This is a genomic window from Rhizobium grahamii CCGE 502 (genome assembly GCF_000298315.2).
Lineage (GTDB): Bacteria > Pseudomonadota > Alphaproteobacteria > Rhizobiales > Rhizobiaceae > Rhizobium > Rhizobium grahamii.
The window spans coordinates 165,937-220,137 of record NZ_AEYE02000011.1; the positions used below are offsets into that span (position 1 = coordinate 165,937).

Consider the following 54,201-nt stretch of genomic DNA (forward strand, 5'->3'; position numbering starts at 1 on the left):
CAAGCGTTTCGATCAGGAAGCGCTCGATCTGATGAAGGCCTACGCCTGGCCGGGCAACGTGCGCGAGCTGGAGAACCTCATCCGGCGGCTGATGGCACTTTATCCACAGGATGTGATCACCCGGGAAATCATCGAAGCCGAGCTTCGGTCCGATGTGCCGGACAGTCCTATCGACAAGGGGCCGATCCGCAATGGCAACATGACGATCGCCCAAGCTGTCGAAGAAAACATGCGGACATACTTCGCCGGTTTCGGCGACGGCCTGCCGCCGCCGGGACTTTACGACCGTGTGCTGACGGAAATGGAGTACCCGCTGATTCTTGCTGCCCTTACCGCGACGCGCGGGAACCAGATCAAAGCTGCCGATCTCTTGGGGCTGAACCGCAATACGCTGCGCAAGAAGATCAGAGAGCTGGGCGTATCGGTGTATAGAAGCTCCCGCACTGCTTGACAATGTGACTGGCGACGTTGCATTTTCGCCACAATGCGTTGCTTAGAAGTCACGCATGGGGCTCGGGTTTTCGCAGCTGTCTAAGAGCGCATGACAGGGGTTGTTGCGTCGTACAGGCAAGCTGGCGGTTCCGCGCCTGTCCGCGGGAGCGGCGGAAGCGAGTGTCTGCCGCCAGGAGAATTAAGCGAATGGAACAGGATGCAATGCCGCCGGCGGCGGAAGGCGAAGCTGTCACGGCAGTGACCGATCGCCGTGCCCTGTTTGCGCTGCCGGGCCTGATCCTTGCCGGTGGTGCGCTTCTCTGCGCCACGCTGACGCTGTTCGTGCTGCTGGGGCTGACACCGATCGCGCCGACCTATCACGTCGTCGTCACCTCGGTCGTCGTGAACTCGTTCTTCGTGCTCGGCCTGATGGCGTTGATTGCGCGCGAGGTCTCTCGTCTGCTCAAGGCACGCAAACGCGGGCGAGCGGCGGCGCGGCTTCACATCCGCATCGTTGTACTTTTCTCGATCGTCGCGATCACCCCGGCGATCCTCGTCGCCATCTTCGCCAGTATCACGCTGAACGCCGGCCTCGACCGGTGGTTTGCGCTTCGGACGCAATCGATCATCAGTTCCTCCCGCAATATCGGGCAGGCCTACATGATGGAGAATGCGAGCTACTTGCAGGGCCAGACGGTGTCGATGGCCAATGACCTCGAGCGCAATCGGGCCCTGTTCAATCTCGATCGGACGGGCTTTTCCGACCTTATGACTCGGCAGGCCCGCGGACGCGGGCTTCTCGGCGCGTTCCTGGTCCAGTCTGACGGTTCGGTGATCATCCAGGCCGATATCAAGACCGAGAAGCCGTTGCCCGCGATTCCTCAGGACGCACTGGACAAGGCGGCCGCCGGTCAGCCGACCCTGATCCCGCCAGGCATCACCAACCTCGTTGGCGCCATCATCAAGCTTGAGGCGATTGATGGCGCGTTTCTCTACACAGTTCGTGCTGTGGACCCGAAGGTCATGGGTGCCATGCGGATGATGGAGGAGAACGCCACCGAGTACAAATCGATGGAGGCGGGGCGCTTCTCGCTGCAGATCGCCTTCGCGGTTCTGTACATCGGCTTTGCCCTGATAGTCCTGCTGGCCGCCATCTGGACGGCAATCGCCGTCGCCGACCGCATCGTGCGTCCGATCCGCTTGCTGATTACAGCCGCCGACAGTGTCGCCTCTGGCAATATGGATATCATCGTTCCCGTTCATGCTGTGGACGGCGATGTCGCCAACTTGTCACGCACCTTCAACAAGATGATCTCCGAAATTCGCACGCAACGTGATGAAATTTTGGAAGCCAAGGATGAGGTGGACGACCGTCGACGGTTCATTGAAGCGGTCCTTTCGGGCGTCACGGCCTCGGTGATCGGCGTCGAGCACGACCGCAGGATCACCATCGTTAACAGTTCCGCTGAAGCGCTGATGGCCCTCTCGGCCTCAGAGATGCTCGGCAAGCAACTCTCCGAGATCGCACCTGAAGTCGACCAGGTGCTGACGGAAGCCGAATCCCGCTATCGCGGCGACTTCCGCAAGCAGATTGCCCTTGTCCGAGCCGGGACCGTCCGGACGCTCAGCGTGCAGGTCACGCGCGAGGAAGTGCGCGACCTGAGCGAATCCTATGTCATTACGCTCGATGACATTACCGACCTTGTCATCGCGCAGCGCTCGACCGCATGGGGCGACGTTGCTCGCCGTATTGCTCACGAGATTAAGAACCCGCTGACTCCGATCCAGCTGTCAGCAGAACGCATTCAGCGCCGCTATGGCAAACAGATCAACCAGGATGACCGCAGCGTCTTCGATCAGTGCACGGAAACGATCATCCGGCAGGTCGGCGACATCGGCCGCATGGTAGACGAGTTCTCTTCCTTCGCCCGCATGCCGAAGCCGACCAAGGAGCCGAGCGATCTGCGCAAGATCCTGCACGATGCGGTGTTCCTGCGCGAGATGGGCAACAGCCATGTCAGCTTCCTGCAGGAAATGGGCGACCAGCCGCTGGAAGGACAGTTCGACAGCCGCATGCTCGGTCAGGCATTCGGTAATTTGATCAAGAATGCGGTGGAGGCGATTGAGGCCGTGCCGACCGGCGAACGCGACGAACGCAAGATCCTAGTTCGTGCTTCGCTCGATCCCGTGCGCGACCGGTTTACCGTCGACGTGATCGATAACGGCCGCGGCTTGCCGGTGGAGAACCGCCATAGCATCCTCGAACCGTATACGACGATGCGTGAGAAGGGCACCGGGCTTGGTCTGGCGATCGTCAAGAAAATTATTGAGGAACATGGCGGGCAGCTCGAGCTTCATGACGCGCCCGCTGATTTCGACCGGGGAAGAGGGGCGATGATCCGCGTGCAACTGCCACGTCTGGAAACCGTGCCGTCCGCCCCGGCCGCAAGTGACAAGGAAAGCGTTTATGGCCTCTGATATTCTGGTCGTCGATGACGAGCACGACATCCGCGAGATCGTCTCTGGTATCCTGTCTGATGAAGGACATGAGACCCGCACGGCGCATGATAGCGACAGTGCGCTGGCCGCGATCTCCGATCGGGCCCCGCGCCTGATCTTTCTGGATATCTGGATGCAGGGCAGCAAGCTTGACGGTCTGTCATTGCTGGACGAGATTAAGACACGGCACCCGGACATTCCTGTGGTCATGATCTCCGGCCACGGAAACATCGAGACCGCCGTATCGGCGATCAAACGAGGGGCCTTCGATTTCATCGAAAAGCCGTTCAAGGCCGACCGGCTGATTCTCATAGCCGAACGCGCGCTTGAGAATTCGAAGCTGAAGCGCGAAGTCTCCGAACTGAAGCGCAAGGCTGGCGATCCGGTCGAGCTCATCGGTACCTCGGTTGCCGTCTCGCAGCTTCGCCAGACGATCGAAAAGGTGTCGCCTACCAACAGCCGCATCATGATCTTCGGCTCGTCGGGTTCCGGCAAGGAGCTCGTCGCCCGTATGATCCACAAGAAGTCGACGCGTGCCAACGGCCCGTTCGTGGCGCTGAACGCCGCCAACATCACGCCGGACCGGATGGAGATCGCTCTGTTCGGAACTGAAGGCGGACCTGGCCAGGCGCGCAAGATCGGCGCGTTGGAAGAGGCGCATCGCGGCATTCTCTACCTGGACGAAGTCGGCGAAATGCCGCGCGAGACGCAGAACAAGATCCTGCGGGTTCTCGTCGACCAGCAGTTCGAGCGCGTCGGCGGCTCCAAGCGCGTGAAGGTCGATGTACGCATCGTTTCGTCGACGGCCTACAATCTTGAGACACGCATAGCCGAAGGCTGGTTCCGCGAGGATCTCTATCATCGCCTTGCCGTCGTACCGGTGCGCGTACCGGCGCTGGCAGAACGGCGCGAAGACATTCCGTTCCTGGTCGATCAACTGATGCGGCAGATCTCCGAGCAGGCAGGCATCCGTCCTCGCCGGATCGGCGATGACGCTATGGCCGTGCTGCAGGCGCATGATTGGCCGGGCAACATCCGCCAGCTGCGCAACAACATTGAGCGGCTGATGATCCTCGCCCGTTCCGATGGCCCGGATGCGCCGATCACGGCGGACATGCTGCCGACCGATCTCGGCGACATGCTGCCGAAGGTGTCTGCCAAGAACGACTATCACATCATGACGCTGCCGCTTCGCGAAGCGCGCGAAATGTTCGAGAAGGACTACCTGATTGCGCAGATCAATCGCTTCGGCGGCAATATCTCGCGCACGGCGGAGTTTGTCGGCATGGAGCGCTCGGCCTTGCACCGCAAACTGAAGTCGCTCGGCGTTTGATTGAAGAGACGGCGCTGCGGCGCCTCACCCATTTTCCCGCACATATCCACGCACAGGTTTCCATGCCCAGAATAGCCTACGTGAACGGCCGCTATGTCCCACACGCGAACGCGATGGTCCATATCGAAGACCGCGGCTACCAGTTCGCTGACGGCGTCTACGAAGTCTGCGAGATAAGACACGGCTATATTGTTGATCTTACGCGCCACCTGAACAGGCTGGAACGGTCACTGGGGGAGTTGCGCATTGCCTGGCCGATGAGCCGCAATGCGTTGACCCGAGTTATTCGCGAAACGGTGCGACGCAATCGGGTTCGTAACGGCCTCTTCTATCTGCAGGTCACCCGCGGTGTTGCGCGACGTGACCATGTGTTTCCAGTCGAGGGAACGCCTTCCTCCCTGGTGATCACCGCCAAGAGCACGGATCCCTCTGTGATCGCGAAAAAGAATGCGACGGGCATCAAGGCGGTCACGGTTGCGGACAATCGCTGGGACCGAGTCGACATCAAGTCCGTCGGCCTCCTGCCGAACGCCTTGGCGCGGCAGCAGGCGAAGGAAGCCGGTGCCCAGGAAGCGATCTATGTCGACGCGGACGGCATGGTGAAGGAGGGAGCCGCCACCAACGTCTGGATCGTCGATCGTGACGGCACACTCGTTACGCGCCCGGCCGAACACGGTATCCTCCGCGGCATTACCCGCACGACGCTGATCGACGTGGCAGCCAAGCTGGGAGTGAAAATCGAGGAGCGAAAATTCTCGGTCGCCGAGATGCTCGCCGCACGCGAAGTCTTCATCACAGCTGCTACGAGCATCTGCTTTCCGGTTGTGTCAATCGATGCGCAAACGATCGCAAATGGCCATCCCGGCAGCGTCTCCCAGAAAATCCGGGAAGCCTTTTTCGACGTTGCGGAAAAGATTGCGATTTGATACCAAGACTTTCTGGGCAGAGGGGATGAGGCTTGTCAGCTGCCTGCAGGCGAGGTTGATTAGTATTCCACCGGCAAAACAAAGCCGGCAATAAAGAAAGAAGCGGCGCGATGGCGGAACGTTCTCAGAATTTGCAGGACCTATTTCTCAATACTGTTCGCAAGCAAAAGATTTCACTGACAATTTTTCTAATCAACGGCGTTAAGCTGACGGGCGTCGTTACGTCCTTCGACAACTTCTGTGTTTTGCTTCGCCGTGACGGCCATTCGCAACTCGTGTATAAGCACGCAATCTCGACCATCATGCCCGGCCAACCGATGCAGATGTTCGAAAGCGAAGAAGCCGCCTCCTAACGGGACCTGCAATTATCTCGACACGCGATACCAAGAACGATTCGATCATCCCGGAAGCCGTAAAGCACCGGGATGACATGCGCGCGACTATCGTCGTGCCCGTGCTCAAACAGCCGCGTGCTGGGCGGGGGGGCAGTGATTCTACGCCCCTGGTTACCCGCACACCCGAAAGTCGCCTGGAAGAGGCGACTGGCCTTGCCCAAGCTATCGACCTTGATGTCGTGTACGGCACCATCGTGTCCGTCAACGATCCGAGGCCCGCGACGCTGATGGGCACCGGCAAGATCGCAGAGATCAAGGCAACGTTGGATGCCAACGATTCCGGCCTCGTGATCGTCGATCACCCGTTGACACCAGTGCAGCAGCGTAATCTCGAGAAGGAATGGAACGCCAAGGTTATTGACCGCACCGGTCTTATCCTTGAGATCTTCGGCCGACGCGCGTCGACCAAGGAAGGCACGCTGCAGGTCGATCTGGCGCACCTGAACTACCAGAAGGGCCGTCTGGTCCGCAGTTGGACCCACCTTGAACGCCAGCGCGGTGGCGGTGGCTTCATGGGTGGTCCCGGTGAAACCCAGATCGAAGCCGACCGCCGTTTGCTGCAAGACCGTATCATCAAGCTCGAGCGCGAGCTGGAGCAGGTGGTGCGCACGCGCCAACTCCATCGCGCGAAGCGCAAGAAGGTGCCGCATCCGATCGTTGCGCTCGTTGGCTATACCAACGCCGGCAAGTCGACGCTTTTTAACCGCATCACCGGTGCAGGCGTGCTTGCCGAAGATATGCTCTTCGCAACGCTCGACCCGACGCTGCGCCGGATGAAACTGCCGCATGGGCGCACCGTGATCCTTTCCGACACGGTCGGGTTCATCTCGGACCTTCCGACGCATCTCGTCGCAGCCTTCCGCGCAACACTGGAAGAGGTCTTGGAAGCGGACTTGATCCTTCATGTCCGCGATATGTCCGACGTCGACAATCAGGCGCAGAGTGCCGACGTGCTCCGCATCTTGAAGGACCTCGGCATCGACGAGGAAGAGGGCGACAAGCGGATCATCGAAGTCTGGAACAAGATCGATCGCCTTGAGCCGGAAGCGCACGATGCGATCGTGCAGAAGGCCAGTAGTGCCGAGAACGTCGTCGCCCTGTCCGCGATCAGCGGCGAGGGCGTCGATACGCTAATGGGAGAGATCAGCCGCAGGCTGTCGGGCGTGCTGACGGAGGCGACGGTACGCCTGCCTGTCGACAAGCTCGCGCTGCTGCCGTGGCTCTACGATCATGCGATTGTCGATAGCCGCGAAGACAATGAAGACGGCTCCATCACACTTGATGTGCGCCTGTCTGAAGCGGAAGCGGTCGAACTGGAACGTCGCCTTGGAAACGGGCCGAAAGCCGCCAAGGAGGCTTGGGAACGCTAGCGCAAGCTCGCCGGTACGACCGGCTTTGCGCTCCCGCACACGACTGTCTTCGCGCTAGGTGTCCTTGGGTCAGCCCAACTGGCGTTCGATTGCCTTCGCCGCCTGCCAGATTTCCTCCATCCGCTCCAGACTTGCAGCCTCCAGTGTCCCGCCTTCCGCATCAAGAATCGTCTCTATGTGATTGAAACGTCGGCGAAACTTCGTATTCGTACCCCGTAATGAGTCTTCCGGATCAGCCTTCACGTGCCGGCCAATGTTGACGACCGCGAAGATAAGATCGCCGAGCTCATCGCGGACCTTTGCTTGATCCCCCTCAGCCAGCGCAACGCGCAGTTCGCCGATTTCTTCCTCGATCTTGTCGAGGATCGGTTCGGGAGCGGACCAGTCAAAGCCGACCTTTGCGGCGCGCTCCTGCAGCTTCAGGGCTTCCGTCAGGGCAGGGAAGCTTCGCTGCACCGACCCCAGGAAGCCGGCCCGGAAATCCTCGGTAATGCCGCGCTTGGCTCGCCGTTCGGCGCGCTCGCGCTTCTCTGCCTGCTTGATGTCGTCCCATTGCTTCTTCACGGCGTCAGGCGTGTCTGCCTCGGAGCGGGCGAAGACATGCGGATGGCGGCGGATCATCTTGCGGGTAATGGCCTCGACGACGTCGCCGAAGGAGAATTCACCGGCTTCCTCGGCCATCCGCGCGTGGAAGACAACCTGCAGGAGCAGGTCTCCGAGTTCCTCGCAGAGGTCGTCCATGTCGTTGCGCTCGATCGCGTCGGAGACCTCGTAAGCCTCCTCGATCGTGTAGGGCTTAATCGTCTCGAACGTCTGGACAATGTCCCAGGGGCAGCCGGTTTCGGGGTTGCGTAGCTCGGCCATGATCTTGATCAGGCGCGAAATGTCTTTGGAAGCTTCCATGGTCGCTCAGTTCAGTGGAATGTCGTTGTCGCCCTTGGACGCCTGGTAGCTTTCCGAGAGCATGTCGTAACGCGTCTTGATGCGCGCGGTCTGTGCCTTCAACTCGGCCTTCAAATGCTCGTCTTCGGTCTCGACGAGATCGGCAATGGCAAAGCTGTTCCAGAATGCGTTGCGGCGTCTATAGCCGCCCGGTTCCAGGCCGAAAACCTCCTTCAGGATCTTCAGGTCGTGAGGAATGGCGAAGGCGTCGCGCGAATCCTCGTGGCTGAAGAAATAGTAGAAATTGTCGAACCCGGCCCAGGTGATCGCCGACATGCACATGGTGCAGGGTTCGTGCGTCGACAGAAAGATGAGATCCGTGGTGGCTGGCTTCTCGCCCAGTTCGTAGAAGCGCTTCAGCGTGTGCACCTCGCCATGCCACAGCGGATTTTCAAGCTCGTTGTTGGTCTCGGCGATGACGAGCGAGAGGTCGGACTTGCGCAAGATTGCAGCGCCGAACACCTTGTTGCCGGCAGCGACGCCGCGTTCGGTCATCGGCAGAATGTCCTGTTCCATGACGTTGAGCAGGCGGGCGGCGATAGTCTTGTCGGGCATGGCGTTCTCCTTGGTGGCTGCACTCTAACGGCAGCGGCAGGCGAGGCAAACGCCGATTTCGACAGCGACCGGGATTTGTCACAGCCTTCTGCTGCTCTGCGGCAGACACAGGTGTGTCCGCTGCGCCGCACCGGTGACTTTTACTCAAATCATTGAGGGACCGAGTAAAAGAATACGCGCCCGCGCGGGCATTGGAATTTCTGTTTCTTCATTTGCCTGGCCGGAGCGTGCATATTCCGGCAACTTCGAAATGGATTGATGATGCCTCCCAAGACTGAACAACTGTCGGTATTTCCTGCCTTCTTCCGCGTTGAAGGCAGGATTGCGGCTGTCTTCGGCAATGGCGACGAGGCCTTCGCTAAGGTCCGCCTGCTCCTCAATACGCAGGCGCGGATTGTCGCCTATGCCGATCGCCCCGAGGCCGATTACCACGCCTTTCTGATCGCCAACCGGATCGAGACGGTGCGCGCCGGCTTTGCCGCCGAACAGATCGTCGGCGCAACGCTCGTCTTCGCGGCGACCGGAGATGCTGCGCAGGATCGCGCCATCATCGAGGCTGCGCGCGCCGAGAAGGTGCCGGCCAACGCCGTCGATCAGCCTGAGTACTGTGATTTCTTCACGCCAGCCCTCGTCAATCGCGCGCCGGTGGCTGTCGCCATCGGTACGGAAGGTGCTGGCCCGGTTCTGGCGCAGATGATCCGTGCCCAGGTCGACCAGTTGCTTGCGCCGTCCCTCGGTCGTCTTGCCGATCTCGCGACCGGTTACCGTAAGGCCGTTGAGCAGATTGTTCCCAAGGGCGCTGCTCGCCGCCTTTTCTGGCGCCGCTTCTTCTCGGGCGCCGTTGCCGATGCTGTCGCCAATGAGAACCTGCCGCATGCGCGTCGTGCGGCCAATGGCCTGTTGCAGTCCGCCGAAAAGGTCGAGGGCCACGTGTGGCTGGTTGGTGCCGGTCCCGGTGCCGCTGATCTGCTGACGCTGCGCGCCCAACGCGTGATGATGGAAGCCGATGTCATCGTCTACGATGCCCTGGTGCCGCAGGAAATCGTCGATATGGGCCGCCGTGACGCCGAGCGTTTGTCGGTCGGCAAGCGCAAGGGATGCCATTCGAAGTCCCAGGAAGAGATCAACGATCTGCTCGTGCATCTCGGTCGCGAAGGCAAGCGCGTGGTTCGTCTGAAGTCCGGCGATCCGCTCGTGTACGGCCGGGCAGGCGAGGAGATGGCTGCGCTGCGGGCTGCAGGCATTTCTTATGAAGTTGTACCAGGCATCACGTCGGCTTTCGCCGCTGCCGCCGATTTCGAACTGCCGCTGACGCTGCGGGGCGTGGCGTCGTCGCTGGTCTTCACCACTGGCCACGATCTGACCGGTGACGTCTTGCCGGATTGGGCGAGCCTTGCGGTCTCGGGCGCGACGATCGCCGTCTACATGGGCCGCACCGTCGCGGCATCCGTAGCCGAGCGCCTGATGCAGGCAGGCCTGCCCGCGGAAACGACCGTCGCCGTCATTGAGAATGCAAGCCGTTCCGATCGCCGCCTGCTGCATGGTATTCTGCGGGACCTTCCGGATCTGCAGCACCGTAACGAGTTGACCGGTCCGGTCATGGTCATCATCGGCGATGCGGTCGCAGGCGCCAATTTCGAACTGTCGGAACCGCTTGTGCGCGAACGCGCCCGGTCCGAGGAATTTGCAAGGAGCTGAAGATGGTAGACAAGGTTCTCACCGCCAACCGATTGACGGATGGCATCGCCGTCTGGCTGAACGCCAACGGCGAATGGGTTACCTCGCTGCAGGAAGCCCTTGTGGCTCGTCACGCCGAGGCCGTCGCGGCTCTGGAAGCGATCGGCAAGAAGTCCTATGCCGACAACCAGGTGGTGGACGTTGCTGTCGTCGAGGTTCAGGAGACCGATGGCGTGCTCTGGCCGCTGCGTCTTCGCGAGCGCATCCGCGCCCAGGGTCCGACCATGGAATACGCGCCGGGCTACCAGCCCGCCGACCCCGCATTCATTGCAGTCTGAGGAAGCAGATGTATCGTTACGACGAATTTGACCACGCTTTTGTCGCCGAGCGCGTCGAGCAGTTCCGCGACCAGGTCCAGCGCCGCCTTTCCGGCGAGCTGGCCGAGGATGCGTTCAAGCCGCTGCGCCTGATGAACGGCGTCTATCTGCAGCTTCACGCCTACATGCTGCGCATCGCCATTCCCTATGGCACGTTGAGCTCGCGCCAAGTGCGCATGCTCGCCCATATCGCGCGCAAGTATGACCGTGGCTACGGCCATTTCACGACCCGCCAGAACTTGCAGTTCAACTGGCCGAAGCTGTCCGAGATCCCGGATGCGCTTTCCGAGCTCGCCTCCGTCGAAATGCATGCGCTGCAGACATCGGGCAACTGCATTCGCAACGTGACCGCCGACCATTTCGCTGGCGCCGCGGCCGACGAGGTTGCCGATCCGCGTCCCTACGCCGAAATTCTGCGCCAGTGGTCTTCGGTCCATCCGGAATTCTCGTTCCTGCCGCGCAAGTTCAAGATCGCCGTCACCGGCGCCGAGCGCGACCGCGCCGCGATCCAGGTCCACGACATCGGCCTGCATCTGAAGAAGAACGAGAAGGGCGAAATCGGCTTTGCCGTTTACGTCGGTGGTGGCCAGGGCCGCACGCCGATGATCGCCAAGCTGATCCGTGACTTCCTGCCGGAAGAGGACCTGTTGTCCTACACGACCGCGATCGTCCGCGTCTATAATCTCAACGGCCGCCGCGACAACAAGTACAAGGCTCGCATCAAGATCCTCGTGCACGAAACCGGCACGGAAGAGCTGACGCGCCAGATCGAGGCCGAGTTCGCGGAACTCAAGGACTCCGAACTGAAGCTGCCCGAGGCCGATGTCGAAGCGATCGCTACATATTTCGCGCCGCCGGCTCTGCCTGACCGCGCCGAAGGCTGGGAAAACCTGGCGCGCTGGAAGAAGGCCGACCCGGCCTTCGCTCGTTGGGTGCAGCAGAACGTGCAGCCGCACAAGCATCCTGATTACGGCATGGTGACAATCTCCCTGAAGCCGATCGGCGGCATTCCGGGTGATGCTTCGGATAGCCAGATGGATGCGGTGGCCGACATTGCCGAGGAATACGCTTTCGACGAAGTTCGCGTCAGCCATGAGCAGAACCTGATCCTGCCGCATGTGGCGCTTGCCGATCTCGAGGCTGTCTATCGCGGCCTGGTTGCCATCGGTCTTGCCGAAGCCAATGCCGGTCTCATCACCGATATCATTGCCTGTCCCGGGCTGGACTACTGTGCGCTCGCCAATGCACGTTCCATTCCCGTTGCGCAGGAAATCTCCCGGCGCTTCGGCGATCCGGATCGCCAGGCTGAAATCGGTGAGCTGAAGATCAAGATCTCCGGCTGCATCAATGCCTGCGGCCATCACCATGTCGGCCATATCGGCCTGCTTGGCGTCGAAAAGAAGGGCGCTGAGCTCTATCAGATCACGCTCGGCGGTTCGGGCGACGAGCATACGTCGATCGGCGAGATCATCGGTCGCGGTTTCGAGCCCGACAAGGTGACCGACGCGATCGAAACGATCGTCAACACCTACCTGACAATCCGCAAGGAGCCGTCGGAAATCTTCCTCGAAACCTATCGCCGCGTTGGTCCGCAGCCGTTCAAGGACGCGTTGTATGGTTCAGCGGCAGAAGCGGCGTAAGGAGGGAGCGATGACCAAGATCTGGAGAGAAACCGGTTTCGTCGAGAACGATCCCTGGGTGATCGAGACGGAAGAAGTCAAGGCAGGCGAGGGGCAGAAGCCTCTCCTTACCCTGGACGAGCTGATCGCCAAGGCCGATGAGAGCAACGAGGTCGGATTCGGTGTGCTGATCAAGCCGGCGGACGATGTTCGCAAGCTCGAGCCCTACCTCTATCGCCTGGAGATTGTCGCTGTCGCCTTCCCGGCGTTCAATGACGGTCGCGCCTTCAGCCACGCGTCCCTGTTGCGCGATCGCCTGGGTTACACCAACGAACTGCGTGCGGTCGGTGATGTGCTGATCGACCAGATTCCGCTGATGCAGCGTGTCGGCATCGACAGCTTCGCCGTCACCAACGAGACTGCGATAAAGCGTCTCACGGAACATCGTCTGCCGGGGATTCCGCATCATTATCAACCGGCTGTGCGTGACGCGGACGCCGGCAAGGGCTATAGTTGGCGTCGTCAGGCGAAGCCGGCTGCGTAAGCACCGGTTCGCCGTCAAGGAATTTGACGGAACGGTGCAATGAAGACTTTTGAAATCGCGGTGATCGGTGGCGGCCTTGCCGGCATGATCGCCGCTATCGCTTTGGCTCGCGGCGGACGCAACGTTGCTCTTGTTGCTCCGCCGTCATCAAGCCAGGACCGGCGCACGACCGCGCTCATGGATCAGTCGATCCGTTTCCTCGACAGGTTGACCCTTTGGGAGAAGCTGCGCCCGGCGGCCGCTCCGCTTTCGACGATGCGGATCGTCGACGGCACGAATCGCCTGCTGCGGGCGCCGATCACCACCTTCCGGTCGGTCGAACTCGATCTCGAGGCCTTCGGCTACAATTTCCCGAACAGGGCGCTGATGGAAGTGTTGGAGGCCGCGATTGCCGCTGAAAGCAACATCACGCGCTTCAGCTCGTTTGCCGACGTCATCGATATCAGCGCCGATTCGGTGACTATCACGCTCGCCGATGGCGAAATCCTGTCCGCGTCGTTTGCCGTTGGCGCCGATGGGCGCAAGTCGAAACTGCGCGAGACCGCCGGCATCGACGTCAAGACCTGGTCCTATCCGCAATCAGCCATGGTGTTGAACTTCGAGCATTCGCTGCCGCACGAGAGTATCTCGACGGAGTTCCACACCGAAAGCGGCCCCTTCACTCAGGTGCCGCTGCCGGGCAATCGCTCCAGCCTCGTCTGGGTCCAGAACCCGTCGGATGCCGTGGCCCGCAACGAACTCTCGCTGATTGAACTGAGCAACGTCGTCGAGGAGCGGATGCAGTCGTTGCTCGGCAAGGTGACTGTCGAGGAAGGCGTGCAGCTCTGGCCTCTGTCAGGCATGATGGCCCATCGCTCCGGCAAGGGGCGAATTGCCCTGATCGGCGAAGCCTCGCATGTCTTCCCACCGATCGGCGCACAGGGGCTCAATCTCAGCTTGCGCGATGTAATGGCCCTCTCGGATATTCTGTGTACACGGCCCGAGTTGCCAATCGCTGCCGATGCCGGGGACCACTTCGATCGCAAACGCCGCGCCGATATCATGACCCGCACGGCAAGCGTCGATCTTCTCAACCGCTCGCTCCTCTCCGATTTCCTGCCTGTTCAGATGATGCGTGCGGCCGGCCTGCATATCCTGTCGGCGCTGCCGCCACTGCGCAGCATCGTCATGCGCGAGGGCATCGAACCTGGACGCGGTTTTCGCGACATTCCAGGCGCCATCAAGGAAAGACTAAGCCGGAAGAAGGCCTGATTTGATCGCGATCAGGACCGCCGAGACGGTCACGACCGACAGTGTCGTCGTGATCAGGATCGTCGCCGAGGCACGTTCCTGCCAGACGCCGTATTGCTGCCCGATGACGAAGACGTTGGTCGCCGTCGGCAATGCGCCGAGCAGCACTGCCGCATAGACCCAGATAGGATCGAAGCCACCGACAGTGGTCAGGGCAAGATAGACGACGATCGGGTGAATGATCAGTTTCGCCGGAACGATGTAGCCGATCTCGACAGGCACGCGCTTCAATGGCCGAAGTGCCAGTGTCACTCCCATTGCAAAGAGGGCGCACGGCGCGGCAGCCTGCGCGAGGTAGTCGACGAAGCGCTGGAATGCAAGCGGCTGATTGACGTGCAGGCCGGCGGCAACAAAGCCGAGGGCTGTCGATAGAATAAAGGGATGAAAAGCCACTTTCCGAGCGATATCGATCGCCAGGCGACCAACGGAGCGCCGGTCGTCGCCAGCCACCGCCATGAGCGCCGGAGCGACGATGAAATGCAGCGCGTTCTCCAGGCAGACGATCAGCGCCACCGGCACGGCCGCGCCTTCTCCGAGTGCCAGCAATGCGAGACCCGGCCCCATATAGCCGATATTGCCGTAGGCACCTGCAAAGGACTGGATTGTGCAGTCTGCCAGCGAATTGCCCCGGACCCATCGGCCGATCGCAAACAGCACAACGAAGATTGAATAGGTTGCCGCGAGGTCGGTAGCAATGAAATCGATGCGCGTCAGATCCTCGAAGGGGGTGCGTGAGACTAGCTTGAAGAAGAGCGCGGGTAGGGCCGCATAGATGATGAAGGTGTTCATCCAGCCGAGCGCTCCGGCCGGCTGCTTCGTCACTTTGCCCGCGATATAGCCAATGAAGATCAAGCCGAAGAACGGCAGAAGCAGACTGACGATATCGGACAACCATTATTCCAATGCAAATTTCCGTAGGGCGGTTTTCGGCTTAGCCGATTTTCATCAGGATTGGAAAGGTCTGCTGGAACCAGATTGCGATATCACTGACGAAACCGAACATGAAAGCGAGACCAGTTAGGACGAGAAATACGCCCATCACTTTCTCTACCGTCCCGAGGTGCCGGCGGAAGCGTGTCAGGAAGCCCATGAAGGCACCGGAAAAGCCTGCGGCAACCCAGAAAGGGATGGCAAGACCGAGGGAATAGACGGCCAGCAGACCAGCACCCGAGCCGACGGTCTCTCGTGAAGCCGCAACGCCAAGGATCGCACCGAGCACGGGGCCGATGCAAGGCGTCCAGCCGAAGGCGAAGGCCAGGCCCATCACATATGCGCCGGTCAATGTCGCCGGTTTGCCGCTGCCTTGAAAACGCGCCTCACGGGCCAGGATTCCGATCCGAAAGATCCCCAGGAAATTCAGGCCCATAACGATGATGATCAGGCCGCCGATCTTTGCCAGCAGATCGAGATGTTGGCGAAGCGCCATACCAATGCTGGATGCCCCGGCCCCGAGGGCGACGAAAACGGTGGCGAATCCGAGCGTGAAGAAAAGGGCTGAAAACAAAACGTCGCGTCGGCCGTTCGGCACAACGGCGACCGCGTTGCCACCGCGGAACTGCTCGACGGAAATGCCAGCCATATAGCAAAGATAGGGCGGAACGAGAGGCAGTACGCAAGGAGACAGGAACGACAGCGCGCCGGCAAAAAGGGCGCTCAATAACGAAATATCGGCAATCGACACTTAGGCACTCCGGCGGCAGGCAATCATCGGCGGAGTCCTACCCCAGGCTAGGCTTCGGGGCCAATCACCTTTTTGCGTTTTCGGATAATCGAGCATCTGCCAAGCGCGCAAAGCGTCCGAAAGCAGAAATGGCGCGCCAACGGGCGCGCCATCAGGAATTCAGGCGTTAGCAGACGCCACCATCACCGATCCCGGCAGACGGTCCGGTACTTGGTGATATAGTGATGGTGGCTCTTCTTCTGGTAGGGCTCTTCCCAGCATCTTTGCCGTGATGCGTAACGGGGACGATCGTAATCATAGTTTTCATCATCATAGGCATAGCGCGGGCCGTGCCTGTAATAACGCGGAGGTGGCTGATCGTCATAGTAACGCGGGCCGCCACCGCCGAATTCGAAGTAGACGCCGTCTGCAAAGGCGGGCGCGCTCACAAGCAGCGTCGCGAGACCGGCGGCCGCAATAACAAGCTTTCTCATAGTCAGTCTCCATGTGTCTCTGACGTAGCGCCCTCGAAGCGCTCTTGGTTGAACAGATTAGGGCCGACGAATGAATGTGCACTGAAGCCGGCGTTCATCTTACAGTCATGCTTGGCAGGTTCCCGAACAGCGATGATGATTCCCTAAATGGGATGCGGGGCGCTGCAGCAGGCCGGGCGCGTCAAGTGCACGCTTAATTATCAACGCAGGATCGGTGTTGCCGGTCAGTGATCAGCGTCGGAAATATGCGGAACGTGCAGTATCTGGCCATCGAGCAGAAGCAGGAAATGTTCTTCATCTAGCCGATTCACGATCTCGCCTTCCTCCGTCATATAGTCAGTCTTGGGCGAAGCCGCGTTCTGGCCGGAAATCCTCATCTGCTGGATGACGACATAAGTCTTCCCTCTGTCGTCCTGACACCGAAACCGCCTTTCCTCTCTATAGTTCGACATGGCCGAGCCTCCATCGCATTGAACGGAATCTTTGCTCGCAGCAGTGCAATTTCAAGGCCTACCAATTCCCTCGAGCAGATTTTGCTGTCTGCGCGGAAAACAGCATCTGGAGTGGCAGCCGAGGGAGGCTCGGCTGGGTTCGATCATCAACCGTCTTGCCCGGCTAAGTCACGGGCCGTGAGGCGACAGCGAGATCAACGGGCAGCATTCGCGACGCGATTGCCGGCGTTCTGAGTAGCGTTGACGGTATTGGCGGCATCACGCCCGACACCCTTGATGGTGTTTGCGCATGAGGTGAGGGCGATGAGCAGGCACAAGGCGGCAGCGACTTTGGCGGTGATCGTCATTGAGGCGTTTCCCTGTTGAAGATGTTAGGTAATGCACGAGACCGCAAGTTGTTCAAAACGAACCAAAATCGCGGCTGAGCGAGTGTAGGAGACGAAGAGAAGGACGGCCACAAAGAAAGCCCGGCGGGATATAATCCACCGGGCCTTTTAAACGGACCTACATAGGCGATGCTGGTCCGGCAGCGCAGATTTCAAACGCTGCAATCAACTAACGACCGACGCGGCCAAAAGTTCCTCAAATGCTCGCCGATACCGAGTTGAAGCGGCCCCGCACGAGCCCGAACCGGCCGGAAGCGGTCTACCGACTACATTCAATCTTGCGGCCGGCTTAGGCGAACGGCGGAAGCCAAGGTGTGTGTCATGGGGCGTATGAGAGCATCGAATTTCACGCTCTCCCCGCACAAGGAAACTTCATTTCTTTTGTTCACTAATTTTATAGACAATATTCGATCCAATAACGAAGGAGAAATATATGTCGCTGCGATTGGTGGGCATTGCCGGTAGTTTCAACCGTCCATCCAAGACCTTTGCCCTCGTCGGGCACATTGCTGGGCTTGCTGCAGAAACCTACGGGTTCTCCAAGACGGTTTACGATCTCAAGGACCTGGGGCCTTCTCTCGGAACTGCCTTGTGGCGAAGCGAGTTGGATGAGCAGGCGAGCCAGGTGATCGATGACATCGTCAAAGCCGACATTCTTGTTATCGGCTCGCCGACTTACAAGGGGTCTTACCCGGGCCTGTTTAAGCATCTGATCGATCTGATCGATCCAGCCGAACTTCGGGCCAAACCGATCATCATTTCCGCAACCGGCGGCGGGGACCGCCATGCGCTGATTGTCGAGCATCAACTGCGACCGCTTTTCGGCTTCTTCATGGCCCACACGCTGCCGACGGCCGTCTACGCCTCGGACCGCGATTTCGTCGACTACAAGGTTACATCCGAAGCGCTGTCTACCCGCATCGGCTCTGTCGTCGATGAGCTTGGCAGCTTCTCCTTCGTGCCGTCCGCAAGGGCTTCGTTGCAGGCGGCCGAGTGAACGGGCGAGGGAGGATGACATGGTCAGTCCGGAGAAAGCAACAATGGGAGGCGAGCTTTGGAGCGTCTTCGACTTCGCGCGCCGCTACCGGCTGACGATACGCGAGCAGAATCGCCTCCTGATGTTGTTTGGTCCTGTCGCCAGTGCCGCGGACCTGCTTGCGAATGCCAGGCGCACCCAACTGATTTGAGCGAGAGGAATGAAAATTGAGGATGCAGTCTCTTTTTCAATGGTTTCGGTCGGTGATCCACCACGGTTTTTCGCAACCGGCCGTGTCATGGAGCGAACTGACCAGGGAAGGCGAGCCGACCGCCCGCGATTACGAAATCTACTATTGGAACCCATCTCCCGGGCCCTGGTACTGAAGAGGGATCGACATGGCCGTTTTCGATAATCGCCGGTTCCGGTTTGCGGGTGCCGCAGCAGACCTTGCCGCCCAAGCGGCCACGATCCTGGCTTTCGGGTTCCTTTTCTCAGCCACCCTTGGGGTCTTCTAGGATCGATAGCTCGTTCATACGCCGCGACAAGGATTGATGATGACGCCAGTACTTATTCTTCCCGGGCTTTTTGGATCAGAGAATACGCACTGGCAGACCGCCTGGTTACAGGATCATCCCGAAAGTCGGCTCGTCGAACAGGACAACTGGGACAACCCGCACCTCATGACATGGCGGGCAAAACTTGAGGCGACACTTGAAGATGCAGGAGAAGCCTACATCGTTGCTCATAGTCTGGGATGTCTGCTGGCGGCAAGCCTCGCTGGTCGGTCCTCCGTGGCGCGGGTGAGGGGAGCGCTGCTGGTTGCGCCCTGCGACCTGCCGGCGACCGACAGATTGCATCCAGGACGGATTGCTTTCGGCACGATGCCGACGGCCGAGTTGCCGTTTCCGAGCATGGTGATTGGAAGCCTGAACGATCATTACATGTCGCTCGACCGCCTGACGTTCTTCGCTCGCCTCTGGGGCAGCGAGCTGCACAATGCCGGCCTGGCAGGGCACATCAACGTCGCCAGCGGCTATGGCCGCTGGCCGGGTGGCTATCGTATTTTCGAGAAGCTGAAGGCCAGGACGCGTCACCTCGATAAGATACCGACGAAAAGGCCGTTACTCGGCAGAGCGTCGTCTTCCGCGTGGTAGGGATTACTCTGCCGGCGCACCGATCAACCGTGGTGTTGAGCGTCAAACCGGCGACAGAATTACCTGGGATACTGTGAGGGCCAATCAGGCGGCCCGGCGCTATCCACTGCCGTGACCATTTTGGTCACAAGTGCTTGAATGGCGACAGAAAACAGCTACACAATCACACATCATTGAAAGCCGATATCATCTACCAACAAGGTCACCGCTCATGAGCCTCCGTATCAACGATATTGCACCTGATTTCACTGCTGACACCACGCAGGGTCCCATCCAGTTCCATGACTGGATCGGCGATGGCTGGGCGGTTCTCTTCTCGCATCCGAAGAACTTCACGCCGGTTTGCACCACCGAGCTTGGCGCGATGGCGGGATTGGAGCCCGAATTCCGGCAGCGCGGCGCCAAGATTGTCGGTATTTCCGTGGATCCGGTAGAAAGCCACAGCAAGTGGAAGAGTGACATCAGGACGGCGACAGGCTTTGATGTCGATTACCCGTTGATCGGCGACAATGAGCTGAAGGTTGCCAAGCTCTACGACATGCTGCCGGCCGGAGCCGGTGAAACCTCGGAGGGCCGGACGCCCGCCGACAATGCCACCGTCCGCTCGGTCTTCATCATCGGCCCGGACAAGAAGATCAAGTTGATCCTCACCTATCCGATGACGACGGGAAGGAACTTCAACGAGATCTTGCGCGCCATCGATTCGATCCAGCTGACGGCGAAGCATCAGGTTGCAACGCCGGCGAACTGGCAACAGGGCGAGGATGTGATCATCACGGCGGCCGTCTCGAACGAAGACGCCATAACCCGGTTCGGTTCGTTCGACACGATTCTTCCCTACCTGCGCAAAACCAAGCAGCCGCAGGCGTAATCTTTCGGGTGGGAGCCGAGTACGCCCGGGCGCCCATTATATGCAGACTGGCTTGAAGCACTTCACGGCTCTGTCCAAAAATTGAGAGGCGGCGAAATTCGGCGCCTCTTCTATTGTTCGCCCTGTTGTCGTCTTCGGCACGCATAGCGGCACAAACTTCCACCTGTTCTCGCGTTTGCCGGACCAATGCGGGTGGGTAGGGCCGCACACAGCAAGCAGGTCATTGGCGCCGTTTGCTCATTTATTTCCACTTTTACGCGTGATGCCCCTCGCATCTGCTGGGAGGCACGGATACATTGCGTCGTGAGCATAACCGCCGGGCAGGAGAAACGAGTATGAGCAGATTTCGCGCTTTGATGGCAGCCGGAGCGATGTTTGGCCTTTCCGCGCGCTCGCGTCAGCGTGCGCGACCCCCCCGAACTCGATGGGTTCTGCCTCTGGCTACGTGCCTGGGGATTCAATGAATCGAGCCTGCGAGGATGGCTTCAGACCAAGCGACGGACGCTCGTGCAGCTATTGACGGAGCGCTGTGATTCGATAGCAGCGGATCGCTAATCTCGGCCGTCCGCCTTCTTGATCTCTTGCCAATGCGGATAGTGCTCAGCACACCACCATCGCGTTTCGCCGCTCTTCGACGATGTGTGCCCGAAGCCTCCCCATTTCCCGCATCCTGTGACACAGCAATAGTGGTTTATATGGATGTTGGCGCCAGGTGCATCCGAGTGGTTTTCGATGCTCATCGCAGAGTATTCCCACTGTCCCGTCAGCTTCAGGTGTGCGGCACTTCAACCTACACTACTTAAATATCAAGTAAAACCAGAAGTATGCATGATGAAATAGCTACCCGCCGAGCTGGCGTCCGTAAGAGCGCGTCATTGTTCCACCTCGCCGTGGAAATGCTTCAACTTCTCTTCCCAAGGTCCCCGCTGTTCGCCAAAGATTGCCATTGCCGCAATCCAACCTCCGTAAGAGAAAAATGGCATTCCGGCGCGTGCGCGGTATTGACGTCGTCGGCGTGTTAGTATGGACAAGAACACTACGTCTGGTTCGCAGTACCATTCTTTCAAAACTGAAATTAGTCGCGGAATGATCACAGAAAGAAAGCAAGAAACCAAATTGGTCCAATCAAGCAGCCACGAAGCGCCAAGCTTCCGCGCGCGTGTCGCCGTTGTCATCCCTTGCTATAATGAAGAGGTCACGATTGGAGCCGTCGTCCGCGATTTTCGCGTGGCACTTCCCGACGCAACGATCTACGTCTTTGATAACAATTCTTCTGACCGTACGATCGCCTGCGCGCGGGAGGCAGGCGCAATTGTCAACACTGTCCGTGAGCAAGGCAAAGGCAATGTCATCAGGCGCATGTTTGCCGATGTGGAAGCGGACGTCTATCTGCTCATTGACGGGGACGGGACATACGATGCGAGCGCCGCACCAATTTTGATTGAGGAAATGTTGGCGCATGGCTTGGACATGGTGGTGGCTAGCCGAACTTCCACAGAGCGGGAGGCATATCGGCCCGGACACAGGTTTGGAAACTGGCTCTTGACCGCTTGCGTAATGATGATTTTTGGACGGTCTTTGACTGATATGCTTTCGGGTTATCGGGTGTTCTCGCGGCGCTTTGTTAAGTCCTTCCCTGCCCACGCCTCGGGCTTTGAGACCGAAACGGAATTGACAGTACACGCTTATGAACTCCGGATGCCAGTATCAGAGATAAAGACCGTCTACCGGTCGCGCCCCCCGGGCTCGTCAAGCAAACTTAATACATATCGTGATGGACTGCGTATTCTTCTGACAATATTCCGTCTTTTCAAGGCCGAGAAGCCGCTCGTATTCTTTGCAATAGGATTTCTATTCTGCGCTGCTGCCTCGGTGATACTCGCACTTCCTCTTCTGGCAACTTATTTGGAAACCGGCCTTGTTCCTCGCATCCCGACTGCAGTGCTGGCGGCATCCCTCATGCTGTTCGGTGCGCTGCTCTTAACATGTGGCATCGTATTGAACACCGTTACGAGAGGCCGCATGGAAATAAAGCGCCTTGCCTATCTCGCTGTGCCAGGGCTTTGGCGCTCAGGTACTCATGGCTGAACTGCCTAGACAGATACTGAGCTTCGCTGTCGCGGGCATCGTCGGTTTTGCGGTTGATCTGGGCGTGTTGTTGCTCGCCTTGCACTGCGGCCTAGGGTTCTTTTTGGGCCGATCTATCTCGTTCCTCGCCGCGGTACTCGTAACTTGGCAAATCAACCGACACTTTACTTTTGAGCGCCGGCGCGATCAGGAAGTTCAAAAGGAGTGGTGGCGGTATTTCGCCACCATGTTACTGGGCGGGTGCTTCAACTACGTGGTTTACAGCTTAGTCGTCTTGTCATTTCCGAAGCTCTGGTTATTGCCCGCAATTGCTGTAGCCGGCGGCTCTCTCGCTGGCATGAGCTTTAATTTCGTAGGTGCGAAATTGTGGGCATTCAAACCAGATCTGATACGGTCGCCGAAATGAAGGTGTCAAAAGCTGAGAGGCGAACGGCACTGCTCAATAAACCTCAGGCGCCGTTAGTGGCCGCTATCGTCGTTCCGCTGTTATTCGGCTTCTATTCCGTGATCCTGGGTGCGGATGCAAACTGGGACCTCTACAACTATCACGTCTATGCGCCGTTCGCGTTGATGAATGGCAAGGTGTCAATCGACCTGGCACCTGCTGGATTTCAGGGATATTTCAATCCGACGCTAGATCTCTTCCCATATCTTCTCAACCGAACGCTGCCTCCCGCAATGTCAGGCTTCTTGCAAGGGATGCTGCACGGCATGACTTTCGTCTTCGTCATGGGTATTGCGTCCGTAGTCCTTCCGGAAAGGCCCATTGAGGATCGATACCGTCTGCCGATCCTGCTTGCGCTTTCGGGGTGCCTCACCGCGGTCTTTTTGTCTGAAGTTGGCAATTCCATGGGAGACAACACGACCGCACTCTTCATTCTCGGCTCGGTCTTTATCATCGTTTCAAATTGGTCGACCCTCCGAAATTGCGACATGGCGGCGGCGATGCTCCTCGTGACCGCTGGCTTGTTGGCTGGCCTCAGCATGGGGCTGAAGCTGACAAACGTCGTCCCTGCGTTTTCGATCTGTGTCGCCTTATTGTTCAGCGGCCGTGGTACGTTGACCCTGCGATTGTGGTTGTCGATTGGTTTCGGCGTCGCTGCAATAATTGGCTTCGCCATAACGGGTGCCCACTGGATGATACGGTTGGCACAAGAATTCGGTAATCCGCTCTTTCCACAATTCAGCAACGTCTTTCCGCACCCGCTTGTTGCGCCAGTCGGCGTCGCCGACATGCGTTGGCGCCCGCAAGGCCTCCTCGAGACGTTTTTTTGGCCGTTCATTTTCTCCGTAAACCCTCGCAGAGTTGGCGAGCTGCCACTTAGGCAAATTATCTGGCCCATCGTCTATATGACGTTCTGGATCTGGACGCTGCGAAAGCTCTGGGCTCGGTACCTTGGTGCGACGCCCACTCTTAGACCCGAGGCATCGTTCCTGCTACTCTTCATCGCGACAGCTTATCTGCTGTGGATGCAACTCTTTAGCATCTCCAGATACATGGTGTCGTTTGAAGTCCTTTTGCCGCTTGCGTTGTTCATCCTTCTGACACAGCTGCGTCCCTATACATATGCGCGTCGCACAGCCAAATGGTTGTTGGTTGCCGCAGCTGCGGTTGTTCTGACGGCCGGAGCTCGTACCTGGGGCCATGAGGGATGGGGAGACCCGCTATACCACGCAGAAGCCCCGGCGCTGCCTGATCCCACTCGCGCGACCGTTCTCCTGGCAAGCGCCCAAAAACCGCTGGGTTGGCTGGTCAGTCTTTTTCACCCTGAGATCGCCTTTGTCGGCCTGGCGACCGCTTTTCCCGCTGCTCCAGCCTACAACGAAAAGGCCCAGGAGATTGCACGGGGACGCGGCGGCCCGATCTTTGTAATCACGGACGGTGAAGATAACACCCGTGCCTCCGATATGGCCTTTTACGATGACCTTGCACGTCGGATAAAGTTGACGGCGAGCCCCAAGGGCTGCGGCTTTCTCCGGTCCATCGTCTCGCAGTTGCGCCTGCGTGCAGATGTTGTCGCCTCGGAGGCCGACGATGCCGCGTGCCGCCTTGACGTGCCGCAATCGAGGAAGGTCGATGTTGGCGCCTCGGAGCGGGCACGTCGCGAGCAGGCTGGTCAGATCGTTGCTCAGGCAGGATTCACCCTGGATCCCGAGAGTTGCACCGTATTCACGGCGGGGATCGGCAGCGGTTCGCATCGATACCAATTGTGCAGGGCGATGCTGCCTTGACGTAACGGAGTGGCGGTAACCATCTCCAGCTCTTCCTTCGGCGTTGGCTAAACGCAATTCTCTGTTGGAGGGCGCGATCCTGCGAGGAACGCTCTCATACCGGAAGCTAGAATCCCTCTTCCTCAGTGCCGCGAGCTGTGGAGCAGGAGGGCTCGCCCGATAGATATTGGGGCGGTAGATTGTCCCCCACGTAGTTCACTATGCGAGGAGATACAGATGAGCAAATTTCCGACTCTCGTAGTGGCCGGAGTGCTGATCGGGCTGACCGCGATTGCTTCGGCTTGTACGACCCAGCAAAATTCAAATCGACCTGATTTCCAATACCAACCACGGCATTCCGTGAATCCCGCCTGCAACCATGGCTTCAGACCGACCAACGCGCTCTCCTGCGCCTACTAACGGGCGAGTACTCGGCTTTTGTTCCTGCCGATTACCAAAAGTAGCCCCGTATGGTCACCAGCGCGGCCGGTGTTGGAGATCCGTTGGTCCGCTTGCCTATTGCCATCGCCTTGGGACAAGTTTGTCTTTCGTCGACTTCAGGATGGCGGCATCGGCCACTACTGAGAGATGAGGGGCGCGGGCCTCTGCTGAACCAGCGCTTCGACTCCAACGAAACTTCGCGCTGGTTATCACAAGGACGAGTATCGCTGATCCAATCAGCAGCCGCGCCCCGGCCACCTTTTTCCTCGGTTGTGGCGAGCGGCCAACGCAAAAACGAAATTAAATCAATATGATTGGCGGAAGAGGTGTCTGCGTATCTGTAGCCATTAAGTTATTGATATTGGCTACGAGTATTTAAGCGAAAACTGAACATACCCCCAAAGGTACCCCCAATTTTCAAATCATCTCGGCGAGGACGACGACGTGAACAGATTCGCCGTCGCACGGCCATGTGTCGAGCTTACCATTGCTGCCGCTGCGGACTAGTACCAGGTTGCCGTCGATCGGGGTGAGGTTTGGATTCACCCAATAGATCCTCCCATCTACACGGACAGCGTACGTGCCCTCGATTTGAGGCTTGGCATAGCCGAATGGGAACTGGTCGATTGTAACATGCTGTGGAGATCCCCGACCCATCATGGGTGCGCCCATGTTTGGTAGTTTAGTGCTGCCCGCGCCTTCCTTCGCCTCATCAATGAGCATCTGAAGATCGGTCTGCGAAATATTTAGGAAGTCACCGAGGCGAACAAAGAACTGCTGGCGCGGTACGCCGCCCGTCTTCCACGTATTGAAGGCCTGCTGGCTCCAGCCGAATTCGCGGGCAAGCTCGCGCTCGGATTTGCCACGTCTTTTGAGTTCGGCAGACAGCATTTGGGAAAGGCGAGACACCGGTGAACCTCCATGGCAATAGTGACCATCTTGACAAATTTGTAACTTTACACTAATTGTAACCGTGATGACAAAATTTGTCGATATGGACACAAAGGAGGGCCTGATGGAAATTTCAAACGATAACCTGCCGGAGCGACTTCTGAAGCTTCGAGAAGTAAGGGCGGTGACGTCTCTCGGGACGAGCACCATCTATCGCCGAATGGCAGCGGGGACCTTCCCGAGGCCGTTGGTGCTTTCCGACGCTTGCGTCCGCTGGAAAGCCAGCTCGATCGCATTGTGGATCGAAAGCCTGCCGATCGCGAACGACAACGCCCGCGCCATGGCGGCTGCCTAAGAAATATTTCCGCCGGCAGCTCCGGACAATCGCCGTCGGATGCTGAGAATAGTCCTGCCCACATCATCAACACCGAACCGACCGGCTGCGGCCGGCGAGAGGAGGAACTTTGCGAATTCTCCGGATTGATCGTGCGTCACCGAATGGTGACGACGGATATTCGACGGTAGCGACTTTCGACGTCGCCTTGTCCGATCACGTCCGCGTCCTTGGAATGCGGCTGGTCGCCGGGCCACGCGGCTCCAGACTTGCATATGGACCGAATGCAGCCGGTGGAAAGCGTTGCGTCACTTTCTCGCGTGAAGCTGCTCTGCAGATCACCCGCGCAGCAATGGAAGCCTTGGCAGGAGACCGAAAGTCACATGAAGCTACCAGCACCAAAGACATCGCCTGATCTAGACCTCGGCGACCTTCGCCGCACGCTCCTGGCAAATGGCTACATTCCCGTGCCGGTCGACGGCAAGCGGCCAAAGATAAGGGGTTGGTCGAAATTCCACCCGAAGCCGGAGCAGATTGACGGGCAAATCCGTGCCTTCCCAGACCACCGTAACACCGGCATCTTGTGCGGCGATGTTGTCGCCATTGATATCGACGCACCAGACGCGGATGCAGCGGAGCACTTGCGCACAATGGCTCTCGCCCTCCCTGGTGCATCTGAGGCGCTGCAGCGCGTAGGCCGCGCTCCCAAAATCACGTTTATATTCCGCACGACAGCCGCCAGGCGGAAAAAGATCACCGGCAAGTACATTGTAAATGGTCACGACTGCCAGGTGGAAATCCTGGGCGACGGCCAGCAGTTTGTAGCGTTCGGCGTTCATCCTGACACCGGAAACCCGTACCAGTGGGTGAGCGCATCACCCCTAGACGTTCCATTCTACACCCTGCCCGAGATTGACGCTGAAACCATCGACGGTTTCGTCGCTGACGCTGATCTCTACTTGGCCTCCGTCGGCGTCGCCGTGAGCAAGAAAGCAGAGCCGCATGTCGCACAGGCGATTGGCGGCAGTTTCTGGAGACAGGTCAATTCTGCGGCTCTTGCTGATCCTGATCGATGGGTAAGCAACCTATTTCCGTATGCCCGGCAGGAGGCTGGGACCGGTGCATGGCGCGTCACGTCGGAGGATTTGGGACGCTCTCTTGAGGAGGACATCTCGATCCATCCAGATGGCATTCAGGACTTCGGCACCGAAAAAACGTGCACGGCGATCGAACTCGTGATGGATTTTGGTGGTGCGCCCACCGCGAAACATGCAGCCTTCTGGCTGTGTGAACGGCTGGCGCGGGACCCTGTTGACTTCGGATGGCAACAAGACCTCGGCGTGAGGATGACGCTTGGGTCTTTGAAAAAGCAGCCCATCGCCGCGGCGAACGATGACGAGCCCGATGAAGAGAATGACGCTGAGCAGAAGGTAGCCATGCCTTCGGTCGCCGGTCTCCCTGAGCATCTTTGCTATCCACCAGGGGCCGTCGGCGAGTTCGCGAAGTTCATCGTTGGCTGCGCTCGTTTTCCGTCGCCCCACCTAGCTCTGGTGGCAAGTCTTGCGTTCACTGCTGGTCTGATTGGCCGACGGTTCAAAGGACCGACCGGTCTCAGGTCGAACATCTACCTCGTCGGACTAGCAGAGTCAGGGTTTGGCAAAGACGCGACCATTCGCGCGTCCGCTGCTTTGGCCGACAGCACGAGTTGGGGGTCCAAGGTGTCCGAATGGCTGTTCATGGATCAGATCCGAAGCCTCCCTGGCCTGACCAATAAGCTTCGGAAATCCCCAAGCTCGGTATGTATCCAGGACGAGTTTGGCCGGTGGTTGGCAGATCACACAGGGAGGAACGTCGCCACCCATCGAGCTGAAATTGCAAGTGCGTTGATGGAGCTCACAGGTGCGCCTCAAGGCTTCTGGGGCGGCCAAGAGAAGGCTGCTGGAAACGTTGCGCGCATCGTTGCCCCATGTTTCACGCTGCATGGCATTTCGACGCCGTCGACCTTCTGGAGCGCCCTATCAAGCGGAAACATAAGCGAGGGTTTACTCGGCCGACTGGTTCTAATTGACGTTGGCTCGGCCGAGCCGGTCAAGGTTCGGCGACCGGCGAACAGCATAGAAGATATTCCGCAGGCGCTTTCGAACAGAGTTGCCGATCTCCTCGGCCTTTCAGCAGGGCGGTTCACTGGGCCATTCTTTGCGCTGAACGCTAAGTCCGACGAAAAGCCGAGCCCCATCATGACTGCCGAATGGGGCTACGGGGTGGACGACATCTTCGAAGAGTTCGACGATCGGATTCGGTCAATGAAGACATCGATTGACCCACAGTACCGCCCGATCTTGAATCGGGTGGGGGAAAATGCTGCTCGCCTAGCTTTGATCGTCGCTGTCGGCTGCGATCCGAAAGAGCCTGTGATTACAGCGGAAATTCAGGAGTGGGCGAACGCGGTTGCGGAGAACTCCCTACAGACAATTCTCCGCGGCGCGGATCACCATATCGCAGACAACGAAAAGGCTGCCGAATACCTCCGGGTGCGCCAGCAAGCGGTAAGGCGCGGTTCTTCGGGGATCACCATGCGGGATATCGTCAAAAATCTCCGCGGCGCGATCGATCGGAGGCGACTGGATGACATCGTCTCGATGCTTCGCCAGGCGAGGGAGGTCCATCTCGCCAAGCTGACGACCGATAGTGGGCAGACGAAGGTGCGGTTTTGGGCAGCTGAATTTATCCCCAAAGGCGCATTGATCATCCCAGTCGAGGGTGGGTGAAAGACCGGGTTCAAGGACGGGTATGAGCATGGGGGAAGACTGGGTGCAATCTTAGTCGCTCAGGAAATTCAGTGGTGATTTCACCCCAGTCTTCACCCACCCTTCACCCCAGTCTTGCACCCACCCTTTACCCCACTCTTGCGTTTAAAAAATACAATAAAAACAATAACATATATAAGGATGGGTACAACAGTACTGGGGGTACGTCCCCGGAGAGGTTTTAACGGCACAAAAACGCAACGCACTCACGCGCGCGAAGGAGGGAAGACACTGGTGAAAATACAGGAAGCGAAAAATGGGAAGACGGTCGTCCATGACCTCGACCCCTCGCAGGTCGATAGCTTGGACGAGATATCGGGCGACGAGCAATTAGCGCTGGTCTGGTGCGAAACGCACCGAACTTGGGAGTGGCATTGGGTCGAACGCACCGAACTTGGAGGGTATTGAAAATGAGCTCAGCAGCAGAAGCATTCGCAGCCAAGCATGACATCGCAGCCACGGGATCCGACGTTGCTCGAATTCGCAATTCGCTACAGCGGTTCTATGAAGCGGTAGCCGCCGCACAGCCCGTCGCCGATACCTACGTTCAACAGTACCACGGCGATAGCATCCGCGCGGCCTTCCTGAGGCACAACCCACTGGCGGGGCAGGGACACGGCGCCGCCGTTGCGATGGCCGAAATGCCATCAGCGTGGCCGACCAAGTATCGGGCATCGGTTGCCTACCACCTTTCACCGCTTCTCGAAGAAGTTGTGAACTCATGAGCCGACGCATTCGAACTGCCGAGCAATCCGCTCGGCGCGAAACCGCAATTGCGAAAGAGGCGATACTCACTGCTGTTGCTGACGGCACAGCCCCAAGGGATCCGCGAGCCAGAGGCGACCATTATCGCAGGCACCTCACCGATGCTCACCGGACGATCGGTATCCTTCAAAACCGCATCGCGGAACTGGAGGCCGAGAAGGCCAAGATCAAGCGGCAGGCCGAATACGATTTGTCGCTTTGCGTCACCCGGAGGGAGGCGGAGGAGGGAAGGCTCGGCGCTTTCAGGCTCGCCAAGGGCCTTGCCGTAAACCTCGCAGAGCCTGACGACGTGCCAAATCACCTGTCGGAGGCCATTTGGAATCTGCCAGACCCGAAACCGAAGTGGAGCCGCTAATGACCAAAGCACGTGACTTTTCGCAACTGGCCAGCCTGCTGGCTGAGCAAACCGCGTCGCCGGCCAAAAAGGCTGCAACGGCGACAGTCACTAAGGTCCGCGCACCGGCCAATGACAATAAGCCTGTTACGGAGGTTCTGGCGTGGCCGGCACTTGAGCGTCTGGCCTACCGTCGCGACGCAGATCGCATTCGCGGACTCCAACGCTGGCGTTACTTGTTGTTCCCCAAGGAAATGGTGATCCTCGACGAGGACGATGACAAGAACGAAGAGGCCACAATCGAAATCCGCCCGTCGGAGGCAGAACTGATGGCCGGAGTAGGGCGGGCAGTGATTGGCCGCGAGCGGTGGCATTGGACGCGGAAAATGGTGAACGCCTATAGCGACACGCCAGAGCCATCCACGCAGTACCGCACCAACCGAAATGGTGCCTTGGAAGCGCAGATCGGCAACCTCCTTTTCCGCAAGGGCGAGCTCGTCCAATGGGCTGTCACCAAGAAGGGACGTCCGCTGGGTCCAGTCGAGCGATCTCGCGGAGTCAAGGGTTCCGCAAAGGCTGAGCGATCCGCGAGCGGCATCCGCAGCTACCTCGCATTGACTGGCGCTATCTCTCCGTTCACGGCCGAACCGTACCACCGCCCAATGTCAGGAGCCTCCGCACTGGGCGATTGCTACCAGCCGTCTAGCCAGGCGGCGAAGGCACGGGCGATACTGAAGCAGTTGGGAGTCGATGGATCAGTGAGTTTCAAGGATCTGCCGTTTCCATCTACACGTTCCCCCACAGCCATCGCTAAAGGGGCATTCTTCTTCGGTGGAATCAAAGCGCCAACCCCAACAGCGTCCACGCCGGCAGCGCGGGAGCCCGAACTAATCAGCCGCGCGGAAGGGCTTAGCCTTGAGCGCTATCTGCGCAGTAGATTGGGCGATCATGCTCGCATACTCGATATGGCGATCACGCACGCATCATCGGCAGTCGAGATCGGCACTGCTACGGGATTGTCACCAGCCTACGCCGAAAAGCGCGGCGGAACACTCATCGACGAAGCGATCGATGCGCTGATCCTCCTGCTGCGTGAGGTCGAAGGCGATAAACCTTTCGCAGGAGAAGAAAAAATCGCGGCTTGATGTCCAATGAAGCCGCGCGCCACCCCGTATTTTATTGAAGGGTTCTAAAACCCAGCGGCCGCCTCGTGCGGCCGTTTCTGTTTGAGGCGCCATCAAACGCGGACGCTATAAGCTCGCGAGTTCGATAGGGACTGCCTCGATCCTATTCATCTGTAGCCGATGCCTCTTGCTTTCTTGCAAGGAGCTCACGGATGATCTGGTCACCTAGGTGGCGCGTGTTCTTCGGCGTTCCCGTGCTGTTGAAATGATCAATGCCCATCCCGGCCGCGATTGTTCGGAGAATTGGTAGTGCGGGAGTTATCAATCGTGCGTTCTGAACGACCTCTACGGTGCCGTTCTCATACTGTCGGATCTCGATATCACCGGCCATCGCTTGCTTAGTAATCAGCAGGTCGGTTCGCGGTAGCGTGTCAGCTTGGGCGGGAGATTTGATCGGCAGAACCAGCCTTCCGCCCCAGGTCCGCATTGCCTCCTTTGCCTGCGTAGCCGGAGCATCCATCAAAATCTCGATTGCTAACTCTTTGGCGTTCAGCTTTAGAACCATGACACGATCCACCAGATCGAAGGTGTTTTCGTTGAATGCTACAGGAATTTCTGAGGTAACCGTTTTGACGGAGATGCGCTCACCGGCCGCGCTTACGACATCGTAACCTCGTTGGTTGGGTTCGGTGGCCATCTGTCCATAGGTGATCATGGCTGCGTATAGCTCACCTATGCGGCCGGTGAGGTGGCTGATCTCGACCGCGGGCACTCCCCATGCCAGTTCTCGCTCGAACCAGGAAAGCGCCTCACCCAACGACTTGATAATTTCGAACTGACTTAATGCCATTCCCAGCTCCCGAAGGTGTACAGGAAGGAAACCTACACCAACATCCTTTCCAATTGCTTGGCGCTGCCTCCTCCAGCGACGAGCATTCCATGCGGCGAGTAGAGCTTAGATGCTCCTCGCTGCTTTCGGTTTCATATTGCAATTAGAGCAGCGCATCCCCACATGGTGACATGCGCTGAACCCGTTCCCCAAACGGAGCGCAAGGTCGGCTCGCCCCATGCACCGGGTGACCGACCACTTCACCAACATTTCAGATCACACGGCGCTGGCCTCTCCGGCGACGGTGGTGCGCGTGGCGGGTTGAGCTGGCAACACCGGCTCCCCGCCGCTGCCGCTATTTCATCCGGTTGGCTGCCTTGTCGCAAGCGTCTCGATCTGGGCCGTGGGTTTTGATAATCCGCTTTGCGTCTTCGGTCGAGATGCCGTGCTTCTTTGCGAAGTAGGCGACTTCATAACCTTCACTCGATGACACGCGGTCTCGATCTGCGCTACCGCGCTTGCTTTTGTCGTCTGCCATTGATTGCTCCTCCGTTTGCCGAGACTGAACGCGCGACGGAGTCTCGGAGTTCCTTTTGAACGACTATCGCAGCGAAGAAGCCCGCAAGTGGCAACGACTGTATAAGACATCTGCCTGGCGGAAGTTGCGGCACTATCAGCTCAGCATCGAGCCACTTTGCCGCTTCTGCATCGAGGCTGAGGAAGTGACGGCGGCCGAAGTCGTGGACCACATCCACAATCACAAAGGCGACCTGGCTCTTTTCCACGACCCATACAATCTCCAATCCCTATGTCGTCCGCATCATGATGGAACGAAGCAACGCCTTGATCGCGGAGCGGTGGACACGCGCCTCGATGGCGACGGTTGGCCAGAGTGGCGAAACGGTCATTGAGCCGGAGGGGGAGGGGCCGAAGGTCCCGCCGTCAGCGCGGGTATCGGCGTCGGGGGCAATTTAGTCTAAACCTGTAGAAAAAAGTTTTCGATCGGAGAGTTTCGATGGCGGCTCGCGGACGCAAGTCGGCGGCTAGCACGGAGATTGTGATTGCCTCCAATGTAGAGGTTATCAACCGTCCACAGCCGCCGCGTGAGCTCACTGCAGAGCAGGGCGCGGAGTGGCGGGCCGTCGTTGACCGCATGCCGGCTGATTGGTTTCCCCGTGAAACCCATGCCATGCTTACCCAATATTGTCGCCACGTGATCGTGGCGCGGCGCGTCGCGCAATTGATCCAGAAGGCTGAGAAAGCCGAAGCTTTCGACGTCGATGGTTACGACAAGCTTCTCAAGATGCAGGAGCGCGAGGGTAGGGCGATATCTTCGCTCGCAACCCGAATGAGGATCACGCAGCAGGCCACGGTCCGCGCTGAATCGGCACGGAAGCCGGGACAGATAACCGCTCCGTGGGAGGATTATGGCGAAGACGATTAGCCGCGCTGAGCGCAATATCCGGTGGCTCGAAAAGCACATTCGCATTCCTGAGGGGCGGTTTGTTGGCCAGCCGATTAAGCTGGCAGAGTTCATGAAAGATGACCTTCGCGCCATCTACGACAATCCTCATGGCACGCGCCGAGCAATCATCTCTCGAGGCCGTAAGAACGCCAAGACTACTGAGAGCGCCATGGTCCTTCTGCTCCACCTCTGTGGGCCCGAAGCAAAGCCAAACAGCCAGCTGTTTAGCGCAGCTCAGTCTCGTGACCAGGCAGCTATTCTTTTTGAGTTGGCTGCAAAGATGATCCGTATGTCGCCGATCCTATCGGCCTTTGCTGAGCCCAAGGATAGTGGCAAGCGCATTGTGTGCCGAGACCTTGGCACTGTGTATCGAGCTCTGTCGGCCGATGCAGCCACAGCCTATGGTCTTTCGCCAGTTCTGACGATCCATGATGAGCTCGGCCAGGTTAAGGGGCCGCGTTCGCCGCTGTATGACGCGCTCGAGACGGCAACGGCCGCTCAGGGCGAGCCGCTTTCAATTATCATTAGTACGCAGGCGCCGACCGAGGCGGACCTGCTTTCCGTGTTGATCGACGACGCTCAGAAGGGACGCGATCCTCGCACCGTTCTGCGTTTCCAAACTGCGCCAGCGGAGCTCGATCCGTTCACGGTTGAGGCTGTGCGAGCTGCAAATCCGGCATTCGACCTGTTCATGAACCAAGAGGAAGTCTTGGGCATGATGGAAGATGCGCGGAACATGCCGGCGCGTGCCGCGGAGTTCGAGAACCTAGTACTGAACCGCAGGGTCGAGACCAGCAATCCGTTCGTCTCCCGCAAAATCTGGATGGAAAATGCAACGGAGCCGAACAGGGATCTCGCCCACCGTCCGGTATTCGGCGGGCTGGACCTCAGCGAGTGCAATGACTTAACGAGTCTGGTGCTTGTGGCGCCGGCAGACGTCGATGGCACGACGCTCTGGGACGTTCGTCCTCACTTCTGGCTGCCCGGCGAAGGCTTGGTTGCTAAATCTCGCATGGACCGGGTTGGTTATGATGTTTGGGCGGCGGATGGCTTCATCGAAGCCATAGAGGGCGCGAAGAGCATCGAGTACGAACTTATCGCCAGGCACATCCGAGACGTTTGTGACGAGGTTGATGTCCAGAAGATGGCCTTCGACCGGTACAATTTCCGGCACTTGAGGCCATGGCTTCTCAAAGCCGGCTTCTCCGAGGGAGAAATCGAAGCGAAATTCGTCGAGTTCGGCCAAGGCTTCGTTTCGATGTCCCCAGCGCTACGCACTGCGGAATCGCTTCTCCTCAACAACAAGATCAGGCACGGCGACCATCCGGTCCTTACCATGTGCGCTGGTAACGCGGTCGTCAAAAAAGACGATGCGGGGAACCGAAAGCTGACGAAGGCGGGTAGCCGAGGCCGTATCGATGGCATGGTCTCGCTCGTCATGGCGCTATCGGTGGCGGAGGAATACGTGCCGACGGTCGCCGCAACGTCTCCCTGGGACGATCCAAACTTCCAACTAATGGCGGGATAATGGGTATTTTTGACAGATTTTCCCGCCGAAACGCGGACAACGCGCCAGAAACACGCGCGAGCATTGAAAATCCAACGGTGCCGGTGAGCGCGGAGAACTTTCTGGCATTCTTCGGCGTCCAGAGCGCCAACCTCCCACACGTCACGATCGACAACGCTCTCCGCGTGCCAGCCGTCTGGGCGGCTGTCGCGTTTCTATCGCGGACGCTAGCTGCGCTGCCTCGCCATGCATATCGCGATACCAAAGATGGTGCGAGGCGCCTGGGCGGTAGGCTTGAAACGGTCGTGAACGCAGCGCCGAACGACTCGATTGGCTCCTTCGGTTTTTGGCAGTGGTTCTGGCAGCAGGTATTCACCGGCGGCCGCGGCCTTGCCTATATCGAGCGCACGCCGCAGGGCATCGACTCGCTTTGGCCAATGGATCCCGCGAAGACCACCATCAAGCGTGTCGGCCTGAAAATCGTATACGAGTTTGAGGGCAAGACGTATGACGCGGGCGACGTAATCGACGTACCGTTCATGCGGCGCAGTTGCGGACTGAAGCACTACGGCCCGATCAACCAGGCATCAAAGGCGATTCAGCTTGCGATAGCCATGAATGACTACGGCAGCAACTTTTTTGCAGGTGGTGGCGTTCCGCCACTCGCGTTGGAGGGGCCGCTGCCGGCTGGCGCCGAGGCGATGAAGCGAGCCCAGGCCGACATCAAGCGGTCGGTGGATGCAGCCAAGAATGCCGACGAGCCAATCTTTCCGATCCCGGCGGGCTACAAGCTCTCGCCGGTCGGTATCGATCCTGCCAGGGGGCAGATGGTCGAGGCACGCCGATTTCAAGCGGAAGAGATTGCACGTGTGTATCAGCTTCCGCCGGTATTTCTGCAGGATCTGACGCACGGCACCATGGCGAATACCGAGCAGCAAAATTTGATGCTGGTTCAGCATCTGATTGGTCAGTGGGCCAAAGCCTTAGAGGACGAAATCAATCTGAAGTTCTTCGGACGTAGTGGGGGCTCTCGTTACGTGCGTCATGTGCTTGACGGGCTGATGCGCGGAGACTTCGCCACCCGCATGGAAGGTCTCGCAAAGGCTGTTCAGAATGCGCTTCTGACGCCCAATGAGGCCAGGGCTTTAGATGACAGGCCCGCGATGCCGCACGGCGATGATCTGTTCCTGCAAGGGGCAACGGCACCGCTGGGTACAGCAACGTACGGCCAGCAGAACAAAGCGGGCGCCTCCGCCGATCCGCCTGCCAATGACAACAAATCCGACGACGAGGCGGACGCCGCATGACCACCAATATTGAAAAGCGCAGTTATGTTGGCGCGGTCGAGCACCGCGCCGATGACGGCAAGCGTACCCTGATCGGCTACGCCGCCAAGTTCGAGCGGCTGGCCATGATCGGGAGCTACTTCCAAGAAAAGATCGCACCAGGCGCGTTCGCCGCTGCAATCGGCGGCGATATTCGGGCTTTGGTCGATCACGACCCAGGCCGCGTGATCGGCCGCACAAAGAGTGGGACGCTCAGGCTGTCCGAGGATGGCACTGGTCTGCGCGTCGAGATCGACGTGCCAGACACTACCGACGGAAATGATCTTTGGGTTCTAGTCGAGCGGGGCGACATCTCCGGCATGAGTTTCGGATTCCGCGTTACCAAGGAGACTTGGGACGAGACCGGTGACGTACCTATCCGCACGATCCAGGCGGTGGAACTTTTTGAAGTTTCCGCGGTCGCTTGGCCTGCATACGAAGACACGACTATTGGCCTTCGCTCTCTCGATGCGGCGAGGGCAGAAGGCGGCTCCGCGAAACACAATGCGGCGGCGGCGGCAAGACGCGTGGCCGAAAGGCGCGCGGCCTTGGAGCAACGAATTCGGGGCATCCGGCAGGAAGCTTCGTAGTCCACCCGGCTTTTTGCCGGAGGGCAGGGTTTCCTGCCATCTCACCCCAACGGCTCGCTTCGGCGGGCTTTTTTATTGGAGAATAGTATGTCCCTGAAAGAACTTAACGAGAAGCGCGGCAAGCTCGTACACGACGCCCGCGAAGCTCTCGACGAAATCAAGAAGAACACCGACGAGGGCCGTGCCGCTGAACTCGACGCTCGTCACGATGCCATCATGGCAGAGTTTGATCGTACGGAAAAGCTGATCGAGCGCGAGCAGAAGCTTGCAGACATCGAAGCTCGCTTCGAGCAGCGTCGCCAGGAGCGTCGTCCGATTTCTGGCGAAGGCGAGCAGCGTGGCCAGGACGAGGGCGACAAGCTCTCCTACCGCCACGTGTTTGCAAAGGTTGTCTGCGGCGGCCTCGACGATCTGAGCCCCGAAGAGCGAGCCGTACTGAAGCAAGGCACGACCAAGTTCGAACAGCGCACCCAGACCGCAGGCACGGCGAGCGCAGGTGGTTTCACGGTTCCGACTGAGCTTGCCAACGAAATCGTGCGCAGCATGCTGGCTTGGGGCCCGATGTATGATGGCGATGTCGCACGTGTGATCACGTCTTCGTCTGGCAACCCGATGAAAGTCCCGACGATCAATGACACCGCGAAGTCGGCAGGCGCCCATACGGAAGGCACTGCGTTGACGGACGACGGCTCGGAAGATGTCACTTTCGGACAGAAGTCGCTCGACGCCTATGTCTTCGACACCGAGTTCATCAAGTGGTCTTTCGAGCTCGATGCAGACAGCATCTTCTCGATGGAAGCCCTGTTGGCGGATCTGCTCGGCGAACGCTTGGGCCGTATCGCTAACGCTCAACTCACGCTCGGCACCGGCTCGTCTGCACCGAACGGCGTAGTTACCGCGTCGACGCTTGGCAAGACGGCAGCTTCTGCAACTGCGCTAACCTGTGACGAACTTATCGACCTCGAGCATTCGGTCAATCGAGCCTACCGCAAGTCTCCGAAGACGGCGTTCATGATGAACGATCTCACGGTTAAGGCGGTGAGAAAGCTCAAAAATAGTGATGGCGATTATATCTGGTCCGCAGGCGACGTCACTCAGGGCCGCCCGGCAACGCTGCTGGGCTATAAGCTCAATGTGAACGACAGCATGGCCGATATCGCTACTGGTCAGAAGACGGTTCTCTTCGGCGATTTCAATAAATATTTCGTCCGAAAAGTGGGTTCGCCCGTCATAGGCGTCCTCAGAGAAAGATTTTGGCCCGACCTTGGCGTGGCCGGACTCATCCGCTTCGATGGAGAGCTCGCAGACACGGCAGCAATCAAACATCTGATTCAGGCCTAATCAATAAGCGGGCTGGCCCTCGGGCTGGCCCGCCTCTTTTTCCGGAGGCGACATGCGCTTGAAAATGCTTACGGGCCTGTCTGGTCCGCTATTCAACCTCGCCCCTGGCGATGAACATGATTTCGAAGCGGACGAAGCCGAGCGCCTGAAGGCTGCTGGTTACGCCGTTGATGCCGAGCCCGAAGTCAAGGCGCCGGCGAAGAAGAAGGGCAAGGCCGATGTGGTATCCGACAACGATAGTGGATCCGGCATCGACGGAGCCGGTCAGTCTTGATGAAGTAAAGCGGCGGTTGCGCGTCGGTTTTTCCGATGAGGATGCGGACATCCAATTGATGATCGCATCGGCTCGCGACCACGCTGAGAAATACTGCAATATCACGCTTGCAGAACAGACGGTCGAGATGAAGTGCGACTGCTGGGCAGATCTGGCCCGGATGCCGGTAGCGCCGCTGATGAGCGTGGCGAGCATCGCTTATGTCGACACTGAAGGCGCTCCGCAGACTGTGGACGCGGCGGTCTACGAGCTCCGCCTCGATGGCCTGGAGCCATCCATTGTCCTCGCTTACGGCAAGCGGTGGCCGGTTGTCCGGACTGGCTCTCGTATCACGGTGACAGCGGTTGCTGGCTACGAGGACGCGCCGGCTGCCGTGAAGCATGCAATCTTGCTGTACATCGCTGACGCCTACGAGACGCGCGAGAACTCGCAAGAAGATGATTGGAGCGCTTTCGACGCTCTGCTTTCCAACTACAGGCGCGGCTAGAGCCGCAGAAGGATAACCGATGGCGGATATTTCTATTACGGCCAGCGCCGTGGTTGCCGGGAACGGCGCCGCAAAGAAGACTGGGACCGCTGGTGCTGCCATTGCAGCAGGCGATATTGTCTATCTCGACACCGTGACCACGGGCAAATGGCAACTGGCCGATAGCGACTCGGCATCAGCAGAAGCACGAGGCCAGACGGCCAATCTCGGCGTGGCCCTCAATAGCGCGGCTGCAAACCAACCGGTTGTCGTCCTCGTGAGCGGCCCTGTCACCCTCGGCGCAGTGCTGACTGCCGGCGTTGCCTATTACCTTTCGGACACTCCCGGTAAGCTCTGCCCCGTCGCAGACATCACCGGTGGCGACTATTACACACTGATAGGCCTCGCGGCGTCTACGAGCGTTCTTAACGTCGACCCCCAATACTCCGGCGTAGCGAGCCCGTAACATGGGGGCTGGCGCGCTTAAAGAACGCGTCTCTTTTGCCGTTCGAAGCCAGCAAGATGACGGATACGGCAACACCGTATCCGGCTTTGCCGAGCAATTTCAGGACGCGGCAGAATATACGCACCTCCGCGGCGGCGAGACAGTCATCGCAGCCCGCCTTGAGAACAAACACCCGCAGGTTATTCGCGTGCGCGCATCAACGGCTACGCGACAAGTGACCCCCGACTGGCGAATCACCGATGTGCGGACGGCAATTCAATACGCGGTTCGGGACGTGACGGCATCAACCGATCGAAAGTGGATCGACTTCCTTTGCGAGCGCGGAGTGGTTGCCTGATGGTCAAAGGCGTTGGCGATCTAAAGAAAACCATCGCCGCCTTGCCAAAAAGGGTAGAGGCGTCGGCGCGAACCGCCATGGAGAAGGGTGCGGAAGAACTCGTCGCAATGATGAAGCGCCTTTGTCCTGTTGATGACGGCGACCTTCGAGATTCTATCGGATGGTCATGGGGCAACGCACCAGCAGGCTCGAAAGTCCTGGCGCAGAGTGATCCTGACGAGCGTGGTTTGAAAATCACGGTCTACGCCGGCAACGAAAAGGCGTTTTTTTACGCGGCCTTTGTGGAGTTTGGTACTGCGCCGCACAATGTGGCGCAAGGCGGCGGGAACAAAAGCTTCTCGGGGACAGCAAACGCCCATCCCGGAAGTCCGGCCCATCCGTTTTTCTTCCCTTCGTATCGTTCGCTTCGAAAGCGCATCAAGTCGCGGATTTCGCGCGAGATGAAGAAGGCTATCAAGTTCGTTGGGCCGGTGACGGAAGCAGAGGCTGATTAGCATGGGTCCATCAATCGAACTTCAGAAGCTCCTATACGACACATTGCGAGCTAACACTGCCATCATGGCAGTAGTGGGCGGCGTGTATGACAGGGTGCCAACGTCGCCTTACGGCACGAAGAACGCCTACATTAGCTTCGGGCCATCCGACGTTGTCGACGACACCGCTGATTGTGTGACGTCTGGCATCCACTCGTTTCAATTGGACGTGTGGAGCAAGGCCGTCGGCCAGGTGGAGGCCAAGACGATTGTCGACCTCATCTATCGCGCACTTCATGAGCAAGAGCTTGTCCTAACTGACAACGCACTCGCCGAGATCCGCGTTGATTTCAGGCGTGTATTTACCGATTCCGATGGGCTCACCACCCACGGCGTTGCGTCGGTTACAGCCACCATCGAAGAGCCTGAAGAATGATTGGCGAGACCATGGCATGGATGGTTGTCCAGCAGGAAGTCAACTGGAGTCGGCCAAAATCGAAGCTCAGCTTCAATGCTAAACCAAAACCGGAGCCCCAAAGCTTCCCGCATGACTTTGTCGACTATGCCGTTTCGATCGGCCGAGCGACAAAGGTGAAGCCGCTCAAGCGGCAAGCGAAATCGGGCGAGTAGCCCTGACAATGGCCGCCAGCGAGCGGCTTTTTTATTGGAGAAACCAATGACCAGAGCGGCTACCGCTAATTTTCATCAGATGGTCCTCGAGATCGAAATGACTGCCGGTAGCGGCGTCTACTCGCGCCTCTGCGGCCTTACTTCGCGTGGCATCAATCGCCAGTCCAACATGTCGACTTCGGAAGTTCCCGACTGTGATGATGAATCGCTGCCAGCAGCCGTTGAGCGCGCTGTCCAGTCTCAAGAAGTCACGATTTCCGGCTCTGGCGTTTGGGCCAACCAGTCGCATGAGGTCATGCTTGACTGGTGGTATTCCGGCGCGACCAAGAGTGTTCGCGTCCAGCACGTCAACGCTGCTAGCGGTGACACCGAATACGAGACCGGCAATGCCTACCTCGTTTCGATCTCGAACCAGGCTGAGCGCGGCACGAAGGTCACGGCTGAAATCGAAGTTCAGTTCGACGGCATCCCGACCAGGACGGCTAAAGCCTAATGCGCGGCGCAGAGGAGATCGTTTGGCCAGGCGGGGAGCACTCTTTCCGCCTGGGCATTGGCGAGTTGCGCGCGATCGAGCAGCGCAGCGACGCCGGTTGTGCCGTTGTCATGATGCGGCTTTTGTCTTCTCAATGGAAGATAGACGACGTGGTCGGGCCAATCAGGCTTGGTCTTGTAGGTGGCGGGATGCCGGAGCGCGACGCGCAGAGGGCGGTTGAGGCTGCTCTCGACGTTGCGAGCCCCTATGCACTTGCCGTTACCGCGGCAGAAATCATCAGACGCTTCATTATGTGGGAAACGGACGATCAGCCGGGGGAGCCCGCAGCGGGGATAGCGGCGGAAAGCAACTAGACCCGCTTCCAAACGGCAAGACCCGCTGGTCGTCTTACTACGGCGCTGGAGCGGTCGTTGGCTATTCGCCACGCGATATCGACGACATGACGCTCTGGGAATTCGCCTGCTGCATGGAAGGCTATCGCAAAGCCCACGCAAGCGAAGAAGAAGCGCCGCCCGCCATGACTGATGACATCGCTGCGGATCTTGGGATTGAGGGTTTCTAAATGGCTGCCTCTGGTGACGATACCGCTCGCCTGCTTGTCTCCATTGAGGCGACAACGAAGAAGTTCGAAAAACAGCTTGCTTCGATCGCCAAAACCGCTGGCGATACAGCGAGCGGTATCGAGAACAAGTTCAAGAAGGCCAACGACAACGTTGCTGGCAGCTTCGATAGCGGCGGCAAGCGGGTTGTCCAGTCTCTGGGCGCACAGCGCGCTGCGATTTCGAACCTTTCGTTTCAGTTGAACGATATCGCGATGGGACTTGCCTCCGGCACGTCACCATTCACGATCATGGTCCAGCAGGGCAGCCAGGTATCGCAGGCCCTGCAAGGCAGCGGTGGGCTCTTGGGGGCGCTGAAAACCGTCGGTGGCGCGTTCGCCCAGATGGTCAACCCTGTATCTCTGGCGTCGTTTGCTCTCATCGGGCTCACGGGCGCTGCGGTCCAGTATTTGACGACCCTGAAGTCCGACGTCCCCGACACTGACAAGCTCCTGAAGGCCCACGCCGAGGTAATTAAGTCATTTGACGATGCCTGGGGCATAGCGGAAAAGGGGGTAAAAAAATACTCCGACTCTGTTCAGCAGGTTGAGCTCCAGAAGCTTCGAGACAAGTTCGGAAGCCTACAGAAGGCTATCCAGGCGGCCGGCAAAGACCTGTCGTCGGACATTCTCAGTGTGCCAGCCAGTGAGTTTGGCGGGGCAACCCAGACTGTTCTGGACTTCCAGCACGCGCTTTCCCTTCTGAGCCAAGATGTTCCCGATTTCCGGCAGTTCTCGATCGAGATGGCGAAGATCGAAGGAATGACCGGGATCCCCGATAATATCAGGGAGCTTGCAAAGCAGGTTCGCCTCTCGGCTCAGGAATCCATTCCGCTCCAGGAAGCGATCGAGGGCACGCAAAAGCGCCTCAAGGACGTCTATCTAACCGGCCAGCAGGCCAAGGACGCATTTGCAGCCCTTACTGCCTCGGCGATTGGCCTTGGCGCAAACGGCGGCGGCGCTATCAGCGATGTTGCCAACAAAATCAAGACAGAGCTCATTCCCGCTATGGGCAAGGCGCTCGAGCAGGTCGGTGAATACGCCAAGAACCTGAACGGACTGCAGGATCAGATCAACAAATCTGGACCGTTGGGCCGCCTGTCACCGCTCTTTTCCGGGGGCGGCAAGTTCATGAACGGCATGGAGGCCAGCAACTTCGACTTTAACGAGGCACAACTCGACGAAGTCGGCAAGTCGGCCGCAGCCAAGCTGATCCGGTCGTTCGAGGGCTTCATCACCAACGCCAAGTGGGACGTTAACGCGTTCCGCGTTGGCTTTGGCAGTGACACAGCCACGCGCGCCAATGGCGTTATCGAGAAGGTCACCAAGGATACCGTCGTCACACTAGACGAGGCACAAAGAGACCTCTCTCGCCGTATCGTCGAGTTTCAAGACGGAATCCAGAAGGCGATCGGCATTGAGACGTGGAAGAGCCTGTCGGACGGCCAGCAGGCCGCGCTGACATCGATCGCCTACAACTACGGCTCTCTTCCTGACTCGATCGTCAAGGCGATCCAGGATGGCGGCGGACCCGAGAAGGTGGCAAAGGCGATCGCATCGCTCACCTCTAATCCGGGACGACGCAAGGAAGAGGCCCAAAGCTTCCTGTCCGGCACGGGGATCTCGCTTTCTGACGCTGGCATTGTGTCCAGCAACAAGAAGACGCCCGACCAGTTGTTCCAAGGCGACGTCGCCGAGGTCCAGAAGCGCATCGACGTTCTTAACGCCGAGTACGCTGCACAGGCAAAGCTAAACCCGCTTATCAACGACTATGGCTTTGCTGTCGAAAAAGCTAAGATTCAGGCGCAGTTGCTGGCTGAAGCTCAGAAAGCAGGTGTGGCTGTTACGCCGGAACTCGCGGCGAGTATCGATGCTCTCGCGACAAACTATGCCAAGGCATCGTCGGCTAGTGAGGGATTGAAGGTTTCTCAGGAGCAGCTGCGCAAGTCCGCTGAAGAGTTCCGCGATCTTGGTCGTGATGTGGTCGGCGGATTTATCTCCGATCTTCGCAGTGGCAAATCAGCTGCCGAAGCACTGGCCGGCGCGCTGGATAAGGTTGTCGACAAGCTCATCGATGTCGGCCTGAACGCCGTGTTCGGCACGGGCGGAAGCGGTGGCGGTGGCCTCCTCGGCGGCTTGCTTGGTGGGGGTGGAGCAGGCGGCCTTCTCGGCGGCATGCTGATACCCGGCATTCTGCACTCCGGCGGCGTCGCCGGATCTGACGGCTACAGCCACGGTCGCTCGGTTTCGCCGTCCGTTTTCGGCGGTGCCAAACGATACCACAAAGGTGGCGTCGCAGGCCTGCAGCCTGGTGAGGTTCCGGCCATTCTTCAGCGAGGCGAGGTTGTCCTCCCTCGCGGCACGAAGATGGGTGGCGGACAGTCTGCAGTCCACGTCACCGTTGGCGTCGATGTCGACGGAAGCGGCAACTTAATGCCGTTCGTCAAGTCGGTGAGCCAGCAGACAGTGACCGAGGCCAGCCCGAAGATCGTATCTGCTGCCAATCAGCAAGTCGTTCCAACGATGGCCAAGTACCAGAACAATACGGCAGGGGGCGACTACCGAAATGGTTGACATCGTACATTGGCCGTTTTGCCTTCTCACGCCACGACAGGTGCAGGCGAATGTTGTCGCCTTCACCCGGTCGGGCGGCAAGTCACTAGGCGGGGTCGAGCCCGTCACCCGGACGGACTTGGGCTATTGGCAGATCGACTACGGAAGTATCGCGATGCGGAATCGCTACCGCGATCAGTGGCAAGCCTGGCAGGCTATCAGGTCAAAGCTTGGCGGCCGCTCAGGACTGATTGCTGTGCGCGTTCCTTCCAGTCTGTCGGCGCCATATGTTTCAGGAAAATTTGAGCAAATGGACGAAGTCACCCATGGCGATAATTCGTTGTTTGACGATGACACCGACTATGTGCAGGGAGCCATCTCGGTCGTAACCACGGAGATTGCTCCGATCGGGTCGACTGAGATCAAACTACGCATCATCAATGCGGCTTCTGACCTCGTCGGCGTCAGGTTCTCGTTCAATTACGCGCTCTATGAGACTGGACCTGTCACCGATATCACAGGCGACGTTTGGACAGTGTCTATCTCGCCGTCCGTCCGCGAAGTTATACCGGTCGGTTCCACGCTCGAGTTCGACCAGCCGACGTGCCTCTGCCACCTCGCTGAGGACCGCGGCATGGATGTTACCCAAGACGCCATAGGCAAGAACGCCAGCCCGAACGTCAGTTTCATCGAAGCGACTGACTATTGGAACCAGCTGACGCTGGGTCTGGTCTAGGAGATCCAATGGCTAGTCTAAGAGTTCTGTGTCAGGTGGATCTCCCATCTGGCACAATCCGCTTTTGGGATGGGTCAGGCGGCCCTTTCGTCGACGCAGACGGTGAAATCTATCGATCCTGCGTTCTGACGGAAGATGCACTGGCTCAAATCGAGGCAGCGATTAACGCCGAAGCGTTCACGCTCTCGCTGGTGCTTTCTGGCATCGACGTTGATACGTCCAACAAGGTCTGGGAGGACTATCAGGCTGGTAATATCGTCGGCTCGCCGTTCCGTATCCTCCTGCAGAAATGCGACGATAGAGAGCAGCCAGTCGGCAATCCAATCACCAAGTTCACCGGCACCGTTTCCAACCTCAATTTCGTTGATCAGGCCAGCGACACTGGCATCAACTCCACCATTCAAGTCGATGTTGCCAACCGTTTCACCTTGCGGTCAGTAACCAACGGCTCGGTTCTGTCCGATGTCGACCAGCGGGCTAGAGCGAAGGTTCTCAATCCTGCCTTGGCAGACGATCGCTTCTGCGAGCGCATCCCGGGGCTCAAGGATCGCACGATCAGATGGCCGAATTGGTAGCGGAGAAGCTTGCGGCCTTCCTAGCCACTCAATCCGTTCGCCCATGGCAGCCCGGCACCGTCGATTGCTGCCTGTTTCTAGCCGATTGGGCCGTCTGGATCGGCCACCGTGATCCAGCCGCTCACCTGCGCGGCATGTATGACAGCGACGACGGCTTCCGTGCCATCATTGCTGCCCACCAAGGCGTTGTTCCAGTGGTCTCGCAGTGCGTTGCCAACATCAACGGGAAGCGCGTCCAGCGGCCGTCCTGCGGCAGCGTTGGTGTCATCGGATCACCAGCCAACATCAACCGCCAGTGGGGCGCCATCTTCGACGGCGAACGATGGCTCATTCGGTTTCGTGACGAAGTCGGGCCGATTGTCGCTCGCCCGCTGGCCATCTGGAAAATTTAAATGCCACAAACACTCGGCCTGCTCCCGCTGATCGTGTCATCACTCGGCACGACGGTCGCCGCGGCAAACGCACTTTATCTTGGCACTGCTGCTCTCCTTTATGGCGGTATTTTTGCTGGCGCGACGTTTCTTTCCAAGGCGTTGGCACCGAAGCCATCTGTTCCGAAGCCGGAAGATGGCACTTATAATCTCAAGCAGTCGGTTCCTTCGCTTCCGATCATTCTTGGAAGGGTGAAGAAGGCTGGAGACTACGCCTTCCTCGAGGAGTTTGGCGGTGTTGCTTACCACATCACCATTCACGCCGGTCACCGAATCCAAGGCTACGTGCAGCACTATCTGCATGACGAAGCTTGCGTGCTGGACGGAGCCGGAAACGTAATATCGCCAGACCACTTCACAGTCGCTGGTCAGCCACGAGTTTCAATCCACACCCGCACCGGGGCGGCCATCGGCGTTCCGTATCCTGATATCGTGAGTGTTTTCCCATCGATCTGGGGCAACGACTTCCGTGGTGATGGGCTGGCGTCAATCAGGATGGTCTGCGAGACGGTTTCTTCGGAGGACTACCTCAACGCATATCCAAATCAGATGCCGGAGCATTCGGCCGTCATCGATGGCCACGCCGAAATCTACGATCCGCGCACCGGAACGTCCGGATTCACCACCAATCTTGCGCTACTTCGCCTCTGGCACCTGACTAGCCCTTATGGCGGCAAGATGTCGCTATCCGACATGTATATGCCGGACTGGATTAACGCGGCCAACGTCTGCGCTCAGACCGTGATAAATAGAAGCGGCGGCAGCGAATTCCGCTATCTTGGTGGCTTTTGGTTTCGCGCCGACAGCGATCCGATAGAAGTCGGTCGCACCATGGACCAAGCTGCTGACATGGTCGTCTACGAGCGCCCAGACGGCAAGATCGGGGTCCACGCCGGCGAGTATGTTGCGCCGACCATAACGCTCACGGCGGCCGAAATCATCTCGTTTGGACTTAACGCCAACGTCGATCCGTCGACGACGGTTTTGGCTGTCCGCGGCAGGTATACCGACCCGACTGACCTCTACAACACCAATGACGCCGCCATCTATGGCAACCCGTACATTGGCGAGGACACCGAGCGGACGATGACGGTGGAAAACGTGGCCGTGCAGTCGCACAACCACATTCAGCGCCTTCAGAAACTGGCCTATATCCGCAGGAACGGCGCCCGAGTTACGATCACCGCGCACTATGATCCTGATAATGATATCTCCTACAGCCGCTTTGTGCGCATCCAGTATGCGCCGAAGCTACCGGTCGGGATTGTTGAGATCACGTCCAAGGTCACGATCTCCTTGTCTGACATGACGGTCAGCTTCAGTGGGATTGTTGTTCCGTCTGGGCTCTATGACTTCAACGCCGCTACGGAGGAGGGGACGCCTGGCAATGCCGTCGTCATCCTGCCGCCAGCTGGCGTGCCGGTTCCTACCGGTTTTAGCGTTGTCATTCAGAATGAAGTTGTGTCTGGAGGGTCGACGGCTGCTTATGCGCTGGCAACTTGGACCAACGTCTCTGACGCCCTGACTTACGAACTGGAGTGGGAGAAGACTTCGGGATCAACCGGGCCTCAGAAAGCCGTCTCTGGCGTCAACGTCTCACAAGTCAGGTCCGCCTATCTCGCTGACGGTGTGCAATACAAGTTTCGTTTGCGGGCATGGTCATCCGGCGCGAGCTCGGACTGGACGGCATATGACACCCGTACAGCCACGGCTGATCCTACGCCTCCAGGCGTGGCAACCGGCGTTTCAGCGACTGGCGGCGTGGGCCAGATAGCCTTCAACTGGACGGCACCTAACAGCGCCAACTACGTGGCGGCACGCATCTATACCAACAGCACCAACACCATGACCGGCGCAACGCTGCGGGCTACCGAATACGGGCCGCCTAGCAGCGCGGATAGCCGGACGATCACTGGATTGGCTGCTGGCACATACTTCGGCTTCGTCGAGGCCATCAATGCATCTGGCACGCCGGCCACGGCTGTCGCCACAGGTTCAAAGACCGTCACCTGATCGAATTTAAGGAAATTCCATGCCTTTGTCTTTCGCGCAAATCCTTCGCGACTTCATCACTGACGGCGTGCCGTCCTCGGGCGCGAACAAGCCAAAGAAGTCGGAGATGCGGGCTTGGGGCTCGTGGGTTGAATCCATCATCTCTGCCTTCACGTCGAACGGCGGGCTGATCTACTCGTCACTGGCTCTCTTGAATGCAGACCTTGCCCGCGCCGCCAACACCATGGCGTGGGTCGTGGGGGACGCCACGGCGGCCAACAACGGCGTTTATGGCAAGGTCGGCGCATCGGGCACCGGCTCGTGGACCCGCCGTAGCGACTTGCCGTTCAGCTTCATCATTGGAGCGGACGCAGGCGCTGGCACGGCTAACGCAATCCAGTCGACGACTTCACTGCCCGTGTCCTCTTCGGCGCTGGTGGTCACGAACGTCTTCCGCGTCAACACCGGCTCGCCGGTCACCATCTCGTTCAATGGCGGAGCAGCCCTTACAATCAAGAGCAACTCTGGAAACGATATCGTTGCTGGCGGCATTGTCGCAGGGATGCTCATTTTCGGGTATGTGTCGGGCTCAACGTTCCGGCTGATCAGTGATCAGGTGGGTTCCGCAATTGTGGCTGCCGCCGAAGCTGCTGCCGCTGCTGCCGCGGCTAGTGCCGCTAGTATCAATCTCCCCTCTATTTCGGCGGGCGATAAGGGCTACGGCCTTACGGTCAACACTGCTGGCAACGGCTACGATAAGAACCCGGTGTCGATCGTTGCATTGACGCGCACTGCATTGAAGGCGTTGACTACCGCAATCGACCGGCCTGTCTATCTGGCTGAGAGCGGACGTGAGGGAATGTTTAAGCTGCGTACAGGCTCACCTCCGGTGTCTGACACACAGGAAGGCGTATATGTCGTCAGCAACACGGCAGGGTTCTACTGGGAGCGTGCTTACGGTGCTGCCCTGCCATCGGTACGGGCTTTCGGCGCCGTACAGGATGCGGTGACGGATGATACAGCGGCATTCCAAGGTGCGCTTGATGTCCTCGGCTCTGCCATCATGCTTGCGTCGCAAGGCCTGAAGTCGAAGATCTCTGGAACGATCCGTCTGAAGAACGATCGCAACCACCTGCTCGGCGTTGGCAGGCCATGGTTGGTTTCCGGCACAGCTACTCCGATCTATGTGGAATCCAGCTTCCAGAAAGTCGGTGGCTTTGTGATTGACGGTGCCGCATCGGTTGCGAATACGGCGATCAGGATTCGCACGTCGCTTCGACAGATGACAACTATCGACATTGGCGACCTCTACCTACAAGACTGTTTCAACGGCATTCAAGACGATAACAGCACGAACGTCGCCATTTTTGTCAAAATCCACGACATCACAATGGCAGGGCATCGCGGCTACGGGATAGCTACCTGGGATTGTTGGGCATCGTACCACATTGATCAGGTTGTGGTTGACCGGGTCGGAAAATCGGGCGTCGACTACAACTACCCGGCGTTCTACTTCAACGGCGCGGAGGGGATCTTCTTCCGAAACTGCGCCCATAACGGAAGCTCCGCTACGGGTATTCAAGCCTTGCAGGACGGCGCGGTCTTTGAGATCTGCAACTTTGTTGAGTTCACGAACTTCATTCCCGACCACTCCGGCGGGCGTGGCATGGTGTTCATCACTTGCGCCAACGTGAAGGGCGACAAGTCGACATTGGTCAACTGCGGGAACCACGGCCTTGTTGCCTCTGGTGGTTCGATGTTCGACCTTGATAGCATCACTTCAACGCAGCTAGCGGCAAGCGCGACTCTAGCTGACGCATTCAACATCGATAGCGTTCAGGGCTTCCGAGCCAAGGGGCTCTACGGTACCGGCTTTAAGCGCAACGGTATCTTCGCGAATGCCTGTCAGAGAATGAATGTTCAAGGCGAATTCTCAAGCAATGCCAACCGCGGGATTGTGACCCTTGGGGCGAGCAGCGCGAATCTCTTCCATGGCTGCCTCACCGCAAGCAACACAGCCGGCAACTATTCGCTGGTCGCCTCGAGCGACTATCTGCGCGACCATATCGTCAGTGCTGGAACAATCGGAGATGCGACCGGGCCGGCAACAGCCTGAGATAGTTGGGGCGGTAACGGTCTAAGCCATCCGGGGGCGTTGGAAAAGGAGAGCGTAGAGCCGCTTTCCTTCCTTCTTCCCCCATGCTTCCACTGTCTTGTTGAGGATGCGAGCCACTGCGAAAACCACGAACGTGACGAGAGGGATGGCGACGGCCCCCGGAACCCCCTTCTCGACCAACACACGCATCATTGCGTACCCGGAAACACCGTGGATGACATAGAGTGGATAGCTGATATCCGCGAAGAAACTGCCGATGGTAGTTCTACCAAATAGCTTAGGAAAACGGGATGCAAAGCCGAATAGGAGAATAGCGAAAGCGTAGCTCCAAATAATCGGTTGGAAAGCCTGGTTAGGCCCAGAGACGATCGATAGAACGAATGCAAGGTATTAGCGTCGATATCATTGCGAACCCTAGGCCTATACGAAGAGCGCCGTTGTACATAAAGTGAAAAGCAACTCCGATAAACATGAAAGCCAAGAACGGCGCCCCCGCCGCAGTAATGGTTCCTGCATACCCTTGGACCGATACACTCAGAAGACGATCAACCGCGATGATAGCTACGGGTACGAGGAAAACCTTGCGAGAAGCACGGCGTATCCACGGAGCGATGAACGCGCAGATCAGGTAGAATTTTACCTCAATCTCCAGTGTCCAAATGATCCCGTCAATTGATGCGGTCGACCTTGTGAGCTCTCTCATCCCAGGAAGAAAATGCGGCAGTATCTGATCAGGAGTGAATGGCCATGGGTTATCGAAGTAGCTACCTGTGAGATAGATGCTCGCGAGTGTGAACAAAAACCCGGCCGCGTAGAGCGGGTAGATCCGAAAGAAACGGCCAAACAGAAACGCTGCTCTGGATCCGCTCTTGATGGAGTAGGGGATCACGAACCCGCTGATTATGAAAAACAGCGAGACCCCGAGCGACGACCAGATGAGATGCGGGATCGAGTAAAGCCAGAAGAGGTAGTCGGGTTCGAGCTGCACGCCTTCGGGCATGACGGGCGCGTTGATCAGCGATGATATGACTGTTCGGTCTCCAGGGAAGAAACTGTGATAGTGCTCTAGCAGGACCATGATAGCCGCAGCTCCCCGTAAGGTGTTTGCGAACTCCACGCGTTCCTTCATCAGCTTCCCCTCTTTGGCCTGTTTGCCTCCTACATGTTAAACACGCGCTGAGGAATAGTTCGCGCGTGGCGCGTCAGGTGGCGTCAGTAACAAAGAGTTTCGGCTGTTTCTATTGCGTCACTACAGGCTCGCTTCGGCGTGCCTCTTTGATGCAACTAGTGGTGCGACGGGCCCGCTGAACGTTTCGGCGTGAGCCAGGAAAGAAGACGATCGATAAAGGAAAACTGCTCGGGTAGGCCGAGGTAGTGACGCCCTGAGTTGGTCAGGGCGTAGGATCTACCTCCGCCCCATCCGCGCCTGATCGTGATCAGGCCAGCCCGTTCGGCGCCCTCGGCCAGTTCAGCCACACCCTCATCAAATCCGCCTTCATCGGCCCAATTGTTGAAGCCGTTGTTCTCGTGGATCGCTGTCAGTAGCTGTCTGAATGTCGTGATCATGCGGCGAACATAGTTCACTATCTAACTCTGCACAATCTGGAGCTTTGAAAATGTTCATCCCCGACTGGCGCCGGGTGCTTTCGCGCGCCTGGTCGCTGCGGCTTATCGAGCTCGCGGCACTGGCCGACATCATTCTCAATCTCGTTCCGGCCGTGTCCGACTTCCTGCCGTGGTGGCTAACCTTGGCACTGCTTGGCGGCGCGTACATCGCCCGGATGCTGGCGCAACCGGACCCGAAACCGACCGACGGAGAAGCCAATGCCAAAACTGAATAAGAAGGCGGTCGCAGCAGTTGCGGCCGTCGCGCTTTCGATCGGCACGCTGATCAAGCCGTGGGAAGGGCTGTCGCTGACCGCCTATCCGGATATCGTCGGCGTGTGGACGGCATGCTACGGCGAGACGCAGAACATCCGCAAGGGGATGAAGTTTACCAAGGCGGAATGCGACGAGAAGCTCCTGACGCGCGTCATGGGCGACTATTACCTACCGCTGACCGAGTGCATCGCCGACTTCGACCGCAAGCCGGTTGAGTGGCAGGCTGCAGCCATCTCCGTGACCTACAACGTCGGCGTAGGCGCTGCCTGCAAGTCGACGTTCGCTCGGCTAGCTCGAGAGGGCCGGATCAAGGAAAGCTGCCATGCCATGACTGCCTTCAATAAGGCGGGCGGCAGGGTAGTGCAGGGGCTCGTCAACAGGCGGAGCGCTGAACTGGCTTTGTGCCTGAAGGGGGTCGCATGAACTCCACCAAAATCACGAACTACACCTTCATCGCGCTGGCTGTTCTGTCATCGCTCGTTGGTGGCCTGCAGCTGCTGGACTGGTCCGCATTCCTCACGAAGGATCAGACGATCGCCGTCATGAGCTTCCTCAGTTCCTTTGGTGCTGTGGTCAAGTTTTGGGTGGCGAGCGCTGAATTCTACGCCAAGCAGTTGGTTGCAGCACAGACTGCCGAGCAGGTGACGCAATGATCGCCGCCCTAACCAGCAAATGGGCCGCCTACGCCATCGGCGCCCTCGTTGCGGTCGGCCTCGTCCTGCTTGCCGTCAACGCCATATACAATCGCGGCTATGAGGCTGCGGCCGAAAAGGGCAGGGCGGAGGTCGCCGAGCTCAAGGCCGCGGCAGTAGATGCCCGCGACAAGGAAGAAAGCCGCCAGTACGCTGCCAACGAAGCAGCGAAAGCCCGCGAGGGCATCCGCATTGCCGAGATCGAGGCAGAGAACCAATCCCTAGAACAAAAGATCGAGGAGTTGCAGCGTGCAGCTAAGCAAGATCCTGATGCTGGCCGCACTGCTCTCAGTGCTCCCGGCGTGCGCCGTATCAACAAGATCCGCTAATCTCATCGTCCCGCCGGCGCCACCTCGGCTAGCCGCTCCAGACAGTGTGCTCGTGCAGAAGTGCGTCGGGCCGGTCGATATTGGCGACAAGGAACTGACGCAGGCGGAATTGGAACACCTTTGGATCACAGACCGCCAGCGGCTGCTGACGTGCGTTCGACGCCACCTGGCGCTACGCGACTTCTATGCCGACCGCGACGGCAGGCTTTCCGGCAGGGCGGTGACGAAGTGACGCAAGTTAAATTGGTGTGCGATGCCTCCAAATTGGACGCTGCACTATCGACGCTTTCCGATGCGGCCGAGCTTTTTCCGGAAGTCTGCGAGCGTCTTATCTACATTCTCGATGCCGGCCAGGAGCTCGTCAGCCTGAAATGCTACGGTACGACCACAACCCTCGCAACTGAAGTATGTGTTGTTCTGTATCCAAGCGATACTCTTCTTCGTCTTGTGACCGCAGCCAGGGCAGGGGATGCTGATTTCTGCGTCTTCGAACATGCAACTCCTCCGGATGACGATTCGCAGGGCAACACAACCGGTGAGGCCATGCAATGACGCCGGAAGAGATCATGAAGGTTGTCCTATTTTTCCTCACTCTTGCGGGTGCGGGGTGGGGCATATGGTGGAAGATCGATGGCCGAGTAAGCAAGGGTGAAGAAGCAGCGGCCAGCCGCATTGCTGCCGCCGAGGCAAAGGCCGACAAGGCACTGGACGAGCTTGCCAGCCAACGTATCCATGTGGCTGAGCATTACGTTTCGAAAGCCGGCCTGCGCGAGACCACGGATCAGATCATGGAGGCGATCAGCGGCGTGAAGGCTGCGGTCGACAACATGACGCTTCGCGTCGATCGCATCGTCGAGGCGCAGGGTAGGCGGACGACGACGCGGGGGTAGTGACACAAAATCATTTTGTCACCACTCGTTGTATAGGTAATGATTCCCACATATATACGTGACAAAATGCAACCAGAATCACGGAGGCGGATGCGATGTACAATACACGTCACGTGTTAAATACTCTGCTGCAACGCGCCTTCAAAGAAGGGCGGACAGACGTATCGCCCATGAAGGCGCAGAAGCTTCTCTTCTACACCCATGGGTGGCACCTCGCCACCACCGGGCACCCAGCGATCGAGCACAATTTCGATGTTTGGCA

67 protein-coding genes and 1 pseudogene (2 of these 68 cut by a window edge) are annotated in these 54,201 nt (G+C 58.5%); 55 read left to right on the plus strand and 13 right to left on the minus strand.

From position 1 onward, the window contains the following. The 6 genes from ntrC to hflX all read left to right on the plus strand — a co-directional run. On the plus strand, positions 1-451 hold the end of the coding sequence (gene ntrC / locus RGCCGE502_RS09065; RefSeq protein ID WP_016553855.1) for a nitrogen regulation protein NR(I). It extends 1,001 nt beyond the left edge of the window; only the last 451 of its 1,452 coding nucleotides appear in the window; its start codon lies off the left edge, out of view; its stop codon occupies positions 449-451. 188 nt (positions 452-639) lie between these two features. After that, a complete protein-coding gene (locus tag RGCCGE502_RS09070) occupies positions 640-2,910 on the plus strand; it encodes a sensor histidine kinase NtrY-like (protein WP_016553856.1) in 2,271 nt (756 codons plus the stop codon). Further along, on the plus strand, positions 2,900-4,264 hold the full coding sequence (ntrX, locus tag RGCCGE502_RS09075) for a nitrogen assimilation response regulator NtrX (protein ID WP_016553857.1): 1,365 nt from the start codon (positions 2,900-2,902) through the stop codon (positions 4,262-4,264). Before RGCCGE502_RS09070 ends, ntrX begins: the two co-directional genes overlap by 11 nt. A 62-nt stretch (positions 4,265-4,326) precedes the next feature. After that, positions 4,327-5,190, plus strand: a complete 864-nt coding sequence (locus RGCCGE502_RS09080; protein ID WP_016553858.1) for a D-amino-acid transaminase — start codon at positions 4,327-4,329, stop codon at positions 5,188-5,190. 110 nt (positions 5,191-5,300) lie between these two features. Beyond that, the gene (hfq, locus tag RGCCGE502_RS09085) at positions 5,301-5,543 is read left to right on the plus strand and encodes an RNA chaperone Hfq (protein ID WP_003539403.1); all 243 of its coding nucleotides are present in this window, start codon (positions 5,301-5,303) and stop codon (positions 5,541-5,543) included. 77 nt (positions 5,544-5,620) lie between these two features. Next, entirely contained in the window at positions 5,621-6,955 is a 1,335-nt protein-coding gene (hflX, locus tag RGCCGE502_RS09090) for a GTPase HflX (protein WP_016553859.1), read from the plus strand. Positions 6,956-7,024: 69 nt separating this feature from the next. Here hflX and mazG read toward each other — a convergent pair whose 3' ends face one another. Next, complete coding sequence (gene mazG / locus RGCCGE502_RS09095) at positions 7,025-7,858, minus strand: nucleoside triphosphate pyrophosphohydrolase (RefSeq protein ID WP_016553860.1); 834 nt, start codon at positions 7,856-7,858, stop codon at positions 7,025-7,027. Between the two features lie 6 nt (positions 7,859-7,864). Continuing rightward, positions 7,865-8,452, minus strand: coding sequence for a nucleoside deaminase (locus RGCCGE502_RS09100; RefSeq protein WP_016553861.1), 588 nt, complete (start codon positions 8,450-8,452; stop codon positions 7,865-7,867). Between the two features lie 261 nt (positions 8,453-8,713). Between RGCCGE502_RS09100 and cysG the strand changes: the two genes are divergently transcribed. Genes cysG through RGCCGE502_RS09125 form a run of 5 tightly spaced genes read left to right on the plus strand, consistent with a single transcriptional unit; the run spans position 8,714 to position 13,920 of the window. After that, entirely contained in the window at positions 8,714-10,150 is a 1,437-nt protein-coding gene (gene cysG / locus RGCCGE502_RS09105) for a siroheme synthase CysG (protein WP_016553862.1), read from the plus strand. Positions 10,151-10,152: 2 nt separating this feature from the next. After that, positions 10,153-10,467 (plus strand): DUF2849 domain-containing protein, encoded by a 315-nt coding sequence (locus tag RGCCGE502_RS09110; protein ID WP_016553863.1) that lies wholly within the window; start codon positions 10,153-10,155, stop codon positions 10,465-10,467. 8 nt (positions 10,468-10,475) lie between these two features. After that, positions 10,476-12,146: a nitrite/sulfite reductase gene (locus RGCCGE502_RS09115; protein ID WP_016553864.1), complete on the plus strand. Its 1,671-nt coding sequence runs from the start codon at positions 10,476-10,478 to the stop codon at positions 12,144-12,146. Positions 12,147-12,156: 10 nt separating this feature from the next. Then, a complete protein-coding gene (locus tag RGCCGE502_RS09120; RefSeq protein WP_016553865.1) occupies positions 12,157-12,669 on the plus strand; it encodes a DUF934 domain-containing protein in 513 nt (170 codons plus the stop codon). A gap of 39 nt (positions 12,670-12,708) precedes the next feature. Then, the gene (locus tag RGCCGE502_RS09125) at positions 12,709-13,920 is read left to right on the plus strand and encodes a UbiH/UbiF family hydroxylase (RefSeq protein ID WP_016553866.1); all 1,212 of its coding nucleotides are present in this window, start codon (positions 12,709-12,711) and stop codon (positions 13,918-13,920) included. On the opposite strand, the gene RGCCGE502_RS09130 is transcribed toward RGCCGE502_RS09125, so the two are convergent. The 5 genes from RGCCGE502_RS09130 to RGCCGE502_RS09150 all read right to left on the minus strand — a co-directional run bounded on the left by RGCCGE502_RS09130 (position 13,900) and on the right by RGCCGE502_RS09150 (position 16,912). Further along, complete coding sequence (locus tag RGCCGE502_RS09130) at positions 13,900-14,850, minus strand: AEC family transporter (protein WP_016553867.1); 951 nt, start codon at positions 14,848-14,850, stop codon at positions 13,900-13,902. The two genes, RGCCGE502_RS09125 and RGCCGE502_RS09130, sit on opposite strands and share 21 nt — an antisense overlap. A gap of 40 nt (positions 14,851-14,890) precedes the next feature. Then, positions 14,891-15,640, minus strand: coding sequence for a cytochrome c biogenesis CcdA family protein (locus RGCCGE502_RS09135; protein WP_016553868.1), 750 nt, complete (start codon positions 15,638-15,640; stop codon positions 14,891-14,893). A 182-nt stretch (positions 15,641-15,822) separates the two neighbouring features. Beyond that, entirely contained in the window at positions 15,823-16,113 is a 291-nt protein-coding gene (locus RGCCGE502_RS09140; RefSeq protein WP_016553869.1) for a hypothetical protein, read from the minus strand. Positions 16,114-16,337: 224 nt separating this feature from the next. Further along, positions 16,338-16,565 carry a hypothetical protein gene (locus RGCCGE502_RS09145; protein WP_016553870.1) on the minus strand — a complete coding sequence of 76 codons (228 nt, stop codon included), beginning with the start codon at positions 16,563-16,565 and terminating at the stop codon, positions 16,338-16,340. Between the two features lie 194 nt (positions 16,566-16,759). Continuing rightward, positions 16,760-16,912, minus strand: coding sequence for an entericidin domain-containing protein (locus tag RGCCGE502_RS09150; RefSeq protein WP_016553871.1), 153 nt, complete (start codon positions 16,910-16,912; stop codon positions 16,760-16,762). 472 nt (positions 16,913-17,384) lie between these two features. On the opposite strand from RGCCGE502_RS09150, the gene msuE reads away from it, so the two are divergent. From msuE to RGCCGE502_RS09180, 8 genes and pseudogenes are all read left to right on the plus strand, one after another. Then, a complete protein-coding gene (gene msuE, locus RGCCGE502_RS09155; protein WP_016553872.1) occupies positions 17,385-17,948 on the plus strand; it encodes an FMN reductase in 564 nt (187 codons plus the stop codon). A 19-nt stretch (positions 17,949-17,967) separates the two neighbouring features. After that, complete coding sequence (locus tag RGCCGE502_RS37195) at positions 17,968-18,138, plus strand: hypothetical protein (protein WP_019279806.1); 171 nt, start codon at positions 17,968-17,970, stop codon at positions 18,136-18,138. Between the two features lie 346 nt (positions 18,139-18,484). Further along, entirely contained in the window at positions 18,485-19,084 is a 600-nt protein-coding gene (locus tag RGCCGE502_RS09160; protein WP_040674335.1) for an RBBP9/YdeN family alpha/beta hydrolase, read from the plus strand. 211 nt (positions 19,085-19,295) lie between these two features. Then, positions 19,296-19,955: a peroxiredoxin gene (locus RGCCGE502_RS09165; protein WP_016553875.1), complete on the plus strand. Its 660-nt coding sequence runs from the start codon at positions 19,296-19,298 to the stop codon at positions 19,953-19,955. Positions 19,956-20,290: 335 nt separating this feature from the next. Then, positions 20,291-20,475 (plus strand): annotated as a pseudogene (locus tag RGCCGE502_RS37880) (hypothetical protein). A gap of 566 nt (positions 20,476-21,041) precedes the next feature. Then, entirely contained in the window at positions 21,042-22,043 is a 1,002-nt protein-coding gene (locus RGCCGE502_RS09170) for a glycosyltransferase (protein WP_016553876.1), read from the plus strand. Then, positions 22,036-22,449, plus strand: coding sequence for a GtrA family protein (locus RGCCGE502_RS09175; RefSeq protein ID WP_016553877.1), 414 nt, complete (start codon positions 22,036-22,038; stop codon positions 22,447-22,449). The genes RGCCGE502_RS09170 and RGCCGE502_RS09175 overlap by 8 nt, the downstream gene beginning before the upstream one ends. A gap of 56 nt (positions 22,450-22,505) precedes the next feature. After that, on the plus strand, positions 22,506-24,275 hold the full coding sequence (locus RGCCGE502_RS09180) for a hypothetical protein (protein ID WP_016553878.1): 1,770 nt from the start codon (positions 22,506-22,508) through the stop codon (positions 24,273-24,275). A gap of 837 nt (positions 24,276-25,112) precedes the next feature. On the opposite strand, the gene RGCCGE502_RS09185 is transcribed toward RGCCGE502_RS09180, so the two are convergent. Beyond that, a complete protein-coding gene (locus RGCCGE502_RS09185) occupies positions 25,113-25,604 on the minus strand; it encodes a helix-turn-helix domain-containing protein (RefSeq protein WP_016553879.1) in 492 nt (163 codons plus the stop codon). A gap of 106 nt (positions 25,605-25,710) precedes the next feature. Here RGCCGE502_RS09185 and RGCCGE502_RS09190 point away from each other — a divergent pair, with 106 nt between their 5' ends. The 7 genes from RGCCGE502_RS09190 (at position 25,711) to RGCCGE502_RS09215 (ending at position 30,971) form a co-directional block, all read left to right on the plus strand. After that, positions 25,711-25,941: a helix-turn-helix transcriptional regulator gene (locus RGCCGE502_RS09190; RefSeq protein WP_016553880.1), complete on the plus strand. Its 231-nt coding sequence runs from the start codon at positions 25,711-25,713 to the stop codon at positions 25,939-25,941. Positions 25,942-26,050: 109 nt separating this feature from the next. Further along, complete coding sequence (locus tag RGCCGE502_RS09195; protein WP_016553881.1) at positions 26,051-26,335, plus strand: hypothetical protein; 285 nt, start codon at positions 26,051-26,053, stop codon at positions 26,333-26,335. Next, positions 26,304-28,688: a bifunctional DNA primase/polymerase gene (locus RGCCGE502_RS09200; RefSeq protein ID WP_016553882.1), complete on the plus strand. Its 2,385-nt coding sequence runs from the start codon at positions 26,304-26,306 to the stop codon at positions 28,686-28,688. Before RGCCGE502_RS09195 ends, RGCCGE502_RS09200 begins: the two co-directional genes overlap by 32 nt. A gap of 273 nt (positions 28,689-28,961) precedes the next feature. Then, positions 28,962-29,135, plus strand: coding sequence for a hypothetical protein (locus tag RGCCGE502_RS36525; RefSeq protein ID WP_016553883.1), 174 nt, complete (start codon positions 28,962-28,964; stop codon positions 29,133-29,135). 2 nt (positions 29,136-29,137) lie between these two features. After that, positions 29,138-29,452 carry a hypothetical protein gene (locus RGCCGE502_RS09205; RefSeq protein ID WP_016553884.1) on the plus strand — a complete coding sequence of 105 codons (315 nt, stop codon included), beginning with the start codon at positions 29,138-29,140 and terminating at the stop codon, positions 29,450-29,452. Further along, on the plus strand, positions 29,449-29,847 hold the full coding sequence (locus RGCCGE502_RS09210) for a hypothetical protein (RefSeq protein ID WP_016553885.1): 399 nt from the start codon (positions 29,449-29,451) through the stop codon (positions 29,845-29,847). Before RGCCGE502_RS09205 ends, RGCCGE502_RS09210 begins: the two co-directional genes overlap by 4 nt. Next, positions 29,847-30,971 carry a hypothetical protein gene (locus RGCCGE502_RS09215; protein WP_016553886.1) on the plus strand — a complete coding sequence of 375 codons (1,125 nt, stop codon included), beginning with the start codon at positions 29,847-29,849 and terminating at the stop codon, positions 30,969-30,971. The genes RGCCGE502_RS09210 and RGCCGE502_RS09215 overlap by 1 nt, the downstream gene beginning before the upstream one ends. A 142-nt stretch (positions 30,972-31,113) precedes the next feature. Here the strand turns inward: RGCCGE502_RS09215 and RGCCGE502_RS09220 are convergent, their stop codons facing one another. Together RGCCGE502_RS09220 and RGCCGE502_RS09225 are read right to left on the minus strand one after the other, a co-directional pair. Beyond that, positions 31,114-31,800: a DUF6998 domain-containing protein gene (locus RGCCGE502_RS09220; protein ID WP_016553887.1), complete on the minus strand. Its 687-nt coding sequence runs from the start codon at positions 31,798-31,800 to the stop codon at positions 31,114-31,116. Between the two features lie 334 nt (positions 31,801-32,134). Then, a complete protein-coding gene (locus tag RGCCGE502_RS09225; RefSeq protein WP_016553888.1) occupies positions 32,135-32,317 on the minus strand; it encodes a DUF3606 domain-containing protein in 183 nt (60 codons plus the stop codon). A 55-nt stretch (positions 32,318-32,372) separates the two neighbouring features. On the opposite strand from RGCCGE502_RS09225, the gene RGCCGE502_RS09230 reads away from it, so the two are divergent. From RGCCGE502_RS09230 to RGCCGE502_RS34460, 21 genes are all read left to right on the plus strand, one after another. After that, positions 32,373-32,690 (plus strand): HNH endonuclease, encoded by a 318-nt coding sequence (locus RGCCGE502_RS09230; protein WP_016553889.1) that lies wholly within the window; start codon positions 32,373-32,375, stop codon positions 32,688-32,690. Between the two features lie 104 nt (positions 32,691-32,794). Next, positions 32,795-33,223, plus strand: a complete 429-nt coding sequence (locus tag RGCCGE502_RS09235) for a hypothetical protein (RefSeq protein WP_016553890.1) — start codon at positions 32,795-32,797, stop codon at positions 33,221-33,223. Further along, the gene (locus tag RGCCGE502_RS09240; RefSeq protein ID WP_016553891.1) at positions 33,207-34,772 is read left to right on the plus strand and encodes a terminase large subunit; all 1,566 of its coding nucleotides are present in this window, start codon (positions 33,207-33,209) and stop codon (positions 34,770-34,772) included. Before RGCCGE502_RS09235 ends, RGCCGE502_RS09240 begins: the two co-directional genes overlap by 17 nt. Further along, positions 34,772-36,058 carry a phage portal protein gene (locus RGCCGE502_RS09245; protein WP_016553892.1) on the plus strand — a complete coding sequence of 429 codons (1,287 nt, stop codon included), beginning with the start codon at positions 34,772-34,774 and terminating at the stop codon, positions 36,056-36,058. The genes RGCCGE502_RS09240 and RGCCGE502_RS09245 overlap by 1 nt, the downstream gene beginning before the upstream one ends. Next, complete coding sequence (locus RGCCGE502_RS09250) at positions 36,055-36,666, plus strand: HK97 family phage prohead protease (RefSeq protein WP_016553893.1); 612 nt, start codon at positions 36,055-36,057, stop codon at positions 36,664-36,666. Before RGCCGE502_RS09245 ends, RGCCGE502_RS09250 begins: the two co-directional genes overlap by 4 nt. 87 nt (positions 36,667-36,753) lie before the next feature. Further along, a complete protein-coding gene (locus tag RGCCGE502_RS09255; protein WP_016553894.1) occupies positions 36,754-38,007 on the plus strand; it encodes a phage major capsid protein in 1,254 nt (417 codons plus the stop codon). Positions 38,008-38,059: 52 nt separating this feature from the next. Next, positions 38,060-38,281, plus strand: coding sequence for a hypothetical protein (locus RGCCGE502_RS09260; RefSeq protein ID WP_016553895.1), 222 nt, complete (start codon positions 38,060-38,062; stop codon positions 38,279-38,281). After that, complete coding sequence (locus RGCCGE502_RS09265; protein ID WP_040674255.1) at positions 38,226-38,768, plus strand: head-tail connector protein; 543 nt, start codon at positions 38,226-38,228, stop codon at positions 38,766-38,768. Before RGCCGE502_RS09260 ends, RGCCGE502_RS09265 begins: the two co-directional genes overlap by 56 nt. 19 nt (positions 38,769-38,787) lie before the next feature. Continuing rightward, positions 38,788-39,213, plus strand: a complete 426-nt coding sequence (locus RGCCGE502_RS09270) for a hypothetical protein (RefSeq protein ID WP_016553897.1) — start codon at positions 38,788-38,790, stop codon at positions 39,211-39,213. Between the two features lies 1 nt (position 39,214). Further along, entirely contained in the window at positions 39,215-39,550 is a 336-nt protein-coding gene (locus tag RGCCGE502_RS09275) for a head-tail adaptor protein (protein WP_016553898.1), read from the plus strand. Then, positions 39,550-40,044, plus strand: a complete 495-nt coding sequence (locus RGCCGE502_RS09280; protein WP_016553899.1) for an HK97-gp10 family putative phage morphogenesis protein — start codon at positions 39,550-39,552, stop codon at positions 40,042-40,044. The genes RGCCGE502_RS09275 and RGCCGE502_RS09280 overlap by 1 nt, the downstream gene beginning before the upstream one ends. A gap of 1 nt (position 40,045) precedes the next feature. Next, entirely contained in the window at positions 40,046-40,459 is a 414-nt protein-coding gene (locus tag RGCCGE502_RS09285; RefSeq protein ID WP_016553900.1) for a DUF3168 domain-containing protein, read from the plus strand. Then, the gene (locus RGCCGE502_RS09290; protein ID WP_016553901.1) at positions 40,456-40,653 is read left to right on the plus strand and encodes a hypothetical protein; all 198 of its coding nucleotides are present in this window, start codon (positions 40,456-40,458) and stop codon (positions 40,651-40,653) included. Before RGCCGE502_RS09285 ends, RGCCGE502_RS09290 begins: the two co-directional genes overlap by 4 nt. A gap of 46 nt (positions 40,654-40,699) precedes the next feature. Then, positions 40,700-41,146, plus strand: a complete 447-nt coding sequence (locus RGCCGE502_RS09295; protein ID WP_016553902.1) for a phage tail tube protein — start codon at positions 40,700-40,702, stop codon at positions 41,144-41,146. Beyond that, positions 41,146-41,499, plus strand: coding sequence for a gene transfer agent family protein (locus RGCCGE502_RS09300; RefSeq protein WP_016553903.1), 354 nt, complete (start codon positions 41,146-41,148; stop codon positions 41,497-41,499). Before RGCCGE502_RS09295 ends, RGCCGE502_RS09300 begins: the two co-directional genes overlap by 1 nt. Before the next feature lie 209 nt (positions 41,500-41,708). Then, a complete protein-coding gene (locus tag RGCCGE502_RS09305) occupies positions 41,709-44,318 on the plus strand; it encodes a phage tail length tape measure family protein (protein WP_016553904.1) in 2,610 nt (869 codons plus the stop codon). Beyond that, entirely contained in the window at positions 44,311-45,033 is a 723-nt protein-coding gene (locus tag RGCCGE502_RS09310) for a hypothetical protein (RefSeq protein ID WP_016553905.1), read from the plus strand. Before RGCCGE502_RS09305 ends, RGCCGE502_RS09310 begins: the two co-directional genes overlap by 8 nt. Positions 45,034-45,041: 8 nt before the next feature. Further along, entirely contained in the window at positions 45,042-45,608 is a 567-nt protein-coding gene (locus RGCCGE502_RS09315) for a hypothetical protein (RefSeq protein WP_040674257.1), read from the plus strand. Next, positions 45,593-46,000 (plus strand): DUF6950 family protein, encoded by a 408-nt coding sequence (locus RGCCGE502_RS09320; protein WP_016553907.1) that lies wholly within the window; start codon positions 45,593-45,595, stop codon positions 45,998-46,000. The genes RGCCGE502_RS09315 and RGCCGE502_RS09320 overlap by 16 nt, the downstream gene beginning before the upstream one ends. Further along, positions 46,001-48,052 carry a phage tail protein gene (locus RGCCGE502_RS09325; protein WP_016553908.1) on the plus strand — a complete coding sequence of 684 codons (2,052 nt, stop codon included), beginning with the start codon at positions 46,001-46,003 and terminating at the stop codon, positions 48,050-48,052. A 19-nt stretch (positions 48,053-48,071) separates the two neighbouring features. Further along, positions 48,072-50,147, plus strand: a complete 2,076-nt coding sequence (locus RGCCGE502_RS34460) for a hypothetical protein (protein WP_016553909.1) — start codon at positions 48,072-48,074, stop codon at positions 50,145-50,147. Between the two features lie 21 nt (positions 50,148-50,168). Here RGCCGE502_RS34460 and RGCCGE502_RS37200 read toward each other — a convergent pair whose 3' ends face one another. The 3 genes from RGCCGE502_RS37200 to RGCCGE502_RS09340 form a co-directional block, all read right to left on the minus strand. Beyond that, positions 50,169-50,339 carry a hypothetical protein gene (locus RGCCGE502_RS37200; RefSeq protein ID WP_176705683.1) on the minus strand — a complete coding sequence of 57 codons (171 nt, stop codon included), beginning with the start codon at positions 50,337-50,339 and terminating at the stop codon, positions 50,169-50,171. 160 nt (positions 50,340-50,499) lie between these two features. Continuing rightward, a complete protein-coding gene (locus tag RGCCGE502_RS09335; protein ID WP_016553910.1) occupies positions 50,500-51,276 on the minus strand; it encodes an acyltransferase family protein in 777 nt (258 codons plus the stop codon). Positions 51,277-51,431: 155 nt separating this feature from the next. After that, positions 51,432-51,731, minus strand: a complete 300-nt coding sequence (locus RGCCGE502_RS09340; protein WP_016553911.1) for a hypothetical protein — start codon at positions 51,729-51,731, stop codon at positions 51,432-51,434. Positions 51,732-51,763: 32 nt separating this feature from the next. Here RGCCGE502_RS09340 and RGCCGE502_RS35235 point away from each other — a divergent pair, with 32 nt between their 5' ends. From RGCCGE502_RS35235 to RGCCGE502_RS34465, 8 genes are all read left to right on the plus strand, one after another. Next, the gene (locus tag RGCCGE502_RS35235) at positions 51,764-51,988 is read left to right on the plus strand and encodes a DUF7940 domain-containing protein (protein ID WP_081647243.1); all 225 of its coding nucleotides are present in this window, start codon (positions 51,764-51,766) and stop codon (positions 51,986-51,988) included. Beyond that, a complete protein-coding gene (locus tag RGCCGE502_RS09345) occupies positions 51,972-52,451 on the plus strand; it encodes a lysozyme (protein WP_016553913.1) in 480 nt (159 codons plus the stop codon). Before RGCCGE502_RS35235 ends, RGCCGE502_RS09345 begins: the two co-directional genes overlap by 17 nt. Then, a complete protein-coding gene (locus RGCCGE502_RS09350) occupies positions 52,448-52,681 on the plus strand; it encodes a hypothetical protein (RefSeq protein WP_016553914.1) in 234 nt (77 codons plus the stop codon). Before RGCCGE502_RS09345 ends, RGCCGE502_RS09350 begins: the two co-directional genes overlap by 4 nt. Then, entirely contained in the window at positions 52,678-53,049 is a 372-nt protein-coding gene (locus RGCCGE502_RS09355; RefSeq protein ID WP_016553915.1) for a hypothetical protein, read from the plus strand. Before RGCCGE502_RS09350 ends, RGCCGE502_RS09355 begins: the two co-directional genes overlap by 4 nt. Before the next feature lie 52 nt (positions 53,050-53,101). Then, complete coding sequence (locus RGCCGE502_RS37890; protein ID WP_016553916.1) at positions 53,102-53,281, plus strand: hypothetical protein; 180 nt, start codon at positions 53,102-53,104, stop codon at positions 53,279-53,281. Further along, on the plus strand, positions 53,278-53,601 hold the full coding sequence (locus RGCCGE502_RS09365) for a hypothetical protein (protein WP_141652308.1): 324 nt from the start codon (positions 53,278-53,280) through the stop codon (positions 53,599-53,601). Before RGCCGE502_RS37890 ends, RGCCGE502_RS09365 begins: the two co-directional genes overlap by 4 nt. A gap of 14 nt (positions 53,602-53,615) precedes the next feature. After that, positions 53,616-53,939: a hypothetical protein gene (locus RGCCGE502_RS09370; RefSeq protein ID WP_244441678.1), complete on the plus strand. Its 324-nt coding sequence runs from the start codon at positions 53,616-53,618 to the stop codon at positions 53,937-53,939. Positions 53,940-54,034: 95 nt separating this feature from the next. Beyond that, a protein-coding gene (locus tag RGCCGE502_RS34465) for a Panacea domain-containing protein (protein WP_016553919.1) crosses the window boundary here: on the plus strand, positions 54,035-54,201 show its beginning. It continues 298 nt past the right edge of the window; the window shows 167 of its 465 coding nt (coding positions 1-167); the start codon lies at positions 54,035-54,037; its stop codon lies beyond the right edge, outside the window.

Coding starts and splice junctions, on each gene's coding strand:
- RGCCGE502_RS09070 (WP_016553856.1), top strand. CDS start 640: ATGGAACAGGATGCAATGCCGCCGGCGGCGGAAGGCGAAGCTGTCACG.
- ntrX (WP_016553857.1), top strand. CDS start 2,900: ATGGCCTCTGATATTCTGGTCGTCGATGACGAGCACGACATCCGCGAG.
- RGCCGE502_RS09080 (WP_016553858.1), top strand. CDS start 4,327: ATGCCCAGAATAGCCTACGTGAACGGCCGCTATGTCCCACACGCGAAC.
- hfq (WP_003539403.1), top strand. CDS start 5,301: ATGGCGGAACGTTCTCAGAATTTGCAGGACCTATTTCTCAATACTGTT.
- hflX (WP_016553859.1), top strand. CDS start 5,621: ATGCGCGCGACTATCGTCGTGCCCGTGCTCAAACAGCCGCGTGCTGGG.
- mazG (WP_016553860.1), bottom strand. CDS start 7,858: ATGGAAGCTTCCAAAGACATTTCGCGCCTGATCAAGATCATGGCCGAG.
- RGCCGE502_RS09100 (WP_016553861.1), bottom strand. CDS start 8,452: ATGCCCGACAAGACTATCGCCGCCCGCCTGCTCAACGTCATGGAACAG.
- cysG (WP_016553862.1), top strand. CDS start 8,714: ATGCCTCCCAAGACTGAACAACTGTCGGTATTTCCTGCCTTCTTCCGC.
- RGCCGE502_RS09110 (WP_016553863.1), top strand. CDS start 10,153: ATGGTAGACAAGGTTCTCACCGCCAACCGATTGACGGATGGCATCGCC.
- RGCCGE502_RS09115 (WP_016553864.1), top strand. CDS start 10,476: ATGTATCGTTACGACGAATTTGACCACGCTTTTGTCGCCGAGCGCGTC.
- RGCCGE502_RS09120 (WP_016553865.1), top strand. CDS start 12,157: ATGACCAAGATCTGGAGAGAAACCGGTTTCGTCGAGAACGATCCCTGG.
- RGCCGE502_RS09125 (WP_016553866.1), top strand. CDS start 12,709: ATGAAGACTTTTGAAATCGCGGTGATCGGTGGCGGCCTTGCCGGCATG.
- RGCCGE502_RS09140 (WP_016553869.1), bottom strand. CDS start 16,113: ATGAGAAAGCTTGTTATTGCGGCCGCCGGTCTCGCGACGCTGCTTGTG.
- RGCCGE502_RS09145 (WP_016553870.1), bottom strand. CDS start 16,565: ATGTCGAACTATAGAGAGGAAAGGCGGTTTCGGTGTCAGGACGACAGA.
- RGCCGE502_RS09150 (WP_016553871.1), bottom strand. CDS start 16,912: ATGACGATCACCGCCAAAGTCGCTGCCGCCTTGTGCCTGCTCATCGCC.
- msuE (WP_016553872.1), top strand. CDS start 17,385: ATGTCGCTGCGATTGGTGGGCATTGCCGGTAGTTTCAACCGTCCATCC.
- RGCCGE502_RS37195 (WP_019279806.1), top strand. CDS start 17,968: ATGGTCAGTCCGGAGAAAGCAACAATGGGAGGCGAGCTTTGGAGCGTC.
- RGCCGE502_RS09160 (WP_040674335.1), top strand. CDS start 18,485: ATGACGCCAGTACTTATTCTTCCCGGGCTTTTTGGATCAGAGAATACG.
- RGCCGE502_RS09165 (WP_016553875.1), top strand. CDS start 19,296: ATGAGCCTCCGTATCAACGATATTGCACCTGATTTCACTGCTGACACC.
- RGCCGE502_RS09170 (WP_016553876.1), top strand. CDS start 21,042: ATGATCACAGAAAGAAAGCAAGAAACCAAATTGGTCCAATCAAGCAGC.
- RGCCGE502_RS09175 (WP_016553877.1), top strand. CDS start 22,036: ATGGCTGAACTGCCTAGACAGATACTGAGCTTCGCTGTCGCGGGCATC.
- RGCCGE502_RS09190 (WP_016553880.1), top strand. CDS start 25,711: ATGGAAATTTCAAACGATAACCTGCCGGAGCGACTTCTGAAGCTTCGA.
- RGCCGE502_RS09200 (WP_016553882.1), top strand. CDS start 26,304: ATGAAGCTACCAGCACCAAAGACATCGCCTGATCTAGACCTCGGCGAC.
- RGCCGE502_RS09205 (WP_016553884.1), top strand. CDS start 29,138: ATGAGCTCAGCAGCAGAAGCATTCGCAGCCAAGCATGACATCGCAGCC.
- RGCCGE502_RS09210 (WP_016553885.1), top strand. CDS start 29,449: ATGAGCCGACGCATTCGAACTGCCGAGCAATCCGCTCGGCGCGAAACC.
- RGCCGE502_RS09215 (WP_016553886.1), top strand. CDS start 29,847: ATGACCAAAGCACGTGACTTTTCGCAACTGGCCAGCCTGCTGGCTGAG.
- RGCCGE502_RS09220 (WP_016553887.1), bottom strand. CDS start 31,800: ATGGCATTAAGTCAGTTCGAAATTATCAAGTCGTTGGGTGAGGCGCTT.
- RGCCGE502_RS09225 (WP_016553888.1), bottom strand. CDS start 32,317: ATGGCAGACGACAAAAGCAAGCGCGGTAGCGCAGATCGAGACCGCGTG.
- RGCCGE502_RS09235 (WP_016553890.1), top strand. CDS start 32,795: ATGGCGGCTCGCGGACGCAAGTCGGCGGCTAGCACGGAGATTGTGATT.
- RGCCGE502_RS09240 (WP_016553891.1), top strand. CDS start 33,207: ATGGCGAAGACGATTAGCCGCGCTGAGCGCAATATCCGGTGGCTCGAA.
- RGCCGE502_RS09245 (WP_016553892.1), top strand. CDS start 34,772: ATGGGTATTTTTGACAGATTTTCCCGCCGAAACGCGGACAACGCGCCA.
- RGCCGE502_RS09250 (WP_016553893.1), top strand. CDS start 36,055: ATGACCACCAATATTGAAAAGCGCAGTTATGTTGGCGCGGTCGAGCAC.
- RGCCGE502_RS09255 (WP_016553894.1), top strand. CDS start 36,754: ATGTCCCTGAAAGAACTTAACGAGAAGCGCGGCAAGCTCGTACACGAC.
- RGCCGE502_RS09260 (WP_016553895.1), top strand. CDS start 38,060: ATGCGCTTGAAAATGCTTACGGGCCTGTCTGGTCCGCTATTCAACCTC.
- RGCCGE502_RS09265 (WP_040674255.1), top strand. CDS start 38,226: ATGTGGTATCCGACAACGATAGTGGATCCGGCATCGACGGAGCCGGTC.
- RGCCGE502_RS09270 (WP_016553897.1), top strand. CDS start 38,788: ATGGCGGATATTTCTATTACGGCCAGCGCCGTGGTTGCCGGGAACGGC.
- RGCCGE502_RS09275 (WP_016553898.1), top strand. CDS start 39,215: ATGGGGGCTGGCGCGCTTAAAGAACGCGTCTCTTTTGCCGTTCGAAGC.
- RGCCGE502_RS09280 (WP_016553899.1), top strand. CDS start 39,550: ATGGTCAAAGGCGTTGGCGATCTAAAGAAAACCATCGCCGCCTTGCCA.
- RGCCGE502_RS09285 (WP_016553900.1), top strand. CDS start 40,046: ATGGGTCCATCAATCGAACTTCAGAAGCTCCTATACGACACATTGCGA.
- RGCCGE502_RS09290 (WP_016553901.1), top strand. CDS start 40,456: ATGATTGGCGAGACCATGGCATGGATGGTTGTCCAGCAGGAAGTCAAC.
- RGCCGE502_RS09295 (WP_016553902.1), top strand. CDS start 40,700: ATGACCAGAGCGGCTACCGCTAATTTTCATCAGATGGTCCTCGAGATC.
- RGCCGE502_RS09300 (WP_016553903.1), top strand. CDS start 41,146: ATGCGCGGCGCAGAGGAGATCGTTTGGCCAGGCGGGGAGCACTCTTTC.
- RGCCGE502_RS09305 (WP_016553904.1), top strand. CDS start 41,709: ATGGCTGCCTCTGGTGACGATACCGCTCGCCTGCTTGTCTCCATTGAG.
- RGCCGE502_RS09310 (WP_016553905.1), top strand. CDS start 44,311: ATGGTTGACATCGTACATTGGCCGTTTTGCCTTCTCACGCCACGACAG.
- RGCCGE502_RS09315 (WP_040674257.1), top strand. CDS start 45,042: ATGGCTAGTCTAAGAGTTCTGTGTCAGGTGGATCTCCCATCTGGCACA.
- RGCCGE502_RS09320 (WP_016553907.1), top strand. CDS start 45,593: ATGGCCGAATTGGTAGCGGAGAAGCTTGCGGCCTTCCTAGCCACTCAA.
- RGCCGE502_RS09325 (WP_016553908.1), top strand. CDS start 46,001: ATGCCACAAACACTCGGCCTGCTCCCGCTGATCGTGTCATCACTCGGC.
- RGCCGE502_RS34460 (WP_016553909.1), top strand. CDS start 48,072: ATGCCTTTGTCTTTCGCGCAAATCCTTCGCGACTTCATCACTGACGGC.
- RGCCGE502_RS37200 (WP_176705683.1), bottom strand. CDS start 50,339: ATGATGCGTGTGTTGGTCGAGAAGGGGGTTCCGGGGGCCGTCGCCATC.
- RGCCGE502_RS09335 (WP_016553910.1), bottom strand. CDS start 51,276: ATGAAGGAACGCGTGGAGTTCGCAAACACCTTACGGGGAGCTGCGGCT.
- RGCCGE502_RS35235 (WP_081647243.1), top strand. CDS start 51,764: ATGTTCATCCCCGACTGGCGCCGGGTGCTTTCGCGCGCCTGGTCGCTG.
- RGCCGE502_RS09345 (WP_016553913.1), top strand. CDS start 51,972: ATGCCAAAACTGAATAAGAAGGCGGTCGCAGCAGTTGCGGCCGTCGCG.
- RGCCGE502_RS09350 (WP_016553914.1), top strand. CDS start 52,448: ATGAACTCCACCAAAATCACGAACTACACCTTCATCGCGCTGGCTGTT.
- RGCCGE502_RS09355 (WP_016553915.1), top strand. CDS start 52,678: ATGATCGCCGCCCTAACCAGCAAATGGGCCGCCTACGCCATCGGCGCC.
- RGCCGE502_RS09370 (WP_244441678.1), top strand. CDS start 53,616: ATGAAGGTTGTCCTATTTTTCCTCACTCTTGCGGGTGCGGGGTGGGGC.